Here is a 56,992-nt window from a genome sequence, read left to right on the forward strand (position 1 = left end):
CAGCTTTTTTTACAACAAACTGGAAATCAAACCGTTTTTTTTACCTTTCTTCTACTTAAAGCCAACAGCAGAACACCCAAAAGATTTTTTGCTCTTCAGCTACGCGCAGCGATCAGTCATTACATCCATTTTGGCTGTTCGAAAAACAGAAACTAATCACCGGTTCAGTCAGCTTAATCAGTCAAAGTCGAGTTGTTTAATACCGGCCTTTCCCTCTTCAGCAGAAGAAACGAAGAAATTTAAAACTCCAACCCACACCTATTGTTCTATCATTGTCTGTTATTATACAATTGAATATACAATGCTTGATTATTTGCAACACCTTTCACAAGAAATGCCAGATTGGATTTGGAATTTAACCGTAATTCTGTTCTCGATATCCATTGGCATCATTTTGAAGTCTATACTTCTTCCCTTAGCTAAACAACAGTCAAAAAAAGAACTATCGTATTCAATTTTCAGATCCATTATTCGTCATTTCAATAAAATTTTCACCATTTTCATTCCTCTTTTGACCTTTAGTTCCCTACTTCCATTAACTAAATTCAATGCTTCTAGCTACGTAGTTATTTCTAAAACAACAGAGATTCTAATAACGCTATGTTTTGCGATCATTATTATCCGAATGTTACGCGTGTTCGAAGATTATCTTTACCACCGTTTTGATATAAGTAAAGAAAACAATCTTCGGGAGCGGAAAATTCGTACGCAAATTGTCTTTATTCGAAAATTGTTGATAACGCTCATAGTTGTCATTACGATATCCATTATCTTACTAAGCTTTGAGAGCATGCGTAAAATAGGCGCAGGGCTACTAACCGGTGTAGGAATAGGAGGAATTATCGTCGGTTTTGCAGCTCAGAAGTCCCTCGGAAATCTGCTAGCCGGTTTCCAGATTGCTTTTACCCAACCTATACGCATGGACGACGTACTCATCGTTGAAGGTGAGTGGGGGAAGGTCGAGGAAATCAATTTAACTTACGTAGTTTTGAACATCTGGGACAAGCGTCGTCTCGTGTTGCCAATCAATTACTTTATCGAGAAACCCTTTCAAAATTGGACTCGAACAACTGCCGAAATTTTAGGTACTGTATTTATCTATACTGATTTTCTGGTTCCAGTTGAAAATTTACGCCAGAAATTTGCCGAACTGCTGAAGGGTAACCGCCTGTGGGATGGCAAAGTGAATGTGTTACAAGTAACCGATCTAAGAGAGCAAACAATGGAGATTCGATGTTTAATGAGCTGTAGAAACTCAGGGGATGCATTCGATCTAAGATGTTATGTACGAGAAGAAATGGTAAAATATATCCGTACAAACTTCCCCGAAGCCTTCGCCAGAACAAGAATTACAATGATTGAATAATGGGGGATACTCCCCCAAAACTATGCGTGCTGCCCTTCATGTTTGCCTTCTGCAAATTCTTCCACGATTTTACCATTAAAAGCCGGTAAATCTTTCGGGGTTCTGCTAGTGACCAAGCCCTGATCGGTAACCACTTCGCTATCTTCCCACTGAGCGCCTGCATTGATTAAATCTTTTTTAATAGCAGCTACTGAAGTCATTCTCCTACCCTCTACCACTTCGGCATCGATTAATGTCTGCGGGCCATGGCAAATGGCAGCAACTGGTTTTCCCGCTACAAAAAAATCTTTAACGAACTGAACCGCGTCCGGATTAGTGCGTAACTTATCGGGATTGATAACGCCGCCCGGCAAAAGCAGTCCGTCATAATCCGAAGCGGATACTTCTTTTAGATTTTTATCAACCGGATATGTTCCCGTCCATTCATCGCCTTCTTTTGCTCGCACCGTTCCTGCTTTTGGAGAGACAATGTGAACAGTTGCTCCCGCCTTTACCAACGCTTCCTTCGGACTGGTCAATTCAACCTCCTCAAACCCATCTTCCGTTAAAATCGCAATTTTTCTTTCATTAAGTGTTCCCATAATACATGTTTTTAATATAATAAATGTATATTAGGTTACGCTTATCCAAACTATTTTGTTTAAAAAACTTTAATTTTTAATCGTTTTTCAGCAAATGCAATACTTAAAGTCGATTGGAAAGTAGCAGCCAAACCATCACCATGTGACCGTGTAAACCATTTAATACTTATCAAGCATTAAGCTGCACAAAATTGCGATGCAAAAAAGCTTCGCGATAGCCAAAGATCGTGCGCAATTTACTTTCTATAAACCTTCCTGCTACAAACCGGCCCACTGTCCCTAACGGAAGCTTATACACTACTTTATCATGAATCAGGGTACCTTTGTCCGTCTCTTTAAAGTGGTGTTCATGATGCCATAACGCATAAGGTCCGAATCGTTGTTCGTCTACAAAGTAAGTTTTTGCTAAAACATGCGTGATTTCAGTCACCCATTTCGTTCTCATTCCGGGCAGAACCGAAACCATATATGTGATGATCTGTCCTGCATAAATCTCGTCGTACTCTCCATTGGTGATTTCAAAATTCATCGTTGTAGGGGTAAGCTTAGTTAAATTTTTCGGCGCAGAAAAAAAAGACCAAGCTTCGTCGATCGATAGAGGAAGAATCTGCTTATTTAGCAACGTGTATATACCTGATGTTTGCTTTATTTCGATCATGGTAATCAGAACCTCTCCTCCAACAATTTGGCCCCCTATTATGTTTGAAATATTTCTTTACTTTATAAGAAATATTTTTTTAGATATCTTCGATGAGATTTATGACTTTACAGGAGAAAACCGCATGATAGAAATCAGTTTTTAATCCTAAATAAGCAATATATGAACCTTCAAAAAACGCTACTCTACTTATTCATGTTATCCGCTTTGTGGTCTGGATGTAATCAAGGCACCGAGCAAAAGAAAAAAAATCCCATTGATTCATTGCATAAAAAAGCTTTAAAAGAGTGGAATAAAACCATACCGGGAAATTTCAGCGAGCAAACTGAACTAAGTTTTGATAGCGCACGATTAGATACATTCTTTAATGCGTATAAAAATCTAGGTCCCTACCAAGAAAAGGTAAGGAAGTTTTACCGGAACAGGAACTATCATTTCGCTTGGTTCGATGATAAAGGGCTCATTGAACAAGCAGGAAATTTAACTGACAGGATGCTTAATCTAAAAGACGAAGGGATTGATGGGGAACTTCCATATAGTAAACATTTGGATTCGTTGATAGACGCATACAGTCAGCATAAAGGAACTAAAATAACCAATGAGGAACTGGAATTCATGCTCACATCGCAGTACTTCCTCTTTGCCGATGTCGCTTGGCAGGGCATGGATGACGCCAATGTGAAAGCGAACGATTGGTTTGTTCCTAAGAAAAGAGTATCTTATTCCGACTATTTGGATAGTCTCCTAAAACATCCTGTTAATGAAACAGGCGCCTCTATCGAGCCTGTATACCGGCAGTACGAACAACTACGAGGATACCTGAAGAAATATAGGGAATTAGCGGCCAAACACAAATGGAATCCTGTTATCGCAGACAAGAAAAGTTACAAAATCGGAGATTCATCCACCGTCCTTAGACAGATAAAGACACGATTATTTCTTTTAGGCGATTATCAAGGAGATACGCTCACCAATTTATACGATAGTACACTATTTTCCGGTGTGAGATCTTTTCAATCCCGACATGGATTACGTCCTGATGGTGCAATTGGAAGCGGTACCATTAATGAGCTTAATGTACTTCCGGCAGCGCGCTTAAAGCAGATAGCCGTGAATATGGAGCGCAGTCGATGGCTACCGGTAAGTCTAAAAACCGATTATTTGGCCGTCAATATTCCCGAATTCAAATTGCACGTCTATCATGCAGATAGTTTGCTCTGGAGCTGTAACGTAGTGGTGGGCAAAGCCATGCATAAAACCGTTATCTTTCACGGTGACGTAAAATATGTTGTTTTCAGCCCCTACTGGAATGTGCCACCCAGTATCGTAAAGAACGAAATACTCCCCGGCATGCGGAGAGATCGTAACTATATTGCTAAACATAATATGGAAATCACAGGAAAAAGCGGTGGATTACCTAATATCAGGCAAAAGCCCGGCCCCAAAAACTCGCTAGGTTTGGTAAAATTTCTATTCCCGAATAGTTATAATATTTATCTGCACGACAGTCCTGCAAAATCTTTGTACAACGAGTCCAGCAGAGCCTTTAGCCATGGTTGCATCCGAGTAAGCGAGCCGGAGAAATTAGCCAATTTCCTTCTAAGAATTGATTCAACCTGGAATAAGGAATCCATCTATAAAGCCATGCATGCAGGAAAAGAAAAATACGTAACCTTAAAGAAAACGGTTCCGGTCTTTATTGCTTACTTTACTGCGTTCATTGATCGAGAGGGAAAGATTAACTTTAGAAAAGACATTTACGACCGGGACGACCGTTTAGCTAAAATGCTGCTTACTGAAAATAAATAACAAATGATTTAAGTATACTGACATAGGGTTGTCAATATACATTCTTTCTTTGTTTCAAAAAACAGAATATTATGGACTTGATAAAAGCATTAAAACAAGAATTGATAGGTGAAGCGGAAACCACTAGGAAGTTTCTGAAACTTATCCCCGAAGACAAATACGACTGGGCCCCGCACGAAAAAAGTATGAAAATGCAACATCTTGCGGTTCACATTGCTGAATTACCTTCTTGGATTGCTTTGGCTGTCGACACCGACGAATTGGATTTCGCTGTCAGCGGATATAGTCCTAAATCCTGCGCTAACAATGAAGAATTACTATCCATGTTTGAAGCATCCCTTCAACAAGGCAACGAGGCACTTAATAAGGTTCGTTTGGAGGATCTTGAAAAAAGATGGGTTTTACGTCAGGCAGAGAATATATTATGGGATGGTACTAAATATGGCATGATACGGCTTGCATTCAGTCAAACTTCCCATCATCGTGCACAGCTTGGAGTTTACTTAAGGCTACTGAATATTCCCATTCCGGGCAGCTACGGCCCTAGCGCAGACGAAGCAAAATTTTAATTTTAAGTATACTACCTCCCCGGCGGCACCTCGGAGGTAGTATTTGCGCTCAAAGCACGATTCTCGTGTTATACAACCTTTATATAAAGTATTGTAGTGGAAGAAATTTGTCAATTATTTTTGCCACTACAAATCTTTAGCTATTTTTGCATCATTATGATAGCAACTCCCCTTCGATAAACAAACTTTGGTATGAGTTTGTACGGATAGGAACAAATGTTTTACCCTATCTATTCACTTATTACGTTTAGCGTTTACTAGAAAAGAGAAACGCATATCTGCTATAACTTACTATATTAAATGAAATCTACTTCTCGCGCAGCTTTTGCGTTTATTTTTATTACGGTGCTTATTGACATCACCGGAATTGGCCTAATTTACCCTGTTTTACCGAAACTGATCTCCAACCTGATTCACGCCGACATAAGCATAGCAGCTGAATACGGCGGTTGGCTCACCTTTGCCTATGCGATGATGCAATTTATATGTGCTCCTATCATGGGCAACTTAAGTGATCGGTATGGCAGACGTCCTATCCTTCTTTTATCGCTCTTTGGATTCGGGATGGATTGTCTTTTGATGGCCTTCGCTCCTACTATCTGGTGGTTATTTTTAGGCCGCATTATAGCTGGCGCTATGGGCGCCAGCTATACCGTCGCTTCTGCCTATATTGCCGATATCAGCAGTCCTGAAAAACGCGCACAAAACTTTGGTTTAATCAGTGCAGCTTTTGGTGTTGGCTTTATTATCGGACCCGTTATAGGAGGACTACTAGGAAAATATGGTACACATGCCCCCTTTCTTGTAGCAGGGCTGCTTAGTTTTCTAAATTTATTGTACGGCTTCTTTGTTTTGCCTGAGTCTTTAAAAAAAGAAAATCAACGTCCATTCGATTGGTCTCGTGCTAACCCAATCGGTTCCTTCAAACATCTAAGTAAATTTCCCGCAGTTGCCGGACTCATACTTAGTTTGCTGCTAATCAACATTGCAGGCCACTCCATGGAAAGTATATGGTCGTTTTTTACGATCGAAAAATTCAAATGGAACGAACAGGAAATTGGTTATTCTCTTGGTTTTATGGGGGTGGCTTTTGCCGTTGTTCAAGCAGGTTTAACTCGTATTTTGTTACCTAAACTGGGAGAAAAACGTGCCATCGTTATTGGCATAATGCTCTATACGATTAGCTTAACGTTATTTGCTTTTGCTAGCCAAAGTTGGATGATGTACGCCTTCCTTATCCCTTATGCCTTAGGCGCGATTGCCAATCCTGCGCTTCAAGGTTTCTTATCCAACCAGATACCGGATAATGAGCAAGGTGAATTACAAGGCGGCTTAACGAGTTTAATGAGTATGGGCGCTATTATCGGACCACCGATTATGACCTTTTTATTCGCCAGATTTGCAGGCGCTAATGCACCGATATATTTTCCGGGAGCACCTTTTTCTTTCGCGGCCTTATTAATGTTCGCTAGCCTGCTACTCGTTTTCAAGAGTTTGAGGAAAGTGTAGCTTAACCCATCGATTCCCTAATTGTAATAATGGAATCGATGGTCTATTCAACGCAACTTGTCACCCTCTATTGCTCATAGCCAAAGCGCTTAAGGTAATTCTTCTTGCTTCGCCAGTCTGAAATTACCTTTACAAAAAGCTCTAAAAAAACCTTTTTCTGCAAGAACTCTTCAATGTCTTGTCGTGCATAGGTGCCCACTTTCTTGATCATACTCCCCCCCGTACCGATAATGATATTTTTTTGTGAATCACGCTCAACAATGATTTCTGCACTAATTCTGACCAATTGTTCCTCCTCCTTAAATGATGTGACAATTACCTCTGTACTATAAGGAATCTCCTTTTCATACAATTTAAAAATTTTTTCCCGAACCATTTCAGACACAAAAAAACGCTCCGATTTATCAGTGAGTTCGTCTTTTTCATAAAAAGGGGGGTGAACCGGTAAATGCTCCAGCACAAACTGGAAAACAGCCTGAATATTATGTCCTAAAAGAGCAGAAATGGCAAATATGGCGGTCGGATTTAGTGTCTCTTGCCAGTAGTTTATCTTCGCCTTTACATCGTCTTCGTTTGATTTATCGATCTTATTTACTAAGACAACCACCGGCGAATCTGTTTTTTGTAGTTTTTCTATCACATCTGTTTCGTCATACTTTTCGTTAATATCAGTAACAAAAAGAATAATATCAGCATCCACTAACGATCCGTGAACAAAATTCATCATGGATTCTTGTAAACTGTAGGCAGGCTTGATAACACCGGGTGTATCTGAAAACACAATTTGGTAATCTTCCTCATTTACAATACCCAAAATACGATGCCTCGTTGTTTGTGCTTTAGGTGTAACAATGGACATCTTCTCGCCTACTAATGAGTTCATTAAGGTTGACTTACCAGCGTTTGGCTTCCCTACTATACTTACAAATCCAGCTTTGTGTGACATTTTTTTTTAATTTTATTTGCACAGCAAAGAAACAAAATATATCTTTGCACTCCAATCAAACGAAAACAAATATTGTTTTTCAGCAGTAGGAAAGCAATTTTAAAATAAAATATACTGCGGGGTGGAGCAGTTGGTAGCTCGTCGGGCTCATAACCCGAAGGTCGCACGTTCGAGTCGTGTCCCCGCTACTACAGCCGATCAAAATTTTGGTCGGCTTTTTTATTTTGGCTTCCCTTATTCTCCCTTATTAAATCCCTACCTACATTCATCTTTTAAATTGCATAATAAAAGCAATTTACATAAGTTTGTGCTCCGCATACGTGTAAGTGTAACACGAGCAAGCTTTAGTTTCAAAAAGTAAAAATTTAAGTATATTATGTCAAATACATCCAAGATTATCTACACCAAAACCGATGAAGCTCCTGCTTTAGCAACTTACTCTCTACTTCCAATTGTTAAAGCTTTTACAGCATCATCCGGCATTGATGTAGAAACCAGAGATATTTCTTTGGCCGGCAGAATCCTCGCCGTCCTTCCGGAATTTCTTACTGAAGAGCAGAAAGTCTCTGACGCATTAACCGAATTAGGCGAATTAGCAACTCAACCGGAAGCCAATATCATTAAGCTTCCTAATATTAGCGCCTCTGTTCCTCAATTAAAAGCAGCTATCAAAGAGTTGCAAGCAAAAGGCTATAAATTACCTGATTATCCCGAAGAACCCAAAAACGACCAAGAAAAGGATATTAAAGCGAAATACGACAAAGTAAAAGGAAGTGCGGTGAATCCGGTATTAAGGGAAGGAAATTCAGACCGCCGTGCACCAAAGGCAGTAAAAAACTACGCAAAAAAGCATCCTCATAGCATGGGAGCCTGGAGTGCCGCTTCAAAGTCGCACGTCGCAACCATGAGTAGCGGTGATTTCCGTCATAATGAGAAATCGTTAACAATTAACGAAGAAACGGACGTGAAAATAATTTTCACGGACAAACAAGGGAATCAAACCGTACTGAAAGAGAAAACGCATTTATTGGCAGGCGAGATTATCGACGCTACCGTTATGAGCAAGAAAGCACTCTTGTCTTTTTTGGATGCCCAAATCGCTGACGCTAAAGCAACGGGAGTTTTATTCTCGCTACACATGAAGGCAACGATGATGAAAGTTTCCGATCCGATTATTTTCGGACATGCGGTAAAAAGTTTTTTTAAGGATGTTTTCGCGCAATACGGTGAAGATCTTAAAGCTGTTGGAGCCAATCCAAACAGTGGTTTAGGGGATGTATTAAGCGCTATAGATAAACTTCCCGGCGACAAAAAAGAAGCAATAAACAACGCGATACAGAACATATTGTCTAATGGTCCTGCCCTTGCTATGGTCAATTCAGACAAGGGAATAACCAATCTTCATGTTCCGAGCGATGTAATTGTTGATGCATCCATGCCTGCCATGATCAGAAGTTCAGGGCAAATGTGGAATGCTGACGGTAAGCTTCAAGACACCAAAGCGGTTATTCCTGACAGTAGCTATGCAGGAGTTTATGATGCAACCATCGAGTTCTGTAAGAAAAATGGTGCTTTCGATCCGGCGACTATGGGTACGGTTCCCAATGTTGGTTTAATGGCACAAAAAGCGGAAGAATATGGATCGCATGATAAGACCTTCGAAATTACCGGGGATGGTAAAGTTGAAGTCATTGACACCAAAGGAAACGTCTTATTAAGCCATGAGGTAGAAACGGGTGACATTTGGAGAATGTGCCAAGTAAAGGATGCCCCTGTTCTCGATTGGGTAAAGCTTGCTGTAACACGTGCACGCGCCTCTGAAACACCTGCTGTATTTTGGCTAGACGCGGAGCGCCCACACGATGCCGAGCTTATCAAAAAAGTAAATGCTTATTTACCTGAATACGATACTACAGGCTTAGACATTCGCATATTATCACCTGTTAAAGCAACTGAGTTCACATTAGAACGAGTTAAAGCAGGACAAGATACAATTTCTGTAACGGGCAATGTGCTTCGCGATTATTTGACGGATTTATTTCCAATCCTTGAGCTTGGAACGAGTGCAAAAATGTTATCCATTGTCCCCTTAATGAATGGTGGCGGGCTCTTTGAAACCGGGGCCGGTGGATCTGCTCCAAAACATGTTGAGCAATTCCTGGACGAAGGCCATTTACGATGGGATTCATTAGGTGAATTCCTTGCACTCGCTGTTTCACTAGAACATCTAGGAACAAATTATAACAACCCTAAAGCCCTTGTGCTTGCAGATACCTTAGACCAAGCAACCGGCAAACTTTTAGATAACCAAAAGTCACCATCTAGAAAGGCCGGCGAACTTGATAACCGGGGGAGCCACTTCTATTTAGCTTTATACTGGGCCGAAGCATTAGCTGCACAGGATCAGGACACTGAGCTGAAAGCACAGTTTGCTGATTTGGCAGAAAAGCTAATTAGTAATGAAGGCAAAATTAATGAAGAGCTAAACGCTTCTCAAGGCAAAAAGGTAGATATAGGAGGATATTATGCGCCTGACGATACGCTGGCCTCAAGAGCTATGCGTCCGAGTGCAACACTTAACGAAATAATTGATAGCGTAGTATCGCATTAAGCTTTGCGATCAAATAAAAAAGGAGGTGTAAAACATCTCCTTTTTTATTTAGGGTTCTTTTCGTTTCTGCTATTTTTCAAAAATACTGTTGATTCCCGCGATTTTTCCGTAACTTTATAGTATACCAATGCTATGTATTATGAAGTCGATCATTATAGCAACGGATTTTTCAAAAGCAGCATATGCTGCAGCATGTTACGCTGCTCATCTAAGCGCAAGTCTCCTTGTTGACACCCTCATTATTTATCATTCATACGATAATGAATTGTATGTAACAACAGACATTCCAATTCCTAACCGACAGCAACTTCAAACACAGCGTGAGAAATCATTAATTGCACTGGAGGAACTACGGGTAGCGCTCAAAAAAATTACCCCAAAATCAATCAGTATAAAATCGGAAGCAAATGACCAGACATTGGTTTCAGGCATTGAAACAATGATTGCGGAAAATCAAACAGAATTAATTGTGATTGGCACAACAGGCAAAAGTAATCTTGAACAAGTATTAATGGGGAGTAATGCCCTAACTGTAGCTAAAGAAATCAGCACGCCCGTACTACTCGTACCTGCCACACACACGTTCAGTCCGCCGAAACAGGCCGTTCTTGCTTGCGATTTGAAACACACGGAAGACACACTTCCCCTGGAACATATCCGTCATTTTGTTAGTACCCTCAGCTTAAAGCTTCATATCCTTAACATACAACCCACCGCATCTGAACCAATTGCCGACACTATACCTGAGCAATACAAGCTTCACGAGTTACTGGATGATTTGAATCCGACATATAACTATATTGATCACGAAGATACGGCCTCAGCGATTATTCACTTTGCAAATGAACATGATATAGATCTGATTATTTCTGTAAGAAAAAGCTACGGGTTCTTCAGGGATTTATTCCACAAAAGTATTACGAAAAAACTGGCTTTTAAAACTACCATACCACTCCTCTTGCTCGGCAAAAAAATAAGGTAAGTTCAAAAAAGTCAAAGGCTAAATAAATGAGCTTCAAGCGAGAAAAAACGTTCCAAAACCGTGCGAAAAAAACTGCAAAAACTTGTGCTCTTTTATTCGCCAATATTCGTATTTTAGCCACACGGATAGATTATGGAAAGCAATCACACAGAAGACATATTAAATAATAAGGGTCAACTATTTAGAATTACCTACCAACACCTCGATTATTATTTTAGGGTAATTAAACCAACGAAAATCACCGCCTCAACTAATGAGATTGAAATTTTGCTGGATGAAAACACCTATGTTATCGAGCGGGAGGGCCGCACATGGGTATTCAAAGGAGCTGGCTTAGATAGTGACTTTGCGAATGCAATCGGCAGACTAATCTGTCTACGATACCGCCTTTAAGTTTATTAAGAGCTTATACTACCTTGACACAATTAAAGGACATAAGTAGCAAGACATAAGACTACAAGATATGTGATAGAGCAATATAGTCGTCTTGCTACCCGACACCTATGTCCTGTTGCCTTGTACTTATGTCTTGCTACTTGATCATACAATATATCCATCATAGCCTAACAATGTCAATCCTTATCCTTAACTTTGCGGCTTTATGAGACGTCTCTCGTCAAAATCGGAGAGATGGGAAACAACACTTAAGGGATAAAGGGAACAAAATGTCTAATATCATTGCCATAGTCGGCCGACCAAACGTTGGCAAGTCAACATTATATAATCGTTTAACAGAAAGTAGAAAAGCAATCGTGGATGACATGAGCGGGGTAACTCGCGATCGGCATTATGGTCAAGCTGAATGGGTGGGAAAAACTTTTACGGTCATTGATACAGGCGGATATGTGCATGGGTCCGAGGACATTTTCGAAGCTGCTATCCGAGAACAAGTGTTAATAGCCATTGAAGAAGCATCGGTCATTTTATTCATGGTTGATGTAACTGTCGGAATCACCGATTTGGATGACGATATAGCGCATCTATTACGTCGCTCAAATAAACCCGTTTTTGTCGTTGTCAATAAAGTTGACCACCATCAACTACATACGGATGCGTCCACTTTCTATGCTTTAGGACTAGGCGAAATCTACAATATTTCTTCCATGACCGGTTCAGGCACCGGCGAACTATTGGATGAAGTCGTAAAACACTTTGACGAAGTGCAGGAAGAGGAAGGCAGCCTACCCAAATATGCAATTGTTGGTCGGCCTAATGTCGGCAAATCATCCTTCATTAATGCCTTAATAGGCAAAGAACGCAATATCGTAACGCCTATTGCCGGGACAACACGAGATTCAATACAAATTCACTACAATCAATTTGGGCACGAATTCATGTTAATAGACACCGCCGGACTGCGTCGAAAAACAAAAGTGAAGGAGAATATTGAGTTTTATTCGGTCATGCGTACCATTAAAGCATTAGAAGAAGCGGACGTTGTTATTCTTATGATCGATGCGACTGAAGGACTAGAATCACAAGATGTAAATATTTTCCATTTAGCAGAAAAAAACAAAAAAGGTGTTGTGTTGCTCGTAAACAAATGGGATTTAGTAGACAAGGATCATAAAACCCTTAAAAGATTTGAAGAGGAGATCAGAAATAAAACGGCTCCATTCACGGATTATCCCATTGTCTTTACGTCTGTTATCGAAAAACAACGGATCTTTAAAGCAATAGAAGTAGCAACAAAGGTTTACGAGAATAAGTATAAAAAAATCCCGACTTCGAAGCTGAACGATGTTATGCTTCCCATTATCGAGAATTATCCACCCCCAGCAACTAAAGGAAAGTACATCAAAATCAAATATGTTACGCAAATTACAGGACGATCACCTATGTTTGCTTTTTTCTGTAATCTCCCGCAATATATTAAAGATCCATATAAACGCTTTATCGAAAATAAATTACGTGAGCATTTCGATTTCACCGGCGTACCGATTCAGATATTTTTCCGACAAAAATAAGGCTATTCTATCGTTTTATTGGTATGTAAGCAGATTATCATTATCTTTATCGGGCAGACCAATTGAGATTAAAACTGAGGCTATTTATCGGTAGCGTTGGTATTTTCCTCGAAAACCGAAAGCTTATTTTTTATCAACATGTCTAATCTCGTAACAATAAAGGATATAGCTCGGGCACTGAATATATCTGTTTCAACCGTTTCGAGGGCACTACGAGATGCCCATGACGTAAGTTTGGAAACCAAAAGTAAGGTCGAAGCAATGGCAACCGCCCTACACTACAAACCGAACTTTAATGCCATGGGCTTAGCTAACGGAAAATCCCACAATATCGGCATTGTGTTGCCATTTATAACTAATTACTATTTTTCTACAGTTATTACAGGCATACAAGAAGCCGCCTATAATAATGGGTATAATATCGTACTTTATGTAACAAACGATTCGCCGGAGCGAGAACTGGCAATTATCAACAATCTTTCTATTGCGAATTTAGACGGCCTTTTAATTTCTACCTGTTGTAAAACCGGCGATCACTTACAGCACCTTCTTCGTAATAAAATACCTATTGTATTCTTTGATAGAGTAATTGAAAAGGTAGAAACTTCCAAGGTGGTACAAGATGACTACAATGGAGCTTTTCTTGCCACCAGTCATTTGGTTGAGCAAGGCTACACCAAAATAGCACATATCGCCGGCCCCAGAAATCTTCCATTAACGGAAAAGCGGCTAACAGGCTACCTTGACGCCTTAAAAAAACATTGTCTACCCATTAGAGAAGAGTGGATTATCGCTTCCGGTTTTTCACAAGAATGTGGTGAGTCAGACGCGATGGAATTGCTACAGTTGGCAAAAAACATGAAACCGAATGCTATTTTCGCCGTAAACGACAGAAAGGCTGTCGGAGCAAGTATAACCCTGAAGAAGCAGGGTATAACAATTGGAAAAGAAATAGGGATCATCGGTTTCACCAATGATCCTATTTCCTGTTTAGTAAGTCCAAGTATCAGTACGGTCGCTGAACCCGCTTTTGATATCGGCTTCATAAGTTGTGAATTGCTTTTAAAACATATAACTAAAAAGCAAACTCCTTGTCAGGAGATTATACTACCTGCAGAATTAATCGTCAGAGAGTCGACACAAAGAGCTTAAAGCGAAAATCCTACTTATTTTAATAAACTTGCAGCTGCTTCGTCTAGATATAACGAACAGCTAGCATGTTTCTGTAGAATACTGGCAGGATAAGCATTGCTAACATTTTGTTCAACGCTATCTTTAACGGCTTGCGCTTTTCTGGCGTCCGGTACTGAGCAAATGATATGCTTTGACTTACAGATTTGCCGCACCGACATGCTGATAGCCTTTGAGGGCACCTCATCAAGCGAGTTAAACCAGCCCTCTCCTAATTGCTGCATCCGACATTGCTTGTCCAAGATAACTTCCAAATAAGGCTCTTCCGTATCAAAATCAGCTGGTGGGTCATTAAATGCCAAATGCCCGTTTTCCCCAATCCCTACCAAGGCCACGTCAATCGGATGTTGACGAATCAAGTCGTTCAGTTCTTTTCGTACCTCGCCCGAATCCGACTCTCCGTCAATTAAATAAGCCGCTTTCAGCGACGGAACATGAGCAAGAAAGCGCTCCTTCAAGTACTTCCGAAAACTGGCAGGGTGACTGATCGGTAGATTAATGTATTCATCTAAATGAAACATTGTAACCTTTGACCAGTCCACCTGCTCTTTTATCAACTGATTAATCGTTTCAAATTGACTGGTACCTGTTGCTAAAATTATATTAGCAAATCCCTTCTCATTAATCGCTTCATTAATTAATTTGGCAGCTTCTTTCCCGGCAGCCTGCCCCAGTTCCCTTGGGTCTTTTAATATACGAATATCCATAGTTTTTATTTTCTACATATGTTATGATTGTATCCATTACCAATACTAAACCCTTGCGCCCGTTGTTGCTCCTTCCGCTAACGACATATCTAAGGGTTGATTTTCCTTCCACTTGCCGGAAGTAAAATCCGGTATACGGATGGGTTTGCTTCCGTTTGCTACTGACCATTCGCTCAAAGGACCGATAACACTCCAGCTCGCTGCATCGTAAACATCCATATCTAGCGGTAAACCATTTCGGAGGCAGTCGATCAAACGCCAATCCATCATAAAATCCATTCCTCCATGTCCACCGATTTTTTTCGCCAATTCGCCTATCTTTTTCACGATGGGAGGCGTGTACTTTTCTTCCAGCAACTTCATTTCCTTGTCTTCTAACCACCCTTCATGGCTTGTAGCAATCTTGCCGGGTAGTGGATATTTTTGTGCCGTCGCCTTTGTTCCACTCAATAGATGGATACGGGAGTACGGTCTTGGTGATGACACATCGTGTTGCAGCATAATGGTCCGTCCCTTCCCTGTCCGTATAGTACTCGTATTGATATTTCCCCTAAAAGGACTGTTGATGAATTCTTTAAAACTTGAATCCTCCTTAGCCTTCTCTTCGGCTAAAGGCTTCAAGAGAAAATCATGGGACGACATAGACACCATATAGTCCAAATAATCTCCGCGATTTATATCCATTGCCTGACAAACAGGACCTATACCATGTGTCGGATATAGATCACCGTTCCGTTTTGCATTCTCCCGTAAACGCCAGAGATTCCATCTAGCGTCTTTATCAAAAAAACTATCTAAAATATCGTGTATATACGCCCCTTCACCATGAATGAGTTCCCCGAAGAAACCTTGCCGAACCATATTGAGCGTTAACAATTCAAAGAAATCGTAACAACAGTTTTCAAGCATCATACAATGCTTCTTCGTTTTCTCCGATGTTTCTACCAGTCTCCAACAATCTTCAACAGTAGTTGCTGCAGGAATCTCGACCGCTACATGTTTTCCATGTTCCATTGCGTAAACTGCAACCGGTGTATGAAGAGCCCAGTGCGTACAAACATAAATCAGATCTATATCATCCCGATCGCACACATGCTTCCAAGCTTCGGCACCATCATGATACAAAGTGGCTTCATGCCCGGGAAATTGAATACGATCCTTCGCTTTTTTTGCTTGCTCGGGACGTATGTCACATATCGCTTTAATCTCTACACCATCCAACCTACTAATACGTTCAACTGCCGCACCTCCTCGATTTCCCACACCTATGAATCCAATTCGTACAACATTCATCTTAGGCGCTGCATAGCCACACATATTGAATGTTTGGTGATGATCTTTTTGACTCGCTTTTAGAATGTGCATCAATGCCCCATCTTCCTCCTTTGCTTTCGAACCATCTTTATCATTACATGCACTTAAACCTGTTCCACCCACTACACCAAGGCCCGTTATCCCTGCATATTTTAAAAAATCTCTACGGTTACTTTTCATATTATTTTAGTATTTAACATTAGTTAATGATAAAATTGATATTATGTTCCTGATCCCATCTTGCCTTCAAAACAGCTATTTCTTTCTCCAACTGCTGTTTTGTTTCAAGGTCAATCAACCTACCCGACATACTTCGAGCACGAACAAATTCTATGGCCTCCGCCTTACTTAAACCGGCCATCGTCATGATATCTCCCCAGTAAAGGACACCCGGAAGATGAATAGACATATTATAATAATCTACGCCCTCTCTACTATCAAAAATATAGCTATAAGGCGAGTCATAAAGCACTAAAGATTTCAAATTGTGCATCGTGGAGAAAAGTAGCGCCGCTACACTTGGTTCTTTAAAACAGACAAAGGTCAATGATCCAAATTGCTGATCGATTAGCCATCTATATACGACTTGTATATCCGAGAACCACTCGCCAAGCACGGTTCGTCCCAACCATAAAGCCGAGCGTGCCAATGTATGGAAAGGAGGCAGATGTTCGTCTAATTTTAACGCTGCAGGCGACCCTTGTTCACCTAAACCCCAAAGATCTACTAATAGTAACGTGCTCCCTTCCTCGAAGGCCTGCTCTAGTAGTTGAAGAGGAATTGCTTCTTTTCCCTCCCCATGAAAGAATACTTTACAAGATGTGGTACGGCCCTTGGCCGGCTCATATAAAAGCAAAGGTATTTTCTGGTTATTGGTGCATTCCAAAACGACTTTTTGCCACAGCCCTTCTTTTCCTTTTTTTATAATCTGTCTAAGCTTTTTGTCCTCAATGTGTCCAAGTACATCCTCTAGTTCTTTAAGCTTATCCGGAATCGATGCCTCATCCAATAAACTTTTGCTGTGTAAGATCGATCCTCGTTCACGACAAAAATGTTCAGTAGTTTCCACAAATACCGGCCTCGCATGATGGTAGGTTATCAATACTTCCTGATCGATTTCTTTGCTAATCGCATCTTCCATTCTATGCACCTGTTTTCTACTATTTGTTAAATGAAGATCAAACCAATCGACAGCGGCTCGAAGCATTTCTACTGAATAGGTATGTTCTTGATCAAATAATTCATATGCCAACTTCTCTTTTGCTCCCAATTTAGCATATATCGCTTCTGCATCTTTATAACAATGTAGCATCTGACTATGATAAAAGGAGGGATTATCTTCTCTTAATGCGCTCAATACCTTAAGTGCCCTGGGTGCTATCAATCCTAACGCATGTGATTCTTCCAAAAAAGTCAAGCCATTTGGCAATAGCTCACAAACACAATTACTATTCATCACATAAGATTCAAAGGTCCCCACACTTACTACGGGAACAACTGCTTTAATGCGCTCATCTAAAGCCGCTAACCACATGGCCTGGTTTCCTCCCCCACTTGCGCCGGTAACACCTATTCGCTGTGTATCTACCATGGGGAGCGAGCACAAAAAATCCAACGCTCTCACATTGTCGGTCAGTTGCATGCCCATTAAGGTTTCTCCTATATTAAATAGGGATGCACCTAAGTTGCCACCATGATATTCCTCTTGATGCGCCACGCTGCCCCGTTCGCCGGCCCCCCAAGCATCCATGGTCAATACAATATAACCGGCGTTTACTAAACCAAGTGCCACTTGACGAAATAGGCCAGCATTTCTTGCTCCGGCCCAATGTCCGTGGGCAACTAAAATTGCCGGTAACCGCCCTTCTATTTTTGGCAGATATAGATTCGCAGTAGCATAAACAGACGGTCTGGTCTGAAAGGCAATATTTTTGATATGAAAAGTTGACCGCTCAATTTTGGCCGTTTCTTTCACATCAAAGTCTAAGGTTTTGAAAAAACTTAGGTTAGCTTCTTTAATGACCTTTTGCCTTAGAGCCGGCGCAATGTCCTTCCATTCTTTTCTTTTATTTGCAGACAAGCAATGGTTAGACGCGCGCGATGCCAAGTCCCGATAATGTTCCAGGATATAATCATTCGCTGCTTCCTTTTCTTCAAATACCGCGGGAACTTGCACTTGCTGACGCATTGATATTATCACCTTTCGTTAATTTGATCATTAATCCACATCCCACCATACACGGGTAGCGGCGTTATCAGGGCCTCCTAATAACTTCTTCCCTTCTGCTAAGGCTGCACCATTTGTGGAAGCCTCCACTGACGAGTATGGCAGTCTTTTAATAAATGTCCCCACCGGCAAATCGGCGTTATCCGATTGTAAAAGCGGATACATCGTAGGGTAGCCCGTGCGCCTGAACTCTGCCCAAGCTTCTATCCCATCCGGAAACACGGCCAGCCATTTTTGTGTAGCAATCTGTGCTCGCTGCATAGCTTCGTTGTTGGCCCAGCGAACCGGTATTTCACTCACTGCTTGCGAATTTGCCTCATCACCCGGTGCCATAGGTCGAGCATCACTTTGTATGTAAGCATTGATTGTGGATGCATCATTAATACCCCATTGTTGCAGGCTTAATTCGATTCCTTTTTCATAATAACTTTGCGCCGTACCACCTCCCATATTCCATCCATTCAATACCCCCTCGGCTAATAAAAAATATGCTTCCGCGGCTGCCATTACCTCTTGCCTTGCACCTAATTGCGCAACCCATGCCGTATTATCCGTATTCCGTTGAACCCATTTCAGGCCTAAGTTTGAAGTCTGATTAGGCCTGTTTCCCGGCAGATTGATTGCCGTCGGTGAGGACCCATTACGAAGTCCTTTAAATTCTCCGGTGGCCACCGCTGCTTGAAAAAAAACAGGAAGCCGAGGATCCTGATAGCCCTTTAAGTATGACGCCATGGTAGAACTCATGCTAAATTCATTGTTTGCTGCATTAAAGGCCAAGCCATTGGCATCGTCTCCATTTAATGAGCGTTCGATGCTGGCGGTTTCACTATTAGCTACCATGACACCGCCGGCAACCGCAGCTTCCGCTTCTTGTTTTGCCCGGTCGGGAGCCACTTTGGATATACGCATAGCCATTCGCAATCGTAATGTATTCGCAAATCGAATCCATTTGGCAACATCGCCACCATAGATCAAGTCCTGACTACCAAAGATATTCGTTGCTGTACCGTTCTTTAAATTGGTGACGGCAGAATCAAGTCGCTTAAATAGGTCATCATAGATTGCTTCTTGCGAATCATAGGGAATGCTACTATCCGTACTACCGGCTTTAAAATAAGGAACAGGTCCATATTGATCGGTGTATCTATGAAAAACATAGGCTTTCATGATATTGGCCAAAGCATATTCCCCCGAACTCGGTTCTGTATTATCAAAGATTGCCTGAAGTTGAGGCATCGTAAGAACGTAGGTAATAATAGCAGGTCGGGAAAGCCAGCCATCATTCATGGCATATCGATCGGTAGTGAAACTGGCGTTGTGAGCGCATAGTACTGCGCGTACAAGTCCGGCATTAGGATCGATATCGTCTGATAGTAAGGGCGATGTATGGTTGCTGCCGATTGTGCTCTCGAAAACATAAAAGGAAGCTCACGTGCACCGGCTTCGGTCAGTTTGGAAGGATTGGTATTAATTTCGTCGAAGTCGCCGGTACACCCTGCTATTGCCAGTAACCAAATGGATGCGACTATATAGATAGCTCTTATTTTCATCGTATTATTTCTTTTAATTGCTGATGAGAACTCGAGTAAATAATAATTGTACTGTATGTCAATATTATTTACTTCTCGGTTTCATAATTGCAGATTTTGATGATTAGAAAGATAGATTTACATTAAACCCGAAGCTGCGTGTGGACGGTAATATCCCACTTTCAATACCCTGAAAGTTGCTAGTTCCTATGGCTACCTCGGGGTCAACCGGCAAGGTTCTTTTTCCAATACCCGGAATATCGAGCTTTGATTTCCCGCGATAAAAAAAGAACAAATTCCGAGCCGTCAATGAAAAACGAGCCGTTTTAATAGGAGATCGTTTCATGTTCAACGTATAACCTACAGAGAGTTCTCGAAGTCGGAAATTGGTAGCATCATAGGTGAAAAATTCACCGTAGGCATTTGTACCTCCCTGCGAAACCTGAGTCCAAAGTTGTTCAGCGGATATAGCGGTCGTATTCCGGCTTCCATCTGCATGAACACCTGCTAAAACTAGCCCGCCATCCCGGTAAGCGGTCGTATAATCACCTAAACCAAAATAGGCTAACATAGCATCTGTTCCCGAAACAACGGTACCACCAACACGACCGTCAACCATAAAGGAGAAATTAAATTGTTTGTAATCGAACTGGTTCAACCAGCTTAACGTGTAGTCGGGATTAAAATTTCCGATCTTCTGCAATTGCTCTACGACAGGAAGACCATTCGCATTGATTTGATACTGTCCATCCTCATTTCTTGCCCACTTATAGCCATAAATATCCCCATAGGCTCCCCCGGGCTTGATTAATAAGCTCCCAAAATTGGTTGAAGGGGAAATGCTCGCTTGCTCAATTCCTGGAAGTAAAGATAACACCTTATTTCGATTCAGCGCAAAATTCACGGTCGTATTCCAATTAAATCCTTCCTTTTTAACTGGATTACCCGTTAACATCAATTCCATACCTTTATTCTGAATATCACCTACATTAACATACTGATTATTGTAGCCAGATGGTTGAGGAAGTCCGATAAAGATTAATTGGTTTACGGTATTCGTTTTATAGACGGAAGCGTCCAAACCTAATCGCCCATCAAAAAATCGCCACTCAGTACCGATTTCCCATGCCTTTGTTTTTTCGGGTTTCAAGTTATCAATATATTTAATCTGATCACGTGCTACGAAACCACTACCGGCGCCCGGACTATAAGAATAGGTCTGTTGAAGCAAGTAAGGATCCGCATCATTTCCCACTTGTGTATAAGCTCCTCTCACCTTAGCATAACTCACCCATGATGGGAGCTGAATCATCTCAGAAAGCAGACCCGACAACCCAAAAGATGGATAAAAATAACTATGAGGCGCGGGCAGTGTGGACGACCAGTCGTTTCTTGCAGTGACATCCAGGTATAGTTGTTCCTTATAATTCAATTGCGCACTTCCGTAAACCGACTGGATTTCCTTCTTTGCCACTATGTTACTGAAAGCAGGTGTGCTCGCAAAATTTAAATCAAACATGTTCGGTATACGCAATCCATTCGCCAGAGCCTGCGTATTATAGCCGCTATTGTTCAAGACTGCTGCACCAATGTTATAGTTCACTCCAAAATCAGCTCCAATTTTATTCGTTCCCGATAAGAGGAAGTCTATATTGCGTTCCCACCTATTCACATTGTTCTCCTGATACCTGCCGCCGGTAAGCGTTGGAATAGGAAGCGTTCCGGCATAAAAAGAACCTGTTATTTTATCATCGTACCGATCTAAACTAAAGCGCCCCTGGGCAAACAACCAATCGGTCAATTGATATTTAACGGATCCAACCAACATGATACGATTGCGTTCTTCGTTTAAAGACATGCGATAGATGTCCCAATAAGGATTTTGAAAAAAGGAACTGTTTGTCCAATATTTTGGTTGTGGTTGTAGTGTTTCCTCATTGATGGTTTCAAAATCCCTTAACTCTTCCGGAGATAGGTCCCGAGGCATAATGAGCGCCTCATTCGTTACACCGTTGTCCCCTAATCGGGGTTTATTCTTTATTTTTTGATTGACATAGGTAAGTTTGATATCTGTCGTCAGCCCGGGAAGTATTTCATTGTTTAAGCGTAAATTCAGCGTATTTCTATCCAATCGATTTTTTGGAATAATACCGGTGATAATGTTATTGGTATAAGAAGCATAACCTTGCATCTTTCCGGTACCACCTGAAACGCTTATCGAATTATTCAGTGTCGTTCCGGTATCATAGAAATCACGAACATTATTTGGATATGTTTGCGTAGGTGCACCCCAACTTCCGGCCGCATCCGCTCCGAACACACCACCGTTACCCCTACCGAAACTGTTCTGTAGATCCATTAACAGCATAGGCTTATCTATTGCCACGCCTCCACTGTAATTAAGGCGTACAGCTCCCTCTTTACCTTTCTTAGTCGTGATCATGAGGGCGCCATTTGCAGCGCGGCTTCCGTAAAGTGCCGCCGCAGCCGGTCCTTTCAGCACAGTTACCGATTCTACATCTTCCGGATTGATACTTGCACCGCCATCACTTCCTGAATATCCGCTGCTTAAGCTCTTTTGCTGTGTAGCCACCGTGTTTGCCGATCCACCGCCCCCTTGTTCGGTGGTCATCGTATTATCGATGGGTACCCCATCTACCACAATCAATGCGTTATTGTTCCCACTTATTGAACGGTTACCTCGTAAAACTACACGCACAGCACCACCCGGTCCTGTGGCCGCGGGCGTAACAACCGCACCGGCTACCTTACCGTTTAGGGCATTCATTACATTGCCGCCAGGATCTTTAACGTTTGTCAGATCATTGTTTTTCAATTCTTGGGTGGCATAGGTTAGTGATCGTGTTTGTCGTTCTATACCCAATGCGGTAACAACAACTTCGCTTAATTGAGCAGCATCTTCTACCAAGGTGATATTTAGCATTTGATCGGAACTAATAGGCACTTCCTTAGACTGGTAACCAACGGAAGAAAAAACCAGTACATCACCCTCTTTTGCCGCTAAACTAAAATTTCCCTTGGTATCAGTAGAGGTACCGGTTTTCGCTCCTTTTACTTTTACACTTACACCGGGGATTGGTTGTCCGTCGCTTTGACTCTTAACGACGCCCCCTATGTTGCCGCGTTGCTGTGAACATACCACAATAGGCATTAAAAACACCATCCATATTTGCAAAAATGTTCGCAGAAAGGCTTTAAAAGGCAAGATTCTTTTCATAATTTCTCACTTAGGGTTGGTAATACGAAGGGATTTATCCCTTTGCATTATTCAAAAAATGAGAAACCGCTCTGAATGGCAAAAATTTAGTAGGAAATCACCGAGAACGTTATCGAAAAACAAATCAGCGTTTCAACGCTTCTATGGTTCGTGCGAGCATATGGTCTGACCCGTTTTTTATCTTAAAATAGGCTTCACTCCCGAAGAAAAACCTCGCTATCAGCGCTTTCATATCGAGTTCTATGAGTTTACGAGCGACCTCAACTTCCCTTTTATTAAACTCGATTTCATTACGTCTTGCCAACTCCACGAAATTACTATATGTGTCCTTTGGTAAACTATAGTGAGTTAAAAAATGATCAATCGAAAAGTCCGCGGGAGTTGAAACCAGCCGGCTATAAACGTAATCATTTATCAGGTTAGTCTTCAGCACTTTTTTATAGAAGCTATTGGCACCCAGCGTATCGATCGGCACGTAAATATCCGGCATAATGCCCCCACCACCATAAATAGGGCGACCCGAACTTGTATGATAAAGCATTCCTTTTAATAAGGACGTATCAAGTGGACTAGTGTTTTCATTCTGGGTCAGTTCTCCGGAAATGTACCTCCGATTGATTTCGTTAAAATACTTTTCCAACCCGTCTTTATAGGATTTTTGGATACTCCTACCAGATGGGGTATAATATCTCGCAATCGTTAAATTAATGGCTGAACCATCGTCAAAATCAAATTGATCTTGAACAAGTCCTTTTCCGAAAGAACGTCTACCAACAACGATACCTCGATCTAAGTCTTGTACAGCTCCTGCCACAATTTCACTGGCCGATGCGGAACGTTCATCGATTAAAATGGCAAGCTCACCTTCTTCAAAAACACCATCCCCTTTTGAATAATATTCAGTTCGGGGTTCGTGAGCTCCTTGCGTATAAACCAACAACTTCTTTTCTTTAAAAAATTCGCTTGACAAAGCCGTTGCGGCACGCAAATAGCCCCCACCATTTTCCCTTAAATCGATAATGAGCTTATCCACACCGTATTGCTTCATTCGATTTATATGTTTTCTAAAGTCACTGGCCGTTTGCGCACCAAAACGCTTAATTTTGATATAAGCAATAGCCGTGTCAATGATATAAGCTGCATCAATGCTACTTACGATGATCTTGTCGCGGATTACTTTAATCGGTTCCGTTAAATCGACCCCCTTTCGATTGATCCAGAGATTAACCGTACTGCCTCTTTTTCCCCGAACTCTTGCCGCAACCTCCTGTTCTTTCATATTTACACCGGAAATAGGTTTATCATCCACACCTATTAGCTTGTCGCCTATTTCCACACCAGCCTTCTCTGCAGGACCATTAGGCGTCAATGCCGTAATCATAAGTGTATCGCGAAGGCGATAGTATTCTAAGCCTATACCATCAAAACTGCCATTCAGTTCTTCTCCCATCGCCTTTGCAAGGCTAGGCGGCATATAGGTTGAATGTGGGTCCAGATGAGATAAAACTTGCTTAATCGCAAAATCCTGAAGAGTATCGATGCCCACTACGTCTACATACCGGTCATTTACAACTTGGATCAATCGTTGTAGCTTGCCACTTTTATCAACCAAAACGGAGGGTAGAATTCCGGAAGAATTTTTTGACTCCTCATCCACAAAACTTTGCCCCAACAATAAACCTACGAAAAGCACCCCGGCATAAGTGGCAGCGGTTAGTAAGTTTTTTCTAGTTTCGGGACTCATAGTGTTTTAGTGCTGCTAAGTTAACTATAATAAAGAAAATTCTAACAGAAAGGGAGGATTTTACAGGGATTTCGCTTTAGCATTTTAGTTGTTTTAATAGCATAAATATGTGAGTTTATAGCACAAGTGAATATAGGTATCAGGTATCAAGACTTAAGTATCAAGACTATATTATTCTATCACCTATATCTATTGTCCTATGTCCTGCTACTTACCTGCCTGCCGGCAGGCAGGCGTCTTAGGTCCTTATCAAGACAACACTTCAGCTCGCAGCGTCTTATTGTATATCAAAGCAATTTTATCTAATTTTGTGTAGAATATTTGCATTATTGGACTGTCTTTTAACAAGCCTGTTAAACTACTCCGTTAACATACACCAGTCAATAAAATATTTATTACAGAAGAAAAGTTCTTTATTGGCAAAACACTGAACAAACAATGCACGAGATTGAACCCTTTTATCGTTGGCGAGACGACTACGTCGCATCAGAAGATGAACTTTCGCCCTTTTACGGTACCGAGTATAACGAATTTGAATTCGATAAGCAGATTTATAATTTTCTATTACATCCCCAATGGGATTACTTCGGTTCCAACACCTTGTATCTGAAGATACTTTTTGCTGATTATGATCATCAATATGCGATCATTGAAATGATTGGCGAATGGAATGATGCCATTAACAACGACATCATGTTACTTAAAAGAGAAGTTATCGAACTGATGATTGCGCAAGGAATTAACAAATTTATTCTCATAGGTGAAAACATATTGAATTTCCACGCTTCGGATGATTGCTATTATGAAGAATGGTTTCAGGAAATAGAGGATGGCTGGATTGCAGGACTTAACTTCAGACACCACGTAATTGATGAATTCAAAAATTCAAACATCGATTATTTTATCAATTTTGGCGGCCACCTAGACGAAATGAGCTGGCGTAACCATAAACCAATTCAAGTCTTTCGTGCCGTAGAAGAGCAATTAACGAAACGGCTCTACTAACTCTTTCAAATCCGGGTTTAGCGAAAATTGACACTGCTTTTCATATAATACATCTCCTCTCTATCGTCTTCCCCGCTTGTAAGCGCTCTTTTCTCCGGATTTGCAAATGCAAGACATTTTCGTTAAGTTTGGTACAAAGCTTGCTCCTAAATCCAAAAAGATAATAAATTAAAGCATCATATTAAACCAATGGCCTATGAAGACTTTTGTTTTATTATTGGTTGCATCCTCTCTTTATGGCAATCATGTATGTGCACAGGATTCCAGCAACAATTCCAGCAAACAAGTAGACAAGACGAAGTTGCCGGTTCCGAATGAAAAGGAGCAATTATTTTATCTACAACGCGATCCCAACAAGAACACGGTCGTTTATACGCTGAACAAAAAAGATGGTAAAATTGACGAAGATGAGCCCGTTAGCGCCTATTGGATCTTATATGAAGAAGATGGCGAGCGGAAAGATCTATCCTATATTCAACGAAAATTTGCCTATGGAATTGACCACAAAAAGGTAAGCGATAATGAATACGAAATCCGCTTAACTTCATGTAAAAGCATCCCCTTCCGTTTGGCTTATTGCCCTTTAAGCAAACAATATGAAGCCTTTACTTCCATTAACAATAAGCCGGCTATCGTTAAACGTATATTTGTGCGGATCAATGGTGGCTCGCTCTTTAAACCAAACGTTGATTATATTGAATTAATCTGCAAAGACAGCCAATCCGGTCAGAAACTTAAACATATGATCCCTATGGATGAATAGACGGCCAATAGACCGGACAGCAGCATTTTAAAAAATTCGCCTAACCACATCATTCAAATAACATTTGATAATCATCAAATTATTACCGACATTTGCAATGCTTATTGAGAAAGACGGAGGGATTAGACCCTGCGAAGTCTTGGCAACCTGTGCTTACAAGGTGCTACATTCTACCTGATTCAATATCGGGAAAGATAAGCAAAAGTCATTTTCTAGGCTTTTTCTCAATGCAAGCATCATTTTAACGATAAAATATCTATTTGGGAGATAGATAACAACCTGTATATGGTTTAAGTGCCGTATGAGTATTAGAGAAGAATTGAACAAACGCATTTTGATCATCGATGGTGCAATGGGCACGATGATTCAACCCTATGGACTCAGCGAAGCTGATTTCCGTGGCGAACGGTTTATAAATCACCCCTGTGAAGTAAAAGGCAATAATGATTTACTGAACATAACCCAGCCGCTTATCATAAAAGAGATACATGAGGCTTACCTCGAAGCTGGCGCTGATATTATTGAGACGAACACTTTTAGCTCGCAGGTAATATCAATGGCAGATTACCAAATGGAATCTTTGGTGTATGAGTTAAACTACGAGGGAGCTCGAATTGCCAAAGAGGCTGCCACGCAGTTTACACACAAAAATCCGGCGAAACCCCGCTTCGTAGCGGGTGCAATCGGTCCAACCAACAGAACCGCGTCCTTGTCGCCCGATGTTAACGATCCCGGTTATCGGGCAGTAACATTCGACGATCTAGTAAATGCTTATTATGAACAAGTACGTGGCTTGATTGATGGCGGTGCTGATATCCTGCTGATTGAAACGATCTTCGACACCCTGAATGCCAAGGCAGCCATTTTTGCTATCATCCAATATGAAAACGAATTAAAAGCGGCCGGTAAACGCAGTGAATCGATCGATATCATGATCTCCGGCACCATTACCGATGCCAGTGGCAGAACACTCTCCGGTCAAACCGTAGAGGCTTTCCTTAATTCTATTAACCATGGAAATATCCTAAGTATAGGTCTCAACTGCGCCTTGGGAGCAAAAGAAATGCGTCCGCATATTGAAGAGCTTTCAGAAAAAGCGGGCTGTTATGTTTCCGCTTATCCCAATGCCGGATTACCAAATGAATTTGGCGGTTACGACGAACAACCGCACGAAACTGCGCACTTAATAGAAGATTTTATTGAAAGTGGCTTTGTCAATATCGTTGGTGGATGCTGTGGTACCACGCCAAAACATATTCGGTGTATTGCCGATAAAGCGGCGAAAGCAAAACCAAGAAAAGTACCGAAACCGGAGCCGTTTTTACGTTTAAGCGGCTTAGAACCCATTACCTATACCCCAGATAGCGTCTTTATGAATATTGGCGAGCGGACCAATGTAACTGGTTCGCCCAAATTTGCCAAACTCATTCTCAGCGGCGATTTTGAAGCGGCGTTATCAGTTGCCCGCCAACAGGTAGAAGGCGGAGCGCAAGTAATTGATGTCAATATGGACGAGGGAATGTTGGATTCAGAAGCCGCTATGACCCGCTTCTTGAATCTCATTGCTTCCGAACCGGACATTGCCAAGCTTCCTATCATGGTCGACTCATCAAAATGGTCAGTCATTGAAGCAGGTTTGAAATGCTTACAAGGTAAAGGCATCGTCAATTCCATTTCTCTGAAAGAAGGGGAAGATTTGTTCAAGGAACGAGCTACGACCATTATGCACTACGGCGCCGCTGTTGTAGTTATGGCTTTTGATGAAGTTGGCCAAGCTGATTCGTACGAACGCCGCATCGAAATATGTAAGCGTTCTTACGATATACTTGTAAATGAGGTAGGCTTTCCTCCACAAGACATTATTTTTGATCCCAACATCTTAACCGTTGCTACCGGCTTAGAAGAGCACAATAATTACGCGGTCGACTTTATAAACGCGACCCAATGGATCAAGCAAAATCTGCCGCTGGCGAAGGTGAGTGGCGGTGTAAGTAATATATCTTTCTCCTTTAGAGGCAATAATGTTGTTCGTGAAGCGATGCATGCAGCATTCTTATATCACGCCATCAAAGCCGGGTTAGATATGGGCATCGTGAATGCCGGCATGTTGGAAGTATACGAAGAAATAGATCCAACCCTACTAACTTATGTGGAGGATGTCTTACTCAATCGTCGGGAAGATGCTACCGAGCGCCTAGTCGAATTTGCAGAAACCGTTAAAAGTAAAGATAAGGCAGAAGTAAAAAGTGCCGAGTGGCGCAGCGGCCCGGTTGAAGAGCGATTATCACATGCGTTGGTTAAAGGAATTATCGAATTTTTGGACGACGATGTGGAGGAAGCCCGCCTAAAGTACCCTCGTCCTTTGGAAGTCATCGAAGGTCCATTAATGGACGGAATGAATATCGTGGGCGATCTTTTCGGAGCGGGAAAAATGTTTTTACCCCAGGTTGTGAAATCGGCTCGCGTCATGAAGAAAGCTGTTGCTTACTTACTGCCTTTCATTGAAGCCGAAAAAGCGAAGAACCCTTCGGCCGGCGACAGAAAAAATGCGGGCAAGATTCTGATGGCTACGGTAAAGGGGGATGTGCATGATATTGGAAAAAACATTGTCGGCGTGGTCCTAGCCTGCAACAACTTTGAAATAATCGACTTAGGCGTTATGGTACCTAGCCAAAAAATATTGGACGAAGCCCGAAAACACCAAGTTGATATTATAGGTTTGAGTGGTCTTATCACACCCTCCCTTGATGAAATGGTGCATGTTGCCAAAGAAGCTGAACGAGAAGGTTTTAAAATTCCGATTATGATCGGAGGGGCCACCACATCCCGTATTCATGCAGCCGTAAAAATCGCTCCTAATTATTCGGGCACCATTGTGCATGTATTAGATGCTTCCCGTAGTGTTACCGTTGCCAGTAACTTACTCAACCCGGAAAGTAAAGAGAGTTATGCTGCCACTATTCGCGCCGAATACGATCAAGCCAGAGAGAATCACCTTCGAAAGAAATCGGAGAAAAAGCTAGTACCTATTGAAGAAGCGAGAGCAAAGAGATTTCAAATTAATTGGGAAAGCTACCAAGCTCCCAAACCCGCCTTTTTAGGCACTAAGGTGTTTGATGACTTTCCGCTTGACGATTTATTACCTTATATCGATTGGACTCCCTTCTTCCATACGTGGGAGCTACGCGGCAGCTATCCTCGTATTTTAACCGATAAAACCGTCGGTACAGAAGCAAGCAAACTGTTTATGATGCGAAAAAGTTATTACAAGAAATCGTCTCCAACAAATTGTTAACCGCTAAAGGTGTGATTGGCTTTTGGCCGGCTAACGCTACTGGCGATGATATCGTTTTATATAAGGATGAAGAGCGAAAGGAAATACTAACACGGATCCATACCTTACGTCAGCAGGCGGAAAAAGCAAAAGACCAACCCTATTATGCCTTATCGGATTTTATTGCTCCGGTCGGCAGTCGCGTAAATGATTATTGGGGAGGCTTTGCCGTTACCACCGGTATTGGCTGTGATGAACTTGTCGCCCAATATGAAAAGAATTATGACGATTATAACAGCATTATGGTAAAAGCCTTGGCTGATCGACTGGCTGAAGCTTTCGCCGAAAAGATGCACGAAATGGTGCGCAAAGAATACTGGGGTTATTCCAGCGATGAACAACTTAGTAATGAAGAGTTGATCAAGGAACAATATGCCGGAATCCGCCCGGCACCAGGATACCCTGCCTGTCCGGAACATACAGAGAAAATTACGCTTTTCAATATTTTAGATGCCGAAGAGAACACCGGCATTTACCTAACCGAAAGTTTAGCCATGCATCCAACCGCTGCCGTTAGCGGTTTCTATTTCTCCCATCCTGAATCCAGGTACTTCGGTGTTGGGAAGTTAGGAAAAGATCAAATAGAAGACTATGCCAAACGGAAGAATGAAACGGTAGAGGTCGTTGAAAGATGGTTGGGCCCGAATTTGGGGTATTAGTTGCGGGTTGTTGGTGTTAGTTATTGGTTATTAGTTGTTAGTTATTGGTTGTTGGTTAACCTAACTAAAAGTTATTAGTGTAAAAAAGTTGCATAATGATTATTTTGAGCGATACATAAATACAAATTAACCAAAATAAGAACATTAAAATGAAAAGTGGCAACAAACCTTATACTGAACTCGACGTATGGAAAGAGACCAGAGGACTAGTAAAAGAAATATATCTAGCAACAAAAAACTTTCCTAAAGAAGAACAATACGGAATAACAAACCAGATTCAACGAAGTGCTGTTTCAATTCCATCCAATATCGCTGAAGGATGTGGCAGAAACAGTCCAAAAGATAGCTTACAATTCTTTTATATTGCTAGAGGCTCACTTTACGAATTAGAAACACAATTAATATTATCTTTTGATTTAACATATTTATGCCAAGAACATCTTAATTTTTGCTTACATCTAGTCGAAAAATGCAAGAAATTACTTAACGGGTTCATAAGATATTATAGAGGCTTTCTGAAGCTAAATCGAAATTTAAACGATCAACAAATAACTAACAACGAATAACCAATTAATGAAAATAACAGATCATATCTCAAACGCGAAAAACAAAACCCTCATCTCCTTCGAACTGCTCCCTCCCATCAAAGGGCAAAGTATTCAAGGCATCTTTAATACCATTGATCCCTTAATGGAGTTCAATCCCCCTTTTATCGATGTTACTTATTTAAGAGAAGACTATATTTACAAGCAACATCCAAACGGTTTGCTGGAAAAGGTGGCATATCGCAAACGGCCAAGTACCGTTGCAACCTGTGCAGCTATTATGAATAAATACAAGGTAGATGCCGTACCACATCTTATCTGTGGTGGATTTACAAAAGAAGAAACGGAAAATGCTTTAATTGATTTACAATTTTTAGGTATTGATAACGTTCTTGTACTACGTGGCGATGCACGAAAAAGCGAAAGCTCCTTTGTGCCAACTCCCGGAGGCCACGCCTATGCATCCGATCTGCTACAACACGTCGTTAACATGAATAATGGTCAATACTTGCATGACTATATGGACAATACTGAGAAGACCGATTTCTGCATTGGGGTGGCGGGATATCCAGAGAAGCATTTCGAAGCGCCGAACCTTGAAACTGATTTCCAATACCTGAAACAAAAAGTGGATCTAGGCGCCAATTTTATTGTGACCCAGATGTTCTTTGATGTCAATAAATATAAAGCCTTTGTTGATAAATGCCGTGCTAACGATATTAACATCCCCATTATTCCGGGATTAAAGCCCCTTACCACCAGTAAACAGCTTACAAGCCTGCCGAAGGTTTTCCATTTGGATATACCTTTAGAGTTAAGCAAGGCCGTACAAGCCTGCAAAAGTGAAAAAGAGGTAAAAGATGTTGGCATTGAATGGATGATCCAGCAGTGTAAAGACCTTATAAAAATGGGAGCACCTGTATTGCATTTTTACACAATGGGTAACCCGGAACCGACCAAAAGAATTATACAGGGGGTATTTTAACCCCCTACTCTTTAACTCTTGTGTCCGTATAATAGGCAAGTATCCGGTATTCGCCATTGACTTTGCCAAATACAAAAGCAAAATAATTATCTCCTACTGTATCATATTCTCCGTATTGGCAGTACAGTTCCAGCAACGTACTACCAGGGTCAATTAATTCAGCAAGCCTTTTATAATAGTCGCCACTCGATTCAATATCAATTTGCTGCACTTGCTCCACTTGTCGCCGGGGAATTATTCGCTTTACATCTTCATTGAAGATAACCGATCGATAACGATCAAAATCCTCAGACTCTAATAAACCATCTCGCTTTTCTTCTTCACTTAGGTTATTCAGCTCGTCTACCCAATAAATCGTTTGTAAAGGAAAATGTACGATATTTGTTATCGCATCCACTCTATCCGTCTCTATATTTCGCTGAAGCCCCTTGTAAAAACTTCGAAATTCTTTATCGATTTTCTGGGCTTGGGCCGTCAAAGTCAACATACTTAAACAAGAAAGAAAAACAAAACGTAATAAATTCAATTTCATCCTATTATTTATTTTAATATGCGTCCGGTTTACATCTCGATTTCATCTGTAAATAATTAATTCGTTCGAAGCTTCCACCTTGCTCAAGATCGGACCTTATGTACTTCTTTGAAAGAAACAAAACTGCATTATATTTGTTGTTAATCAAACTTTATAGAAAAATTAAGACAATTTTAAAATGAAAAGAAGCGCAACGGCCGTTTGGCAAGGAACAGGAAAAGAAGGAAATGGCACACTAACCACACAAAGTAATGTACTTGAGGAAACTCCTTACTCCTATAAAACCCGTTTCGAAGATGCAAAAGGCACCAATCCGGAAGAACTCGTCGCGGCAGCTCATGCCGGATGTTTTACCATGAAACTTGCCTTTAACATTGATGCGGCAGGTTTTGAAGTAGAAAAGTTGGAAACTACCTGTAACATCGAATTAAAGGACGGAAGCGTTACGAGCTCTTTTCTAACGGTTCGGGCAAAAATCCCCGGTATTCCTAAAACGAAGTTAGATGAATTGGTAACCGATGCAGAAAAGAACTGTCCCATCTCTAAATTGTTAAATACAAATATTGCTGTAGACGCACATTTAGAAGAGTAAATAAAGGATAAATCCTTTACCCAATCATTTTTATTCTCAACCTGAGCGCCGTAAAGGATTTATCTTTGTAACATTTCTCGTTATTTTCTCAAAAAACGAGACCCGTATTCGTACTTATTAAATTAAATCCTACCTTTGAACCGTATGCTTGCTAAAAGCTTTTAACAACATACTAAAACAAACACATTTTACTTTTCTGAGATTTCTTTCTGCGTGCACGGAACCGTTGATGCGAAAAGATTATGTATGGCGTTTTATTATCACACATGGCTAACTATTTTTCAAAACTGAGATTCACCCAATTTAATCTCTATTTGTTGTCAGCAACCAACTGGCAATATACCCTTTTACCTGTTTCAACTTTTTACACGTTTGCACCTCATACGAATCCCCCTCCCGTTGAGGCGATAACCCTTCAAACCTAAGATTATGATAAACTGGACCTGCCAAATATAGCACAGGCGGGAATGCAACGGTAAAGCGTGAGGCTTTATCGAAAGAACTTTTATATCATAAAATGTAACACAGATGAAACCTGCATAAATTGCAATACTGAAGACAGTAAATAACTGAACGTAGTGAGTTCATGAATGTCATTGAACCGCCGAAGGTAGCACGAACCGAGTGACATGAGCTCATGATACCATTGAACATAAATGTTCATGAATAACACCTTTGGATTAGACACGAAATGAATAAACAAATGCAAATGAATAATTTATGCAAGCTTCATTGCCATTAAAAAACAAATTCATTCCAATGAAAATCAATAACCAAACGTTGTGTTCATTGAAATCGCTGTTTTTTGCGATTTTAATGTTAACTATGCCCCATTTGAGTGCATTTGCACAAACACGACAACTAACGGGTACAGTAACCGATGCACAGGATCAATCTCCTATTATCGCAGCAACTATTAAAGTGGTCGGAACCAATATCGCTACATCAACTGATGTCAATGGCAAATTTCAGCTAAATGTACCCGAAAATGCCAGCTCTTTAAGTATCAGTTCTATTGGGTATGACGCCAGAACGATGCCGATCAATGCGCAGACCACTACCTTAAATATTACGCTAACCGCTTCGGCACAAGAGCTTGAAGGTGTGGTAGTAACTGCACTTGGTATTAACCGGGCGCAAAAATCGCTGACCTATTCCACCCAACAGGTCGGTGCTGAGGAATTAAATAAAGCAAAAAGCCCGAATCTCATTAATACGCTGAATGGTAAAGTGGCGGGTGTTAATATTGCTCCTAGCTCGTCCGGACCGGGAGGTTCGGCCAAAGTTGTACTCCGTGGGAACAAATCGGCCTCCGGAAACAATCAGGTATTATATGTGATAGACGGTGTGCCTATTAATAACAATACAACCGGTGCACAACCGGGGAATGTGTTCGGAGGTGAACGTGATCCCGGAGATCCCATTTCTACAATTAATCCAGAGGATATTGAGAACATATCAGTCCTGAAAGGTGCCTCAGCGGCCGCTTTATATGGCAGTCAGGCAGCAAATGGGGTTATTCTGATCACTACCAAATCCGGTAAATCCGGCAGAGCGGTCATTAACTTCTCTTCCAGCGCTTTAATAGATCGAGCAGCTTACACGCCTGAATTCCAGAACAGCTTCGGCCAGGGAATGGATGGGGTTTCCAATACCTCTTCCTTAAACAGCTGGGGTGCCGCAACTGACAGCAGGAAGTACGATAATGTGTCTGCGTTTCTGCGAACAGGAAGTAATCTAACAAACTCGCTGAGCCTGTCTGGCGGCAATGATAAAATGCAGACCTATTTTTCGTATGCCAATACACAGGCAAAGGGTATACAGCCCAACAACGACCTAAGTAGACATAACCTCAACTTTAAGGAAACGGCTAATTTTTTGGACGACAAACTACAGGTTTCGGCCGGTGCGAACTACATCTCCCAGAAGTTGGATAATGCACCGCAAACGGGCTTCTATTTCAATCCGATGGTAGGATTGTACCTATTTCCACGGGGCATGGATATTGCCCCTTATAAGACCTTTGAGCAATTCAACGCACAGAAAAACCTGAATGATCAGAACTGGCCATTTCTTTCGGACAGCGAAACCACTCAACAGAACCCTTGGTGGATTGTTAACCGCAACCAGAACTATTCGAACAGAAACCGGTTATTACTGAATGCCAGCGCCAAATACAAAGTGGCTCCCTGGCTTTCTGTTCAGGCACGCGGAAGTCTTGATCGTACCAGTGAAGTATACGAAACAAAGATCTTTGCCGGCACACATAACATTTTAGCTCGCCCGGGTGGCGCCTATAATTATACAAATACCACAATTACGCAACAGTATGCCGATTTGATCGCCAACATGAACTTCCAGGTGGCGGATAAACTAAGCATTACCGGTGTAGTAGGTACAAGCATTACTGATTGGAAAACAGAAGGGTCAAATTACAACAGCGGCACGGCCGGTTTATCAACCGCTAATGTGTTTACCATGCAAAACTCCGAAACACCAAATATCAGCACCCTAGCCAGAAATAGAAGGCAATTGCAATCTATATTTGCCAGTGCGAACCTGTCCTATGACAACTGGGTATTTTTGGATCTTACCGCGAGAAACGACTGGTCGAGTACATTGAGTTTCACGAATAACAGCTCCTTCTTCTACCCGTCTGTAGGTTTGGGACTTGCCCTGAATGAAAAACTCAACTTCCCGGATTTTATCAATCTCGCGAAAATCCGTGGTTCGTACGCCCAGGTCGGTAATGATCTTCCTCCATATACTACCTATCTGTTGAACACATTGAATCCATACGGTGTAATCGGAATGAACACCACTACCTTCCTGAAAGAGTTGAAACCGGAGATTACCAACTCGTTGGAAATCGGTACGGAATGGAAATTCTTTGATAGCCGCTTGGGGGTAGACTTAACCTATTACAAGACGAACACAAAAAATCAATTCTTTAAAATTGCCGCCAGTCAGGCTTCATTCTATGACACCTACGCAATCAATGCAGGAAACATCCAGAATCAGGGTGTTGAAGCACTCATCAGTTTCGATGCCATTCGATCAGAAAATTTCAACTGGACAACGAGCCTGAATTATTCCTATAACAAAAACAAAATCATCGAACTTTCCGATAACATTCAGGAGTTTGCTTTAACGGGTGAAAGTAGAAATAACTTTGCTTCAAAATTTGAAGTTGGAGGCTCTTTTGGCGATATCTACGGGCAGGATTTCCAACGGGATGATCAGGGCAGAATTATGATCAGCGCGGACGGCATCCCCTTGAAAAATTCGGAATATACCAAGCTTGGTAACGCCAATCCGCTCTGGCAAATGGGGTGGAACAACAATTTAAGTTATAAGAAATTTTCGCTTTCATTTTTAATTGACGGAAAGTTCAACTATGATGTCCTGTGCGTAACCCAATCCGTTATGGACGGTTATGGCGTATCAAAGGCGACCGGCGATGCGCGTTTAGCAGGCGGGGTATCCATCAACGGTGTAGATCCGCAAGGCAACGCAGTGAATATGATCGATCCGCAGGTTTGGTATACTTCAACCGGTGGTATCGGGCCTGTAACCAGCAATTATATCTATGATGGAACGGTAGTCCGTCTACGCGAACTTACACTCGGATATGACATCCCATTGAAAGAAGGATTTATCAAGAACCTGAAAGTGTCAGCCGTTGGAAGAAACCTTATCTATTTCTACAAAAAGGCTCCTTTTGACCCCGAGGTAACGATGTCAACCGGCAATACATTGAGCGGTCTGGATATCTTCATGATGCCCGCTACACGCAGCTATGGTTTAACACTAAATGCAACTTTCTAATGAATACGACAAAAATTTTGAATAAATATATGGTCCTTTTTACAGCGTTGGCGATCGGATTTAGCAGCTGTACAAAAGATTTTGAGGATCTCAACACCAATAATACCGGCGTTTCGGATGAAGATCTGAAGCCGAATGGTCAGGATCTGGAAATTTTCTTCCGTCAGGCGCAAATGTCTATCTATAATTTTTCAGGTGGCGGCGATCCGAATTCGTACCAGGTGCAGCAGAATCTGAATGCCGATGTTTACAGTGGCTATTTTATGTCACCCACACCTTTTAACAGCGGACAGAACAACCTCAATTATGCGATGGTCAACGGCTGGAACGGTGAACCTTTCAAAGTGCTTTATGTAAACGTTCTGAATTCGCTGAATAAGCTTAAAAACAACGGCCTTGCAGAAACATATCCGGCAGTATGGGCAGCCGCCCTGGTAGTAAAGGCAGAAGCAACCAGCCGTGTAACTGATATCTACGGCCCTATTCCATACAGCGGTGTAGGTATTACCGGCAGTATTCCCTATGATAGTCAGGAAGATATTTATAAACGTCTGTTTCTGGAACTCGATACGGCACGTAATTTATTATTAACCTTCAATAACGGTACCGACACAACACAGGTGCCTGCGAATATCGGGGAGGCAGACCTGGTCTACCAAGGAGTTGATAACAAAACACGCTTCCAAAAATGGCTTCGTCTGGCCAACTCGCTCCGTTTACGTTTGGCGATGCGTATCGTAAAAGCAAACCCTCAGTTGGCGCAAACCGAAGCTGAAAAGGCACTGGATCCCGCCAATGGCGGTGTCATCGACAATAACGCCGATAATTTCCGCATAACGGTTCCATCGGATGCCAATTTTTCCAACCCACTTTACTTTATAGCTAAAAACTGGGGGGATACCCGAATCAATGCCTCCCTGGAATCTTATATGGTGGGCTATAAAGATCCGCGCATAGCCAAATACATGGACAAGGCAACCGACAAGGTCATAACCGGTCAGTACAAAGGGATTCGGGCAGGTGCTGCGGGGCTAACGAAAGACGCCTATATCGGTTATTCTTCGCTCAACATAAACGATGGTACGCCTACCTTTAGCGCAAGTACCGCACCGATGTTGATGACCGCCGCTGAAGTATATTTCCTAAGAGCAGAAGCCGCTCTTCGGGGATGGGCCAATGCCGGTGGATCCGTACAGGCTCTTTATGAACAGGGCATCCAAAGCTCCTTTAGTCAATGGGGTGTACAAGGAGCCAACGCTTATATACAAAATAACACCAATACACCTATTGCCTATGTTGACCCTCGGAACAGCCGCAATAATGCCCCCGCACCGACAACCATTACCGTACAATGGAACGAAGGCGCGACAGCAGAAGAAAAACTGGAGCGCATTATCACACAGAAATGGTTAGCTATCTTTCCTGAAGGTCAGGAAGCTTGGAGTGAATTTAGACGGACCGGCTATCCGAGGATTTTCCCGGTGGTTGTTAATAACAGTGGAGGCCTGATCGATACTGAAGTACAGATTAGGAGGCTACCTTTCCCTCAGAACGAATACAATACAAATGCTGCTGAGGTTCAAAAAGCCATCCAACTTTTAGGAGGCCCCGACAATGGCGGGACCCGTCTTTGGTGGGATAAAGAAGGAACCAATTTTTAATACTCGATTCAATCGATACAAAGGGAAATGTAACGTTTCCCTTTGTATCGATTGAATTATTTATATAGATTTCAATAAATTTCTCAATTGCTCTTCTTGCTGAAAGCCTTGCGCTTCCTTTACTAACTTTCCTTGCTTATAAAGATGAAAAACCGGTATTCCCTCCACCTTCATCGCACGGGTCAAAGCCTTGGCTTGATCAATATTTAACCGATAAATGAACACCTTTCCTTCATACTCCTTAGCTAATTTTTTCAAAGTCGGTTCCATCTCCTTGCAAGGGATACACCAATCTGCATAAAAATCAATCAGAACAACTTTGTTTTCATGCAAAATCTTGTCAAAATCTGTCTTGGTGAATAAGTCTTTCTTCACTGGCTTCTCTCCGGGTGTTACAGGCAAATTTTCATTTTTCCAGGCCATAATACCACCTTTTAAATCGTATATTTCCTTAAATCCAAGCTCTTTTAATGTTGCCGTTGCCTTTGCACTTCTACTTCCTCCCAGGCAGTATACAAATACAGGCTTTGTCCGATCCAAACGACTAAGCTCTTTGTCGAAATCATTATCCTTAATATCAATGTTAAGCGCATGCTCAAGATGTCCATCCGCAAACTCATCAGCAGTCCGCACGTCGATCAACTGAACAGTCTCAGAGGAGTTATCTTTTAGTTTTTGTTGATACTGTTTGGCCGTCAAAGGTCCTTCTTCCTGTGTGGCCATTGCACACCCTTGTAGATACAAAGCGTACAAACAACAGGTCAACATATACCTAAATTTTATACGTAATCCCATAACACTTTCTAAATTAATATTACAAAAGTAACAGATCCGATTTTTAAATACTAAATAAAATTTGCCACGGTGATAATGAGGCGGCCTGTGCAAGTCTAACGCCTATTGCTTACCGCTGCCATTTCGAAATTTATATTCCATGCATCTATCTTTATAAAAGAGGAACCTCCATGTTTAAAATTTCATGTTCATCACACAGTGGAATGTAAATTTATTCACGTAATTTACAATATCCGGTTGTGTTTAAACCACAAAGGGTTCATAAATAAAACAAACACGAACGAACTAATTATTTACAGATGACAAGGGATTCTTACGATGCGATTGTGGTGGGTTCCGGCCCCAATGGGTTGGCAGCAGCCATCACCATGCAGAAAGCCGGATTGGAAGTTTTACTGATAGAAGCGAAGGAAACAATAGGAGGCGGCCTACGATCCGCACAATTTATGGATTCAGGAAATATATATGATATATGTTCTGCTATACATCCGATGGCACTTCAATCTCCCTTTTTCAAGAGGTTACCTCTTGAACAGCATGGGTTAACTTACATAAATCCGCCGATTATGGCGGCTCATCCCCTAGACGGAGGGAAGGCTGTAGGGCTTTTTTCTTCACTAGAGCAAACATCCGGTCAGTTCAATACAGATAAAAACGCCTACATTCATTTATTTAAACCCTTAACAAAGTTATGGCCCACACTGATCAGCGACTTATTAGCCCCTTTTCATATACCTTCGAATCCTTTCCCGCTCATACGTTTTGGCAAGAACGCACTTCTATCGGCAACGCAACTCGCAAAACGCTTTCAAACCGAAGAACTGAAAGCTCTATGGGCAGGTATGGCGGCTCACTCCATGTTGCCCTTAGATTATATGACTACATCGGCGGTGGCATTGGTGCTATCTATCGCCGGTCATACCGGAGGTTGGCCTATTCCCCGAGGCGGATCGCAGCAAATAGCCAATGCCTTGGCTTCTTATTTTAAGTCGATTGGCGGGGACATTGAAACAAGTTTTTATGTAGACTCGCTTAAAAAGCTTCCTACGGCCCGAGCATTTCTTTTTGATCTAGGGCCAAAGCAATTGATACAAATTGCAGGGGATCGATTCCATGCCTCCTATCGGAGACAACTTGGCAGATATCGCTATGGGATGGGTGTTTTTAAAATTGATTGGTTGCTTGACGGTCCTATACCCTTTCAGTCAGAGCAATGCAGAAAAGCCGGCACTGTACATCTCGGTAATAGTCTACAGGAAATTGCCCATGCAGAACGACAAGTCTGGGAAGGGAAACATCCGGAGAGACCTTTTGTACTGCTTGCCCAACAGAGTTTGTTCGATACCACCCGCGTAATGGGGAATCATCAAATTGCCTGGGCCTATTGCCATGTCCCAAACGGTTCAACTGTTGATATGACCATGGCTATTGAACAACAAGTAGAACGATATGCTCCGGGATTTAAAGATCAAATAATTGCCAAGCAATGCATGAATACACATGCCTATGAAATCTACAATCCAAACTATATAGGTGGCGACATCAATGGAGGCGTAATGGATCTTAAACAATTATATACCAGACCCGCTTTGAGGTGGTCGCCCTACGGCACGCCTGCGAAAGACATTTATATTTGTTCTTCTTCAACGCCTCCCGGTGGAGGTGTGCATGGGATGTGTGGATACCATGCCGCAAAACAAGCATTAAAAAAGCGTTTCGGAATTGAAGTAGATTTTTAGCATTACATAAGCGATCTTAGGCCAAATAGGTAAAATTTATAGCCTAAATAGGAAGTTTTTATTCCTAACGATGCATGTTCCATGCCTGTATATTTGTGTTGAGTTTAATGTCTACTAAATAAGTAGTCTATTTATTAAAATCAGCAAAAACATACAAATGAATACAATTGAACAAAGAACGCCCTTAAAGAAGGAAGAGGTCATTAAAAAACGCCTAAATAGTCCCGCCTTTACGATCCATTCTATGCAATCAGCCATGTGCTATTCCTGTTGTTGCTAACAACCCATCTCCGCAAATTATTCCATTTTCTAACGATTTCATCTTTTGCTTTTCCTAATCACTTCGTGTCGATTACGAAGCTGTATGCAACTAACAATAATATACAATGATTAATCATTTTGCTAAACTATATAGGCTTGTTTTTCCGTTCCACAAAAATTTATGGCAACTATTTTTGTCAACTCTTCTTTTATTTTTAAGCGGAAATCTATGTGCACAGGTTACAAAGCCTTTGATCAATTCCACACTGGATGGAAAAGTGTTTGATAGTAACTCGAAAGAGCCACTCCCGGGCGCCACTGTCTCGATTGAAGGAACCACCCATAAAGCTAGTACGGATGGCGATGGGAAATTCAATTTTATCACCGGACAAAAGTTCCCCTATACACTTATCATTAACTATATTGGTTATAAAGTTAAGAAAGTTATTGCAACGGGAAGTCCAATAGCCATTGGACTAGAGCCCGACTTCAACCAATTGGAAGACGTGGTAGTGGTAGGTTATGGTACACAAAAACGTGGTGACCTGACGGGATCGGTTGCTTCTGTTCCGGCAGAGCTAAAGAGCCAACCTGTCGCTTCTCCGGAGCGCCTATTACAAGGATCTGTACCGGGCGTGGTTGTTACGCAAACCTCTGGTCAGCCAGGCGGCGGAGTGAGTGTGCAGATAAGGGGGAATAACTCCATTACGGCCGGCAGTGATCCCTTATATGTTATAGACGGCTTCCCGCTTAATAACGACTATTCACTAAACGACGCCGGCGTCACTACGGGTTCCAAAATAAACCCTTTATCTACCATTAACACCTCTGACATTGAGTCTATTGATGTATTGAAAGACGCTTCGGCAACTGCGATTTACGGATCGAGGGGCGCTAACGGCGTGGTGATTATCACTACTAAAAGTGGAAGTCGGAATAAATCTTCTATAAATTATGATGGGTACTATGGCTTCCAGGAGGTGATAAAAACCATCCCTTTATTGAACGCGGGGGAATGGTGGCAGTTGCGAAAGGATGCGGCCGTTAACTCAGGTAAATCAGCTTCGCTCCCAGCGGTGTCGGGCTATTCATTAGATACGAGTGGCGTGGGGACCGACTGGCAGGCGGCCGCTTTTCGGGAAGCGCCTATTCAAAACCACAATTTGTCTATTTTAGCAGGGAGCGAAAAAACCCGGTTAGCTATCTCAGGCAACTATTTTGATCAAGATGGGATTCTACAAAACACCGGATTTAGAAGAATATCCGGACGAATAAATGTTGCCCACGACTACAATGAAAAATTAAAGTTTACAAGCAATATTTCAGCAAGCCAGTCGAAAGCCGATGTTGCCCCAACAGCAGTTGTCGCTAATTTATTATTGACCCCCCCGTCCCTTCCCATCTATCAGGACGACGGTTCGTATGTAATTTATAGTCCTTTCGAATCAAGTTTACAGAACCCTATCAACTCCCTATACAATCAGTTAAATGAAACAAAAACCAATCGCTTGCTGGGGAATATCGCGGGTGAATATGAAATCATTACAGGATTAAAAGCGAAAGTGCTGATAGGTGTCGACATTGTCGATAATAAACAGAATCGTTATTTACCAAAAACCACCGCCGAAGGTTTGGATTTAGGTGGCTTGGCACAAGTCGGCTCTGTTTTTACCTCCAACTGGTTAAACGAAAACACGTTAAGTTACGACAAGGTGATCGGTGAAAAGAACAGGATCAATGCCGTGGTAGGGTTTACCGCACAGCAATCGAACAGTGAAGGCACCGTTGCGGAAGCAGCTGGATTTGCGACCGATGCCTTTAGCTTTAACAATTTAGGGACGGGCGTAACCAATAGAACACCGAGCTCGATTGCCAATGAATGGTCGCTTGCCTCCTATCTGGCAAGAGTGAACTATGCTTATGACAGTCGATATCTATTCACCCTAACGTTTAGGGCTGATGGATCCTCTAAGTTTGGGGCTGGGAATAAATGGGGATATTTCCCTTCAGCGGCGTTTGGTTGGAATGTGAGTAATGAAGCATTCTTTAAGAATGTAAAACAGATAAGCCAACTTAAATTGCGCTTAAGCGCGGGTACAACAGGCAACCAAAATATCCCGTCCTATCAGTCGCTATCGCGATTGAGTTACTTTAGATATAATTTCTCAAATACAACCGTACACGGTTTCGCACCTATCACGGTCCCAAACCCGGATTTGGGCTGGGAGAAGACCTTTCAATTTGACGGTGGAATTGACGTAGGTTTTTTTAACAATCGGATCAGTTTAGTTGCAGACTACTATTATAAAAAAACGACCGATCTGCTCCTAAGCCGTACCGTGCCCGGGACGTCAGGCTTAGCCGAGTTCGGAGGCGGACAAGCATCCACCATCTATCAGAATATAGGGGCGGTGTCTAATCAAGGAATAGAGGTATATGTCAACTCGAATAATTTGATCGGAGATTTTACCTGGAAATCTATCTTGGTTTTCGCTAAAAATACAAACAAGATTCTTGACTTGGGAGAGGGCGTCGATCAAATTATTCCGGTAATCTCACAACCCTCCATTGCTAAGGTAGGCTATCCATTGGGCTCTTTTATCGTTTACCAAACCGATGGCATCATTCAAGAAGGCGACACGCCCCTAACACCGCAACAAAACAAAAATCCAGGTGGACAAAAATATAAGGATATTGACGGTGATGGCCAAATTACACAGGCAGGGGATCGGGTTGTAATCTCCAATCAACCTGGATTCACGGCCGGATTTACCAATAACTTTTCTTATAAAGGTTTCGATTTATCCGTTTTCTTTCAGAGTTCTGTAGGCGGGAAAATTTACAATGCCAATCGGGCTAATTTGGAACTAGGTACCGGTTATGTAAATGCGTCCAAAGTGCTGCTAAACCGCTGGACGCCTAACCACACCGATACGGATGTAAAGGCTGCTTTTCAAGACCCGGCAATTACCATTTCCGACCGCTTTATTGAAAGCGCAACTTACCTCCGTTTGAAAAATCTATCATTTGGATATACCATACCTAAACGAGTTTTTGGAAATTCCGGCTTCGATTCACTTCGCATCTATGTATCAGCACAAAATTTATGGACGTGGACCGACTATACGGGCTTTGATCCGGAGGTGAGCTTAAACGAACAATCTTTAATTAATAAGGGAATTGACCAAGGTGTTTACCCTAATAGTCGATCTTTTCAACTTGGACTCTCATTGACATTATAAATAACGCGTGAAATATGAAAATTCTTAGCTATATCTTAATACTCATTATCGGACTTAGTTTTTCTTCTTGCAAGAAATTTCTGGAAGAGGAGCCCGCCTCCGTTATATCGGAAGATCAGTTTTATAAGACACAGGATGATGCACTCAATGCGGTAAACGCGGTATATTTTTTTCTTAACTCGGGCGGATCTTCTGTTCAAACACCTTACAACACCTTATTTAATACCGGGATGAACATGGCCGGTGATGATGAGGATCCAGGCCCTGGAGCGACGAACCCGGATGTACGGTCACTTTCCGTTCTGGCCCACTCATCTACCAATCTCCGAATTTATGAAATCTGGCAGCAGCATTATGCGGCTATTAAGCGTGCCAATGTGGCTTTAGCAAAAATCCCCAACATAGATTTCGACAGCAGTTTAAAAAACAGGTTACTGGCCGAAGCAAAATTCTTACGTGCCTTATACTACTTTAATCTCGTTCGCTTGTATGGCGACGTTCCATTAGTACTTAGTTATGAAACCTATATTGATGCCAACGATTATGCAATTGCGCGGACACCTAGCACAGCGGTCTACGCACAGATTGAAAAGGACCTAAAGGAAGCTGCGGAAGTATTGCCGGATCGCTATGCAGCGCCCGATATCGGCCGGGCAACGGCTGGCGCTGCGAAAGCTTTATTGGCAAAAGTTTATTTAACGGAAGCATCTTTACCATTGAAGCTGGAGGACAATTATGCCAATGCCGTGCTAACAGCTGAAGAAGTGCTCTCTGCCCAAGATGGTGGTACCGGAAATTACGGATACGATCTTTTCGAAAACTATGCCGAGGTATTTCTTCCCGATTTTAAAAATGGGAAGGAACACATCTTTTCAGCCCAGTTTAAGTCAAATTCCCTTAATCAGGGTAATAATGAAAATCCACGTGCCATATTGAGCGGTGTTCCGGGATTGCGAGGGAACTATGCGCATATGGTACGTTATTATAAAGAAGGTAGCGATAATTTTTTCAGTATCTATAAATTGTATAAACCATCCGATAAACGCCGATCTGTCACTTTTGTTACCAGTTTCATCAGTCCGACGAACGGACGTCAATATGCGCTTCCGCTTAACAACCCCGCCGTACCGGGAGATTCGACGCCGTTTTTTCATAAATGGTGGGATCCCAATTCCACGGCTGTCCCAAGTGAATCAGCCGCCAATGTACCTATTATTCGGTATGCGGAACTTTTATTGATTCATGCCGAAGCAGAAAATGAGCAGAATGGCCCTACCCTTAAAGCGTATCAGTCGATCAATCGCGTGCGAAGGAGAGCGGGACTACCCGATTTGACACCTGGCCTCACCAAGGATCAATTTCGCGATTCGGTTTACCTTGATCGAAGGCTGGAGTTAGTATATGAATATCAACGTTGGTTTGATCTGATCAGAGAGAAAGATGCTTCGGGCAACAGTGTTTTTGTAAAAAGTCTACATAAGGTGGGTAAGACTAACGCTGCAGAGAAACATCAATTATACCCTATTCCGCAATCAGAAATCGACAACAATCATTTGCTAACACAAAACCCCGGTTTTTAAAAACATTGTATATGCAAGATAAAATGACTCCCAATAATCAATTATTATTATGAAGAAAATAATCAATACTTCTCTCTTTTTGCTAGGTACGCTCTCGGCAGTACAGGGGCAAAATATCACGCAACAGCAAGAACCTTTTAAAGGTGTTGTTGGCACCAATTATGCGAATTCAAAGGAATCTTGGGTAGACCCCATAAAAGCCCCCTCGAACGCGCCAAATGTCATCTGGATTTTATTGGATGATGTTGGATTTGGAGCAAGCAGTACGTTCGGTGGTTTAATTAATACCCCAACTTTTGACAGTTTAGCGAACAATGGTTTGCGTTATACCAATTTCCATACCGCAGCCATCTGTGCGCCCACGCGAGCGGCTCTTCTAACAGGCCGTAATCACCATCGTGTACATGAGGGTGGTTTCTCCCACCGATGGTCAGCATTTGGCTTTCCGGGCTGGGATGGCCGAATACCTGCTGACAAAGGTACCATCGCCGAAATATTAAGAGAACAGGGTTACAGCACTTTCGCCGTGGGGAAGTACGGATTGACACCTGATCAGGACGCAACGGATGCAGGCCCTTTTGACCGATGGCCTTCCGGTAAGGGTTTCGAACATTTTTTTGGTTTTCTTGGGTCGGCAACAGACCAATATGAACCGGATTTAGTAGAAGACAATGCACACGTCACGCCCAATGGCAAGCATTTGAGCGAGCAGATAACCGATAAAGCGATCAGCTTTATCGACCGACAGAAAAGCGCTGCCCCGGATAAGCCTTTCTTTTTGTATTATGCCCCGGGAGCTACGCATTCACCGCATCAGGTGGAAGCTAAATGGCGAGATTTATATAAAGGAAAATTTGATAAGGGCTGGGATCATTACCGAGAACAAGTATTTAAAAGGCAAAAGGAATTGGGTATCATACCGGCTAATGCCAACTTGCCTGCACGAAATCCCAATATCAAAGACTGGGACAAGTTATCGGCTGACCAGAAAAAGGTATATGCTCGCTTTTTTGAAGTCTATGCAGGCTATTTAACTTATACCGATTATGAAGTAAGTCGTTTAGTGAATCACCTAAAAGAGATCAATCAGTTGGATAATACGTTAATTTTTGTCATTCTCGGAGATAACGGAGCCAGTAAAGAAGGAACTTTATACGGTACCATCAAGCGCTCACCGACAGCTGCCCTGCAACAAGATCTGAGCGAAGAGGAGGCGCTCAAGGTCAATCTGGCAAATTTCGATCTGATCGGCACTCCTCAAGCCACCAATGGAAACTATCCTTTAGGGTGGGCTCAAGCTGCCAATACACCATTTAAATATTGGAAGCAAGATGCGCACGCAGAGGGCGGAACACGAAATCCGTTAATTGTTTTTTATCCGAAATCGATTCAGGATAAAGGAGGGATTCGGAATCAATACGGCCATGTGAACGATTTATTGCCCACCACGCTGGAATTTCTCAATATTAAAGCGCCTGCGTATATCCGTGGTATTAAACAGGATACCATTCAAGGAACGTCTTTGTTGTATTCTTTTGCTGAAAAGAACGCTCCATCACGTCACTCCGTCCAATACTATTACATTTTCGGTTCACGGGCTATCTATAAAGACGGTTGGAAGGCAAGCTTGGCCTTTAAGATTGCCGATGGTAAAGGGGGGAAAAGTCGCAATGTGAGCTTTGAAGACCCCAACCATATCGACTGGCAGCTATTTAACCTTCATGAAGACTTCAATGAACAACATGATTTGGCTAAGAAAAATCCCGCTAAACTCGAGGAGCTGAAAGCGTTATTCGAGGAGGAAGCAAAGAAAAACAATATATACCCCTATATAACCTGGGATGATGTTGCTGATAGGCGAAATACATTGTCAAAACAATAATAACTCGGTGTCAAATAAATCAGATATAGAAAGATGAGACAATTAATCTTAGGCGTGCTATTACTGTTCACGCTAGAGGCAGTAATGGCACAAGAAAAAACAACTAACCTATTGCCTTTCGAGACATTTGAAAAAAAGCTATTGGCTGCCGGACCTGATCCCCAAATTTTGGACGCTCGTTCTGAAGAAGAGTTTATACAAAATCATGTAAAGGGAGCGCTGAATGTATCCGATGAAAAGCAGTTTAAATCAATAGCATCGAAATTAAGAAAGGAGGCGCCCGTATTTATTTACTCTATTGGCAACGGGCGAAGTGCTAAGTTGGCTGCGGTTTTGCGCGCACTGCATTTTAAGGAGGTGTATGAATTTCCGGGAGGACTTAGTAAATGGATAGCACAGGGGAAACCCGTTGAATCGACAGTGGGAGATGGTTTGTCATTGGCAGGATTTAACGAGCAAATTACATCAGAAAAGTTGGTATTAGTTGATGTCGGATCTCGTTATTGTGGCGGATGTAAAAAACTGAAACCGATCGTGGAGAAGTTAGCGGAAGAAAATAAGGATAAACTTAAATTGGTTAATATCGAAGCCTACGATAATAAGCAGCTAACGAAAGCGCTAGCTGTGGACGCATTACCGACACTCATCTTATACAAGGGAAAAGAGGTGGTTTGGAAAAAACACGGACTGAGTTCGGAAGAAGAAATTCTTACCGAGTTGAATAAACATAAAATTTAATGACATGACTTTTCAAGATATTGTTTTGTTGGCAAAAAAAATACTGGTAGGCCTTGTAGTAACAGCCATTCCCGTGTTGATTATCTTTTTTACGATTAGCTTTTTACAAAAACTTATTGCATAGGAGGTATTGAAATGAAATTGGAAAAAGAAGTTAAAGATCGGATTGTAAGAAATGTCCTGCTTAGTATATTTATTTATGCACTACCCATTTTGCTCATGTTTCTTTATTTCTATTTGACCGGTGAAAAACCTTGGGTTAAGTAGATGCGTGTAGAACTATTATCCATTATCCCTTAATGACACATTATTATGATACAATTTATTGAAGCCATATTTGAAAATTTAAACACATGGGGGCTTGCGGTGCTGACGCTGATTGTCGGTATTGCTGAGTTTTCGTTAGGCCTTTACGGAAAGGAATGGAATCGAAATGAAAAAATACTTGACCTTGCCTGCTATGCTTTGCCTAGATTGGTGACAAGGCCGTTAGTGGCTTATTTTGGGTTGAAACTTGTTCCCTTCGTTTTACCGCACGCAAAGGATGCATTTGAGTGGGTTCCCTTTTTCTGGGGCTTTGTGATTATCTGTATTTATGACGATTTGACGCAATATTGGTATCATCGGCTTCATCATGAAATCCCCTGGCTTTGGCGATTTCATCGAACACACCATTCGGCTTCGTATATGGGAATGGCCATGGCATCCAGACAAAATATTATTTATACGATCTTTTTCTCGCAAACTTACTTAACAGTTATTTTAGTGTATTTAGGTTTAGGTTACCCTGCTTTGTTTGCAAAGGGAATAAAGTCATTGATTACTAAAATGGCACATTCGAGTATTAAATGGGATAAACCTTTTTATGAAAAAAAATGGCTTCATCCACTTGCATGGATACTTGAAAGAACGATTTCCACACCGGCAACCCATCATGCTCACCATGCAGATACAACCGATGATGGGATAGGATATTACAAAGGAAATTTCGGTAATATGTTTTTCCTTTGGGATGTTATTTTTGGGACGGCGTTAATAACCCGGCAATACCCGAAATCTTATGGTATTTCTCATTATGAAGGTGATGAGTGGTACGCACAGCTCCTTTGGCCCCTATTAAAATCCAGCGTGCCCGGAAGCGAATTGGCTGCACATGGCCCGATGGTACGCGAAGACATCCAACCAAATGAGGTGGAAGTAAATAACACAAAGGAAGAAGTAACCGCACCCTTGGAAACCGACGGAATTCAACCGAGGTTCACCGCTTAAGCTGGTAATGAGAAAGGATTTTTTAAAAAAATCCTTTCTCATGTTAACATATTATGATAGATTTGATTCCATACTAATCAAATCAGATACTAAAAAATATGAGTGAAGGAATAACATCGGCCGAAACCGTTCTTCAGGAACAAGATTTATCGCCGGAATTACAAAATCTACCGAAGCGGAATTTTCTTACAGAGGATTGGACCGTCGTGATATTGGGTTTCATCATTATCGGCCTTGCTATTTTAGGTTTTCACGTGGAAGCACCCAAGTACAAATGGTCAGCTATTGAGAGCTTGTCTTCCGTGTTTGAAGCTGCGAACCTCCTCAAGCTATTCAAGCAGCTTATTTTTACTTTTGCGCTGCTGATTCTGGGGGGGCTGTTAACAGGTAGAAGAATAAAGCCATATTTGCTCGGTTTTCCCGTTGTATTTTTCTTAACGGCACTCGCCTTGCTATTAGCAGGCAATAAAACGATGGAAGATCTGGGATTGGAAGCCGTTATTTTCAGTCTGCTTGTAGGCCTATTGGTAGGCAATACGGTTAAACTGCCTGTTTGGCTTAAAGAAGCCTTATCGGCCGAACTTTTGGTGAAAATAGGCTTGGTATTGCTCGGAACAAATGTGATCTTTTCCGATATCCTCAAAGCGGGTTCACTAGGCCTCATCCAATCCTTAGTTGTTGTATTGTCAGTGTGGTATTTTTCTTTTTGGCTATGTAAGAAGTTTAAGATAGATGAAGAATTGGGTTTAATGTTATCCAGTGCCGTATCCATTTGCGGGGTTTCTGCCGCCATCGCTACATCAGGCGCTATACAAGGCGACTCCAAGAAATTATCATATGTTGTCTCTATGGTGTTAATTACGGCTATTCCCATGATGATTATCATGCCTTACATCGCGAATTATTTTGGTTTCTCGGAAGAAGTAACAGGAGCTTGGTTAGGCGGAAGTATCGATACCTCGGGAGCGGTGGTAGCCTCCGGTTCCCTGGTAGGCGAAACGGCGCTAAAAATAAGCACGATCGTTAAATTTTCTCAAAACGTCTTATTGGGAGTAGCTGCACTTGCTATTTCTGTTTATTGGACCTATACCAATCATCTGCAGGAAAGGAAGCCGCAAACAAACCGAGTTTAGGTGTCATTTGGGAACGTTTCCCCAAATTTGTTTTAGGCTTTATCGCCGCGTCTTTATTATTTTCATTTTTCTTGCAACCCGATACGGTGGCGTCGGTAAAAGGGGATATAAAAAGTATACAAGGCTTATGGTTTGCCCTTGCGTTTACAAGTATCGGTTTAGAAACAAACTTTAAGGATTTAATCAGAGAGAATAGCAAGCGCCCATTTTGGGTTTTTCTAATCGCTCAGTTATTTAATATCATCCTTACCTTAGTACTGGCAATGCTTCTTTTCGGATAGATGAATAGGAGAAGGAATGAAATTTACGACAGGTTAAAGAAGGAGCAAACAGTGCAAGCGATATTATGCAATCTATGAACAACTATAGCAATCGATGGATTCAGGCTTTGGTAGGCGGAGCAATGATATTATCAGCCTGTAATTCAACTGCGGATAAATCAGCCAATCAAAAAGACTCCGTAGCAATGTGTGTTTCAGAAGGGATTCCTTCACGAGCTGCAGCCGTAAAAAAGACACAAGAAAACCTGTTACAAGGAGCTGATGATGCGAAGATGGTTTTTATTAAAGGAGGGTTTTTTCAAATGGGTTCAAGCGAGTTTGCTGATACCCAGCCGATTCATGAGGTGAAGGTCCATGATTTTTGGATGGATGAGCACGAGGTAACCAATGCGCAATTCGCTAAGTTTGTAGAGGCTACCGGTTACATCACCGTAGCGGAAAGGGCTCTGGACCCGGCCGACTTCCCCGGAGTTTCGAGGGATTTACTCGTTCCGGGATCGGCGGTATTCACGCCCCCCAAAGAGCTGGTAAATCTAAATAACCATCTACAATGGTGGAAGTATGTGCCCGGAGCTTCTTGGCGACAGCCTAAAGGGCCTGGGAGTAACATTAATGGAAAGGAAAACGAACCCGTTGTTCAAGTAAGCTATGAAGATGCAGAGGCATTCGCCAAATGGGCCGGAAAGCGCCTGCCCACCGAAGCGGAATGGGAATATGCTGCGCGTGCCGGACAAGTGGGAAAAAAGTATTATTGGGGGGATGAATTAAAACCGCAAGGTAAATGGGTTGCCAATACCTATCAGGGAAATTTTCCGGTGAGTAATGCCGCAGAAGATGGCTTTGCGGAGCTTGCTCCCGTAAAATCCTTTCCAGCAAACGCATATGGTTTATATGACATGGAAGGAAATGTTTGGGAATGGTGTGCTGATTTCTATCGTCCCGATGCTTATGAGCATGCGGAGAAGGATAATCCCAAGGGCCCAAGTGATAGTTATGATCCGGCCGAACCGGGGCTGGTCAAGCGTGTCCAACGAGGCGGCTCATTTTATGTAACGAGCAATATTGTGAACGTTACAAAGCAGGTAGCAGAGGAAAAGGAGAAGTGAGTAGTGCAAGCAATAACCTAGGCTTCAGGTGTGTACAGGATCAGGCACCTTAACAGCCCTATTGTACAGGAATGTACAATGAATAGAACATCGATGAAATATTTTATAAATAAAAACATTTCATCGATGTTTCAGCAACTCACTGGCATGTTTCAAAGCCGCTTCGCCCGGATTGCTGCCACTTAACATTTGCGCAACCTCAACCACCCGTTCTTCGTCGCTTAGCTTCCGCATATTACTGCGTGTTACTTCTCCTGCTTCTGCTTTATAGACTTTGTAATGGGCATTTCCCTTCGATGCAATTTGCGGTAAATGGGTGATGGCAATAACCTGCATGTGTTTAGCCATTTCTTCCATAACATTTCCGACTTTAAGGGCAACTTCGCCCGAAATACCGGTATCAATTTCATCAAAAATGATGGTTGGAAGTGCCGAACTTTTAGCAATGAGCGATTTAATGGCCAGCATCAATCGCGACAATTCCCCACCTGAGGCAACTTTATTTAATGGCTGTGGCACCTGTCCCTTATTTGCTGTGAAAAGGAAACGTACCGTATCTGCTCCGGATAAACGCAATGTACTTGAATCCAGCTCAATAGACAAAACACTATTTGGCATACCTACTTCTGATAACACCTCAATCACTGCTTTTTGTACCAATGGGATGGCCTTTTGTCGATTGGCCCTTAGTTCTTCGGCTAGCTTTTCACTAGCCTCACGGAGCGCATCGCTCTCTGCCTTAAGTTTTGCAATCTCCTCATCATTGGACGAGAGTTTAATAAGCTTGTTTTCCAAATCTTTCTGTATGGCTAAAAGCTCTGCAACACTGCTTACATGATGTTTCTGTTGTAATTGATAGAGTAAACTCAGGCGCTCGTTTACCTCGGTTAGACGTCCCTCATCAAAAAGAATGTGCTGCTCGGTCCGTTCTACTTCTTCCGCAATGTCCTTAATTTCTATCAAAGCACTTTGCAAGCGTTCACTTAACTCATGGAGATTACTGACATAACGCTCCGCTTGCTGTATCTGCAGTCCTGCCTCCTTCAATGAATTAATAACAGGTTGCTCTTGCTCACTTAACAAAAAGTTGGCAGCCAATAAGGCGCGCTTAATTTCTTCCGCATGGCTCAGTTGATTCTGCTCCTGTTCCAAGGCTTCCTGTTCATCGCCATTCAATTTGGCAGCGGCCAGTTCGTCATATAAAAACTGATGATAGTCGGCCTCGCTTTGCGCCTGCTTACTTTCCTCTATCAAGTCATGAAGAGCCTGTGTTACCTGTCTATATTTCCTAAAGGTTTCTTGATAGGTTTTTAAGAGCAATCCATTTTCACCAACACTATCAAGGGTCATAAGCTGAAAATCCTCTGTATTGATTTCCAAGGTAGCGTGCTGTGAGTGGATATCAATCAGCCGTTCGCCCAATGCTTTAAGGGTGCTAAGCGTAACCGGGGTGTCATTTACAAAAGCTCGTGATTTTCCGTCAGCACTTATTTCCCTACGGAGGATGGTTTCAGGCTCATAATCGAGATCCTCTTCCTGAAAAAAATCACCTAGATTATATTCTTCAATTTGAAAAAAACCTTCGATTACACATTTCTGCGCTTGATTATAGAAGTATTTGCTTTCGGCTCTTTGCCCGAGAATGAGGGATAAGGCTCCTAATATAATGGATTTCCCTGCACCGGTTTCACCCGTCAATATATTGAGTCCTTTGGCAGGACTGATATCAAGTTCATCTATTAAAGCGTAGTTTTTTATTAATAAGCGCTTAAGCATCTGTATCGGATCGTGTTTTTTTTAAAGACTTTTTATTGTTTCATACTTATTGCTATTTCCCGGGTCGGCCTCTGATAATATATTGATTGCCTTTATTTTCTCCGGTCCTGTTAATCCGCCGATTAAGTTTGCCAACTCATCGGATTTGGCAGTGAAAAAAGCTTGGTTGTACATGGCCCCCTGCGCCATCCGATCTACCTTCGCTAGGAGCGGTAGCAAGTCGATCAACTTTCGTTTCGAAGCATTCTGATTATCTGCCATTTTATCCAATACATCTAAATGATAACGATAAGAAAAGCTACGTAGCGGTTCATAATTATTGTCGAGCATGTTATTTACCAACCAGAAACGGTTGTTCATGCTCTCGATCGATTTCCAGCCTGCAAAATTGGCTGTCTGCGCATTGTTCAGTACGTTCTGCGCCAGTGTATAATAGGGTGTTCCACCTTTCTCACTAAACGAATCAGCGTCGAGCCCGACAATAAGATAGGCGTAATAGGCTAACAATGAAGTGATATTGCTTAGATATTGCTGCGCGGAAAAATCCAAGGGCTCTCCTTCTGTATAGGTGAAATCGAAGTTTTTATCGGATAAAGTAAGAATAGGGCTGTTATAGGTGGTGTTGTAGATTGGGCGCGTTGAAATAATCTGCGCCTCGGCTTTGTAGTTGCTGCTACCGTCCCACTCTTTCACTGTAATAACGAAGCTGCAGTCGATACGTTCTTCAGGCAGGATTTGCTGATTACTCCATTTCTTATTATTAAGGAAGTCCGTCATTGCTTGCTGCAACACATCGAAAGCACGCTTATTGGTTGCTTGAACCTGCGGCGACAAAATCTGCACCCGCGCATTTAAGTCTTGCGCCCATGCCGGTGCCAGCGTCGCAATGCTGAATAGAAGAAAAGAAACGAAGGTTCTTGTCATATTATACATGATTAGCATCAAAGGTACGTAATAAGGTAAAATTAAAAATTAAAAATTAAAAAAGCTGACAGCAAAACTTCATCTTCCCTAAAGAGCGCTTCCCAATAGATGAAACCTGCATGAGTTGCAACTCAAAAAAGATAAGAATAAATCTAAGCTCATGCAAGCTTCATTGCCATTAAAAAATAGATTATTCTAATGAAAAAAAGTGTAATTTTACCCCCTTATATAAATACAGTTTACAATAAATCAAACCGATATGGCATACAACCTACTGAAAGGTAAAAGAGGTATTATATCCGGCGCGTTAAATTCCAGTTCTATTGCATGGAAGGTTGCCGAGAAAGCACATGAAGAAGGTGCTACATTTGTGTTAACTAACGCTCCTATCGCTATGCGTATGGGCGAACTCAATGAACTGGCTTCAAAAACAGGTGCGGAAATTATTCCTGCGGACGCAACCAGTGTAGACGATTTAACCAATCTATTCACCAAATCTCAAGAGATTTTAGGCGGTAAAATCGATTTTGTGTTACACTCCATTGGTATGAGTGTAAACGTGCGTAAAAGCATTCCTTATACCGAAGCTAATTACGACTTCTTTCAAAAGGGCATGGACGTATCAGCTTTGTCATTGCACAAAATGCTTCAAGTAGCGATGAAATTAGATGCCATTAATGAATGGGGAAGTGTAGTAGCCTTAACCTATGCAGCCGCTCAACGCACCTACTCCTTCTACAACGATATGGCTGATATCAAAGCTGCCTTAGAATCCATTGCGAGAAGCTTCGGTTATCATTATGGTGTCGCCAAAAAGGTACGTGTTAATACCGTTTCACAGTCGCCTACCAAAACCACTGCCGGACAGGGTATCAAAGGCTTTGGTGATTTCTTTGATTTTGCCGATGCCATGTCACCACTAGGCAATGCCAGCGCAGAACAATGTGCTGATTACTGTATTACCTTATTCTCAGACTTGACCCGCATGGTGACCATGCAGAACTTATACCACGATGGTGGATATTCTTCTACCGGTGTTACCAGCACCATTTTGGAGAAATTCGGTATTGAAGGGTAAGTGTTCAATAATTATATTTTTCAGCAAAAAGCAACGGGGAATTTCCGTTGCTTTTTTGTTTAGATATTGCCTTAGCGTTAACAGCAAGGACTCCGCTACGACGTACTCAGTCAGGAGGTTTTTGCCATCCCCCGATAACTAGGAGGAAGACATTCAAGATGAATAAAATATTTTGGTAAATGTATATAGGTTTATACTTTAAATTTTCAGTTTCGCCTGTAAATTATTATCTTGTCTTCGCGTTTAATACAATAACGCTCCTTTCAAATACCTATTAAAAACAGCAAACTTCTTTGAACTATAAAATGGCCAAGTAGCCATTTGCTAGGGACCTTC

The 56,992-nt window shown here is 41.9% G+C and carries 40 protein-coding genes, 1 tRNA gene, 1 pseudogene and 1 riboswitch; of the genes and pseudogenes, 28 read left to right on the forward strand and 14 right to left on the reverse strand.

Annotated elements, in window-relative coordinates:
- Window positions 1–1,366 (forward strand): mechanosensitive ion channel family protein (locus tag QT327_RS07445; protein WP_289552501.1); only part of this gene is annotated, 1,366 nt, incomplete at its 5' end.
- Between the two features lie 20 nt (window positions 1,367–1,386).
- Here QT327_RS07445 and QT327_RS07450 read toward each other — a convergent pair.
- Both QT327_RS07450 and QT327_RS07455 read right to left on the reverse strand, forming a co-directional pair.
- A complete protein-coding gene (locus QT327_RS07450; RefSeq protein ID WP_013663670.1) occupies window positions 1,387–1,947 on the reverse strand; it encodes a type 1 glutamine amidotransferase domain-containing protein in 561 nt (186 codons plus the stop codon).
- Between the two features lie 169 nt (window positions 1,948–2,116).
- Entirely contained in the window at window positions 2,117–2,605 is a 489-nt protein-coding gene (locus QT327_RS07455; protein WP_013663671.1) for an SRPBCC family protein, read from the reverse strand.
- 162 nt (window positions 2,606–2,767) lie between these two features.
- Between QT327_RS07455 and QT327_RS07460 the strand changes: the two genes are divergently transcribed.
- The 3 genes from QT327_RS07460 to QT327_RS07470 all read left to right on the forward strand — a co-directional run bounded on the left by QT327_RS07460 (window position 2,768) and on the right by QT327_RS07470 (window position 6,492).
- The gene (locus QT327_RS07460) at window positions 2,768–4,414 is read left to right on the forward strand and encodes a L,D-transpeptidase family protein (RefSeq protein WP_289552502.1); all 1,647 of its coding nucleotides are present in this window, start codon (window positions 2,768–2,770) and stop codon (window positions 4,412–4,414) included.
- A 71-nt stretch (window positions 4,415–4,485) separates the two neighbouring features.
- The gene (locus QT327_RS07465; RefSeq protein ID WP_289552503.1) at window positions 4,486–4,983 is read left to right on the forward strand and encodes a DinB family protein; all 498 of its coding nucleotides are present in this window, start codon (window positions 4,486–4,488) and stop codon (window positions 4,981–4,983) included.
- Window positions 4,984–5,283: 300 nt separating this feature from the next.
- On the forward strand, window positions 5,284–6,492 hold the full coding sequence (locus QT327_RS07470) for a TCR/Tet family MFS transporter (RefSeq protein ID WP_289552505.1): 1,209 nt from the start codon (window positions 5,284–5,286) through the stop codon (window positions 6,490–6,492).
- A gap of 67 nt (window positions 6,493–6,559) precedes the next feature.
- Here the strand turns inward: QT327_RS07470 and era are convergent, their stop codons facing one another.
- Window positions 6,560–7,438, reverse strand: coding sequence for a GTPase Era (era, locus tag QT327_RS07475; RefSeq protein WP_130858517.1), 879 nt, complete (start codon window positions 7,436–7,438; stop codon window positions 6,560–6,562).
- 115 nt (window positions 7,439–7,553) lie between these two features.
- Between era and QT327_RS07480 the strand changes: the two genes are divergently transcribed.
- The 6 genes from QT327_RS07480 to QT327_RS07505 all read left to right on the forward strand — a co-directional run bounded on the left by QT327_RS07480 (window position 7,554) and on the right by QT327_RS07505 (window position 14,150).
- Window positions 7,554–7,626 (forward strand) — tRNA-Met (locus QT327_RS07480).
- A gap of 188 nt (window positions 7,627–7,814) precedes the next feature.
- Window positions 7,815–10,049, forward strand: a complete 2,235-nt coding sequence (locus QT327_RS07485; protein ID WP_289552506.1) for an NADP-dependent isocitrate dehydrogenase — start codon at window positions 7,815–7,817, stop codon at window positions 10,047–10,049.
- Window positions 10,050–10,188: 139 nt separating this feature from the next.
- Window positions 10,189–11,031 (forward strand): universal stress protein, encoded by an 843-nt coding sequence (locus tag QT327_RS07490; RefSeq protein ID WP_289552507.1) that lies wholly within the window; start codon window positions 10,189–10,191, stop codon window positions 11,029–11,031.
- A 132-nt stretch (window positions 11,032–11,163) separates the two neighbouring features.
- Window positions 11,164–11,424 carry a hypothetical protein gene (locus QT327_RS07495; protein ID WP_013663679.1) on the forward strand — a complete coding sequence of 87 codons (261 nt, stop codon included), beginning with the start codon at window positions 11,164–11,166 and terminating at the stop codon, window positions 11,422–11,424.
- A gap of 272 nt (window positions 11,425–11,696) precedes the next feature.
- Window positions 11,697–12,998, forward strand: coding sequence for a ribosome biogenesis GTPase Der (der, locus tag QT327_RS07500; RefSeq protein ID WP_130858520.1), 1,302 nt, complete (start codon window positions 11,697–11,699; stop codon window positions 12,996–12,998).
- A 138-nt stretch (window positions 12,999–13,136) separates the two neighbouring features.
- On the forward strand, window positions 13,137–14,150 hold the full coding sequence (locus tag QT327_RS07505) for a LacI family DNA-binding transcriptional regulator (RefSeq protein WP_013663681.1): 1,014 nt from the start codon (window positions 13,137–13,139) through the stop codon (window positions 14,148–14,150).
- Window positions 14,151–14,164: 14 nt separating this feature from the next.
- On the opposite strand, the gene QT327_RS07510 is transcribed toward QT327_RS07505, so the two are convergent.
- From QT327_RS07510 to QT327_RS07540, 7 genes are all read right to left on the reverse strand, one after another.
- Complete coding sequence (locus QT327_RS07510) at window positions 14,165–14,896, reverse strand: glucosamine-6-phosphate deaminase (RefSeq protein WP_289552509.1); 732 nt, start codon at window positions 14,894–14,896, stop codon at window positions 14,165–14,167.
- Window positions 14,897–14,941: 45 nt separating this feature from the next.
- Window positions 14,942–16,390 carry a Gfo/Idh/MocA family protein gene (locus tag QT327_RS07515; protein ID WP_289552510.1) on the reverse strand — a complete coding sequence of 483 codons (1,449 nt, stop codon included), beginning with the start codon at window positions 16,388–16,390 and terminating at the stop codon, window positions 14,942–14,944.
- 19 nt (window positions 16,391–16,409) lie between these two features.
- Complete coding sequence (locus QT327_RS07520) at window positions 16,410–18,398, reverse strand: alpha/beta hydrolase family protein (protein WP_289552511.1); 1,989 nt, start codon at window positions 18,396–18,398, stop codon at window positions 16,410–16,412.
- 30 nt (window positions 18,399–18,428) lie between these two features.
- The gene (locus QT327_RS07525) at window positions 18,429–19,724 is read right to left on the reverse strand and encodes a SusD/RagB family nutrient-binding outer membrane lipoprotein (RefSeq protein ID WP_289552512.1); all 1,296 of its coding nucleotides are present in this window, start codon (window positions 19,722–19,724) and stop codon (window positions 18,429–18,431) included.
- A complete protein-coding gene (locus QT327_RS07530; protein ID WP_289552513.1) occupies window positions 19,721–19,987 on the reverse strand; it encodes a hypothetical protein in 267 nt (88 codons plus the stop codon). The genes QT327_RS07525 and QT327_RS07530 overlap by 4 nt, the downstream gene beginning before the upstream one ends.
- Window positions 19,988–20,090: 103 nt before the next feature.
- Window positions 20,091–23,204: a SusC/RagA family TonB-linked outer membrane protein gene (locus tag QT327_RS07535; protein WP_289552514.1), complete on the reverse strand. Its 3,114-nt coding sequence runs from the start codon at window positions 23,202–23,204 to the stop codon at window positions 20,091–20,093.
- Window positions 23,205–23,328: 124 nt separating this feature from the next.
- Window positions 23,329–24,948 (reverse strand): S41 family peptidase, encoded by a 1,620-nt coding sequence (locus QT327_RS07540; RefSeq protein WP_289552515.1) that lies wholly within the window; start codon window positions 24,946–24,948, stop codon window positions 23,329–23,331.
- A gap of 438 nt (window positions 24,949–25,386) precedes the next feature.
- Here QT327_RS07540 and QT327_RS07545 point away from each other — a divergent pair, with 438 nt between their 5' ends.
- From QT327_RS07545 to metF, 5 genes and pseudogenes are all read left to right on the forward strand, one after another.
- On the forward strand, window positions 25,387–25,953 hold the full coding sequence (locus tag QT327_RS07545) for a hypothetical protein (RefSeq protein ID WP_013663688.1): 567 nt from the start codon (window positions 25,387–25,389) through the stop codon (window positions 25,951–25,953).
- A 196-nt stretch (window positions 25,954–26,149) separates the two neighbouring features.
- Complete coding sequence (locus tag QT327_RS07550) at window positions 26,150–26,716, forward strand: DUF4833 domain-containing protein (RefSeq protein ID WP_289552516.1); 567 nt, start codon at window positions 26,150–26,152, stop codon at window positions 26,714–26,716.
- A gap of 98 nt (window positions 26,717–26,814) precedes the next feature.
- A riboswitch (SAM riboswitch) is annotated at window positions 26,815–26,917 on the forward strand.
- Between the two features lie 100 nt (window positions 26,918–27,017).
- A pseudogene (gene metH / locus QT327_RS07555) lies at window positions 27,018–30,709 on the forward strand (methionine synthase).
- 149 nt (window positions 30,710–30,858) lie between these two features.
- On the forward strand, window positions 30,859–31,275 hold the full coding sequence (locus QT327_RS07560; protein WP_130858528.1) for a four helix bundle protein: 417 nt from the start codon (window positions 30,859–30,861) through the stop codon (window positions 31,273–31,275).
- Between the two features lie 7 nt (window positions 31,276–31,282).
- Window positions 31,283–32,239 carry a methylenetetrahydrofolate reductase [NAD(P)H] gene (gene metF / locus QT327_RS07565; protein WP_130858529.1) on the forward strand — a complete coding sequence of 319 codons (957 nt, stop codon included), beginning with the start codon at window positions 31,283–31,285 and terminating at the stop codon, window positions 32,237–32,239.
- Between the two features lie 4 nt (window positions 32,240–32,243).
- Here the strand turns inward: metF and QT327_RS07570 are convergent, their stop codons facing one another.
- Window positions 32,244–32,771, reverse strand: a complete 528-nt coding sequence (locus QT327_RS07570; RefSeq protein ID WP_289552518.1) for a hypothetical protein — start codon at window positions 32,769–32,771, stop codon at window positions 32,244–32,246.
- 178 nt (window positions 32,772–32,949) lie between these two features.
- On the opposite strand from QT327_RS07570, the gene QT327_RS07575 reads away from it, so the two are divergent.
- The 3 genes from QT327_RS07575 to QT327_RS07585 all read left to right on the forward strand — a co-directional run bounded on the left by QT327_RS07575 (window position 32,950) and on the right by QT327_RS07585 (window position 38,852).
- Window positions 32,950–33,363, forward strand: a complete 414-nt coding sequence (locus tag QT327_RS07575) for an OsmC family peroxiredoxin (protein WP_013663694.1) — start codon at window positions 32,950–32,952, stop codon at window positions 33,361–33,363.
- Window positions 33,364–34,122: 759 nt separating this feature from the next.
- Window positions 34,123–37,191, forward strand: coding sequence for a SusC/RagA family TonB-linked outer membrane protein (locus QT327_RS07580; protein WP_289552519.1), 3,069 nt, complete (start codon window positions 34,123–34,125; stop codon window positions 37,189–37,191).
- Entirely contained in the window at window positions 37,191–38,852 is a 1,662-nt protein-coding gene (locus QT327_RS07585; RefSeq protein WP_013663696.1) for a RagB/SusD family nutrient uptake outer membrane protein, read from the forward strand. The genes QT327_RS07580 and QT327_RS07585 overlap by 1 nt, the downstream gene beginning before the upstream one ends.
- A gap of 60 nt (window positions 38,853–38,912) precedes the next feature.
- Here the strand turns inward: QT327_RS07585 and QT327_RS07590 are convergent, their stop codons facing one another.
- Window positions 38,913–39,575 (reverse strand): thioredoxin domain-containing protein, encoded by a 663-nt coding sequence (locus QT327_RS07590; protein WP_289552520.1) that lies wholly within the window; start codon window positions 39,573–39,575, stop codon window positions 38,913–38,915.
- Window positions 39,576–39,946: 371 nt separating this feature from the next.
- Here QT327_RS07590 and QT327_RS07595 point away from each other — a divergent pair, with 371 nt between their 5' ends.
- The 9 genes from QT327_RS07595 to QT327_RS07635 all read left to right on the forward strand — a co-directional run bounded on the left by QT327_RS07595 (window position 39,947) and on the right by QT327_RS07635 (window position 52,878).
- Complete coding sequence (locus tag QT327_RS07595; protein WP_289552521.1) at window positions 39,947–41,386, forward strand: phytoene desaturase family protein; 1,440 nt, start codon at window positions 39,947–39,949, stop codon at window positions 41,384–41,386.
- A gap of 386 nt (window positions 41,387–41,772) precedes the next feature.
- Window positions 41,773–44,889, forward strand: a complete 3,117-nt coding sequence (locus QT327_RS07600; RefSeq protein WP_289552523.1) for a SusC/RagA family TonB-linked outer membrane protein — start codon at window positions 41,773–41,775, stop codon at window positions 44,887–44,889.
- Between the two features lie 14 nt (window positions 44,890–44,903).
- Complete coding sequence (locus QT327_RS07605; protein ID WP_289552524.1) at window positions 44,904–46,469, forward strand: RagB/SusD family nutrient uptake outer membrane protein; 1,566 nt, start codon at window positions 44,904–44,906, stop codon at window positions 46,467–46,469.
- A gap of 49 nt (window positions 46,470–46,518) precedes the next feature.
- Window positions 46,519–48,351, forward strand: coding sequence for an arylsulfatase (locus tag QT327_RS07610; RefSeq protein WP_289552525.1), 1,833 nt, complete (start codon window positions 46,519–46,521; stop codon window positions 48,349–48,351).
- 33 nt (window positions 48,352–48,384) lie between these two features.
- Complete coding sequence (locus tag QT327_RS07615) at window positions 48,385–49,089, forward strand: thioredoxin domain-containing protein (RefSeq protein ID WP_289552527.1); 705 nt, start codon at window positions 48,385–48,387, stop codon at window positions 49,087–49,089.
- 312 nt (window positions 49,090–49,401) lie between these two features.
- Entirely contained in the window at window positions 49,402–50,358 is a 957-nt protein-coding gene (locus QT327_RS07620) for a sterol desaturase family protein (RefSeq protein WP_130858538.1), read from the forward strand.
- Window positions 50,359–50,456: 98 nt separating this feature from the next.
- Window positions 50,457–51,491 (forward strand): YeiH family protein, encoded by a 1,035-nt coding sequence (locus QT327_RS07625; RefSeq protein WP_289552528.1) that lies wholly within the window; start codon window positions 50,457–50,459, stop codon window positions 51,489–51,491.
- Window positions 51,437–51,772, forward strand: coding sequence for a putative sulfate exporter family transporter (locus QT327_RS07630; protein WP_289552529.1), 336 nt, complete (start codon window positions 51,437–51,439; stop codon window positions 51,770–51,772). The genes QT327_RS07625 and QT327_RS07630 overlap by 55 nt, the downstream gene beginning before the upstream one ends.
- A 74-nt stretch (window positions 51,773–51,846) precedes the next feature.
- The gene (locus QT327_RS07635) at window positions 51,847–52,878 is read left to right on the forward strand and encodes a formylglycine-generating enzyme family protein (RefSeq protein ID WP_289552530.1); all 1,032 of its coding nucleotides are present in this window, start codon (window positions 51,847–51,849) and stop codon (window positions 52,876–52,878) included.
- Between the two features lie 120 nt (window positions 52,879–52,998).
- Here QT327_RS07635 and recN read toward each other — a convergent pair whose 3' ends face one another.
- Complete coding sequence (gene recN / locus QT327_RS07640; RefSeq protein ID WP_289552532.1) at window positions 52,999–54,654, reverse strand: DNA repair protein RecN; 1,656 nt, start codon at window positions 54,652–54,654, stop codon at window positions 52,999–53,001.
- 21 nt (window positions 54,655–54,675) lie between these two features.
- The gene (gene porD / locus QT327_RS07645) at window positions 54,676–55,578 is read right to left on the reverse strand and encodes a type IX secretion system protein PorD (protein WP_289552533.1); all 903 of its coding nucleotides are present in this window, start codon (window positions 55,576–55,578) and stop codon (window positions 54,676–54,678) included.
- Window positions 55,579–55,837: 259 nt separating this feature from the next.
- Between porD and QT327_RS07650 the strand changes: the two genes are divergently transcribed.
- A complete protein-coding gene (locus QT327_RS07650) occupies window positions 55,838–56,656 on the forward strand; it encodes an enoyl-ACP reductase FabI (protein WP_013663709.1) in 819 nt (272 codons plus the stop codon).
- The last annotated feature ends 336 nt before the right edge of the window (window positions 56,657–56,992 follow it).

It is taken from the genome of Olivibacter sp. 47, from assembly GCF_030372825.1.
GTDB classification, from domain to species: Bacteria; Bacteroidota; Bacteroidia; order Sphingobacteriales; family Sphingobacteriaceae; genus Olivibacter; species Olivibacter oleidegradans.

What these genes read in the sequence shown, in the direction of transcription:
- QT327_RS07525 (WP_289552512.1), bottom strand. Translation starts at nt 19,724, where the DNA reads ATGAATGATGGCTGGCTTTCCCGACCTGCTATTATTACCTACGTTCTT.
- QT327_RS07530 (WP_289552513.1), bottom strand. Translation starts at nt 19,987, where the DNA reads ATGAAAATAAGAGCTATCTATATAGTCGCATCCATTTGGTTACTGGCA.
- QT327_RS07535 (WP_289552514.1), bottom strand. Translation starts at nt 23,204, where the DNA reads ATGAAAAGAATCTTGCCTTTTAAAGCCTTTCTGCGAACATTTTTGCAA.
- era (WP_130858517.1), bottom strand. Translation starts at nt 7,438, where the DNA reads ATGTCACACAAAGCTGGATTTGTAAGTATAGTAGGGAAGCCAAACGCT.
- QT327_RS07650 (WP_013663709.1), top strand. Translation starts at nt 55,838, where the DNA reads ATGGCATACAACCTACTGAAAGGTAAAAGAGGTATTATATCCGGCGCG.
- QT327_RS07635 (WP_289552530.1), top strand. Translation starts at nt 51,847, where the DNA reads ATGAACAACTATAGCAATCGATGGATTCAGGCTTTGGTAGGCGGAGCA.
- QT327_RS07580 (WP_289552519.1), top strand. Translation starts at nt 34,123, where the DNA reads ATGAAAATCAATAACCAAACGTTGTGTTCATTGAAATCGCTGTTTTTT.
- QT327_RS07575 (WP_013663694.1), top strand. Translation starts at nt 32,950, where the DNA reads ATGAAAAGAAGCGCAACGGCCGTTTGGCAAGGAACAGGAAAAGAAGGA.
- QT327_RS07485 (WP_289552506.1), top strand. Translation starts at nt 7,815, where the DNA reads ATGTCAAATACATCCAAGATTATCTACACCAAAACCGATGAAGCTCCT.
- QT327_RS07470 (WP_289552505.1), top strand. Translation starts at nt 5,284, where the DNA reads ATGAAATCTACTTCTCGCGCAGCTTTTGCGTTTATTTTTATTACGGTG.
- QT327_RS07495 (WP_013663679.1), top strand. Translation starts at nt 11,164, where the DNA reads ATGGAAAGCAATCACACAGAAGACATATTAAATAATAAGGGTCAACTA.
- recN (WP_289552532.1), bottom strand. Translation starts at nt 54,654, where the DNA reads ATGCTTAAGCGCTTATTAATAAAAAACTACGCTTTAATAGATGAACTT.
- porD (WP_289552533.1), bottom strand. Translation starts at nt 55,578, where the DNA reads ATGACAAGAACCTTCGTTTCTTTTCTTCTATTCAGCATTGCGACGCTG.
- QT327_RS07465 (WP_289552503.1), top strand. Translation starts at nt 4,486, where the DNA reads ATGGACTTGATAAAAGCATTAAAACAAGAATTGATAGGTGAAGCGGAA.
- QT327_RS07505 (WP_013663681.1), top strand. Translation starts at nt 13,137, where the DNA reads ATGTCTAATCTCGTAACAATAAAGGATATAGCTCGGGCACTGAATATA.
- QT327_RS07620 (WP_130858538.1), top strand. Translation starts at nt 49,402, where the DNA reads ATGATACAATTTATTGAAGCCATATTTGAAAATTTAAACACATGGGGG.
- QT327_RS07540 (WP_289552515.1), bottom strand. Translation starts at nt 24,948, where the DNA reads ATGAGTCCCGAAACTAGAAAAAACTTACTAACCGCTGCCACTTATGCC.
- QT327_RS07455 (WP_013663671.1), bottom strand. Translation starts at nt 2,605, where the DNA reads ATGATCGAAATAAAGCAAACATCAGGTATATACACGTTGCTAAATAAG.
- der (WP_130858520.1), top strand. Translation starts at nt 11,697, where the DNA reads ATGTCTAATATCATTGCCATAGTCGGCCGACCAAACGTTGGCAAGTCA.
- QT327_RS07520 (WP_289552511.1), bottom strand. Translation starts at nt 18,398, where the DNA reads ATGCGTCAGCAAGTGCAAGTTCCCGCGGTATTTGAAGAAAAGGAAGCA.
- QT327_RS07460 (WP_289552502.1), top strand. Translation starts at nt 2,768, where the DNA reads ATGAACCTTCAAAAAACGCTACTCTACTTATTCATGTTATCCGCTTTG.
- QT327_RS07450 (WP_013663670.1), bottom strand. Translation starts at nt 1,947, where the DNA reads ATGGGAACACTTAATGAAAGAAAAATTGCGATTTTAACGGAAGATGGG.
- metF (WP_130858529.1), top strand. Translation starts at nt 31,283, where the DNA reads ATGAAAATAACAGATCATATCTCAAACGCGAAAAACAAAACCCTCATC.
- QT327_RS07550 (WP_289552516.1), top strand. Translation starts at nt 26,150, where the DNA reads ATGAAGACTTTTGTTTTATTATTGGTTGCATCCTCTCTTTATGGCAAT.
- QT327_RS07570 (WP_289552518.1), bottom strand. Translation starts at nt 32,771, where the DNA reads ATGAAATTGAATTTATTACGTTTTGTTTTTCTTTCTTGTTTAAGTATG.
- QT327_RS07595 (WP_289552521.1), top strand. Translation starts at nt 39,947, where the DNA reads ATGACAAGGGATTCTTACGATGCGATTGTGGTGGGTTCCGGCCCCAAT.
- QT327_RS07605 (WP_289552524.1), top strand. Translation starts at nt 44,904, where the DNA reads ATGAAAATTCTTAGCTATATCTTAATACTCATTATCGGACTTAGTTTT.
- QT327_RS07510 (WP_289552509.1), bottom strand. Translation starts at nt 14,896, where the DNA reads ATGGATATTCGTATATTAAAAGACCCAAGGGAACTGGGGCAGGCTGCC.
- QT327_RS07625 (WP_289552528.1), top strand. Translation starts at nt 50,457, where the DNA reads ATGAGTGAAGGAATAACATCGGCCGAAACCGTTCTTCAGGAACAAGAT.
- QT327_RS07545 (WP_013663688.1), top strand. Translation starts at nt 25,387, where the DNA reads ATGCACGAGATTGAACCCTTTTATCGTTGGCGAGACGACTACGTCGCA.
- QT327_RS07515 (WP_289552510.1), bottom strand. Translation starts at nt 16,390, where the DNA reads ATGAAAAGTAACCGTAGAGATTTTTTAAAATATGCAGGGATAACGGGC.
- QT327_RS07560 (WP_130858528.1), top strand. Translation starts at nt 30,859, where the DNA reads ATGAAAAGTGGCAACAAACCTTATACTGAACTCGACGTATGGAAAGAG.
- QT327_RS07600 (WP_289552523.1), top strand. Translation starts at nt 41,773, where the DNA reads ATGATTAATCATTTTGCTAAACTATATAGGCTTGTTTTTCCGTTCCAC.
- QT327_RS07610 (WP_289552525.1), top strand. Translation starts at nt 46,519, where the DNA reads ATGAAGAAAATAATCAATACTTCTCTCTTTTTGCTAGGTACGCTCTCG.
- QT327_RS07590 (WP_289552520.1), bottom strand. Translation starts at nt 39,575, where the DNA reads ATGGCCACACAGGAAGAAGGACCTTTGACGGCCAAACAGTATCAACAA.
- QT327_RS07585 (WP_013663696.1), top strand. Translation starts at nt 37,191, where the DNA reads ATGAATACGACAAAAATTTTGAATAAATATATGGTCCTTTTTACAGCG.
- QT327_RS07490 (WP_289552507.1), top strand. Translation starts at nt 10,189, where the DNA reads ATGAAGTCGATCATTATAGCAACGGATTTTTCAAAAGCAGCATATGCT.
- QT327_RS07615 (WP_289552527.1), top strand. Translation starts at nt 48,385, where the DNA reads ATGAGACAATTAATCTTAGGCGTGCTATTACTGTTCACGCTAGAGGCA.